A 57,671-nucleotide genomic window follows, 5' to 3' on the forward strand; every position below is an offset into this window, starting at 1 on the left:
AGAGTATATTGAGTATTACAATACTCAAAGAATTAAGGTAAAACTAAAAGGCCTGACACCGATAGAGTATCGATATCAGGCCTTACAAGCAGCTTAACAAAGCGTCCAACTTTATGGGGTCACTTCAATGGCTGCTTTTTTGTTTGTGCAATATGAGTTTATGATAGAAATTATATAGCGTCATATTTTGTTAGTGTTTTAAACTCAATATCCATGTCTATGCCAAAGGTATCTTTAAGTGTGCTCATATAAGTATCTTTAGTATCTAAGTTGTATTCGGTAACACCTAACTCTGTTTTTACTTTCACCTTTCCATTTAAGAGTGTTGTTATGCCATCATGATTTCTAATTGTGGCGATACAACGTGAAGTGAAAGCTGAGTTTGGGTGTGTAGAGGTATAATGGTTGGCGTACTCGATATCGCCTTTGCAAACATAGCTCATATCTAAACTGTATAAATCTAACCAAGACTCTTCTTCTGTTTTTATCTGTAAGATCGCCCCATAAAACTTATCTTCAACAAAACGAAATGTTTGGGAGTCTGTCTTTAACTCTTCGTTTAGCCTATAGGGAAGTGGCTCTCTTGGTGTTTGGGAGCCAAAACCAGCATCCAGCACCCACTTCTCATCTTCTAGGGTGACAAGTGTAACTTGATGGCTACGCCCGCTTGGTTCCTCTGCTAAATGTACTCTTGCCAACAGGGGTCTTGCTTCAAACCCTATCTGAATAAGAGCGCTTAATAACAAGCCGTTTAGCTCAAAACAGTAGCCTCCCCGCTGGCTCATAACCAGTTTGTTAAAAAGCGCTTCTTCAGATAAAAGTATGGGATTGCCATTAACTATATCTAGATTTTCGAAAGGAATTTTTGTGTGTTGAGAGGCATGTAGTAGCTTCAAATACGCCCTATTAAGATCTTTAGGGGCAGTCATTTCAATTTTATTTAAATAGGCTTCTAACATACGCTCATTCATTTAGAGTCAACCTTCAATGGCTATTAATGGGGCTTTTTATTGACGTAATCTTTAACTAGGTGTGAGTATAAAAGTTGAAGTTAAGTTTAAGTCAATAGCATTTTGTTAGAAGCTTAATGGCCCTATATTCACTTCATTCATCTATCACATTCCTAAGGCCTGAAACTCAATCGTTTCTTTTATTAAGGTTAAGGTACTTTCTAATTTACTAATCTCAACAGAAGCTAAAGCTAAGCGAACTGCTTGGGGGATATGTTCTGTGGTGGCATAAGGCTCAGCATTAGAAACAGAAATATTGAGATCTAATAAGGCCTTGATTAATAAGTCTGATCTCACATCCTCCGGCAAAGGCAGCCATAAAAAATAAGAGGCGGGATGAGATTGATATCTCAATTCATGAAATACTTTTTTGACTATTTCTTGTCTTTTGATCGCATCTAAACGTTTCTCCTGCTCTAGGTGATAGATGCTGCCATCTTCAATCCATTGGCAAGTTAGTGCTGACAACAAGCCTGCTGTGTTCCAAGTTGTAGCCCGAATACTTCTCTCAATTGATGAAACCCATTTCGTGGGTGAGAGGATAACCCCGACTCTTAATCCTGTGGCAAGATTTTTTGAGAAGCCGGATATATAGAAGGTGATATCAGGGGCCAGAGTCACCAAGGCTGGTGGTGCTTGAGTCTCAAGAAAACTGTAGGCGGCATCTTCTATTATGGTGAGTTGGTGTTTTCTTGCTATCTCTATTAGCTGTTTTCTTTGTGTTAACCCCATTACTGAGCCTAAGGGGTTATGTAATGTGGGCATTGAATAGATAGCTTTGATTTTACGCTGCTCACAGGCTTGGGCTAATGCATTGAGGTCTGTACATTGATTTAGCATAGGTATCGCAATCAGCTCTAAACCATGTACTTGGGCCAGAAGTTTAAAACCTGGGTAGGTAATCGCATCAACAGCGATTAGGTCCCCTGGTTTTAATAAAGACATAACCGTCAGCGCCAGACCTTGCTGGGCACCATTAACGATTGCCATGTTTTGTGTTTCAGCGCTGATATTATGATTAGCTAAATAGTTTTTTATTACGCTTTTATCATTTAGGCGACCATTATGGGGTTGGTAACTTAACAAGGAGGCTAAGTCACCAGAGTAGCTTAACTTTCTTAAAGCATCCCTTAGCATTTTAGGTTGGTTCTCAAGGATAGGTGAATTGAAATTAAGGTCCAACATACCCTCTGCTAATGATGCTTGCTTAATACCATGACTAGGTGGAACTTGGCTTTCTTTTACAAAGGTACCTCGTCCAACCTCACAACTTACTAGCCCCATTTTAGCTAATTCTTGATAAATTTTTGAGGCAGTTGATAGTGCTATTTTTTCTTGTGAAGCAAACTTTCTATGGGTGACTAGTCTTGCTCCTGGCTGGTATTTTCTTTGCCTAATATCCTCAGCCAGCCGATCTAAAATAGTTTTATATTTTTGAGTGCTCATTAAATTGTACCTAGAACAATTTTTTATTGTCATGAAATTTAACCTTAGACTAGGGAACCTACGAGTAAGTCCTCCCGCCTCAGCGTGTGGATAAAAGCCGCTAGATTTATGGCGAGGAGCGCAACTTAATAGTGATTCTATTGATAAGGTTCTCAACTTAAAGATAAGGCTTTTAGACCATGCCCTTCGGGTCTTTAAGAAAAAGTAACACCCTGTGTTGTTATTTCTCGAAAGGTACCTACATTACGTCAAAGTAATGCCTTGTGTGATACTTTTTCTGTAAAGACTGAGAAGAGGTGACTTACTCGCAGGTTCCCTAGCATTTCCAATAACCTAAAGGACAATACTATGCACATTTCTATTCTTACTTTCGATGGTTTTAATGAGTTGGACTCTTTTATTGCGTATGGCATTTTAAACCGAATTAAAAAGCCTAATTGGCGCGTCTCTATAGCTGGCTCTAGTCCTCAAATTACCTCAATGAATGGTTTGCTGGTTGATAGGCAAATTGACTTAATTGAAGCCTCTAAGACTGATGTGGTACTGGTAGGGAGTGGCATGAAAACCCGTGATGTGGTGCTTGATCAAAGTATTATTTCGCAGCTTTCTTTAAACCCAAGTCGGCAGCTAATTGGCGCTCAATGTTCAGGCGCGCTTGTATTAGCTAAATTAGGGTTATTAAACGAGGTGCCTGCTTGCACGGATTTAACCACTAAACCTTGGGTGCAAGAAGCAGGTGTCAAAGTATTAAATCAGGCCTTTTATGCAAATCAAAATACAGCAACAGCTGGTGGTTGCTTGTCTTCTATATATTTAGCTGCTTGGGTTATCGCACGTTTAGAAGGGGTAGAGGCGATGAAAAGTGCAATAGATTATGTTGCCCCTGTGGGTGAAAAAGAGGCGTATGTTGAGCTTGTTATGCAGCAAGTTATGCCTTTTATAGAAAGAGACTCATCTTATAACTAGTCTCTTTCTATAATTTGTATCTATTAAATAGATTTATAAGAATCTGTACTTTTAACTGTATTGGTAAAGGGTTGCTAAGGTGAAGGCGGCAAGGTCTGTATAAACTTGGAAGTGAAAGTCTATCTCTTTGTATTGAGTCTCTCTACCTTTGCCTGTAAGTACTAAGGCTGTTTTACAGCCTCTGGCATGCCCTGCTTCTAAATCACGTTTTGAGTCACCCACCATGATCGCAGGTGTTTCTTCAAAGTTAACGCCAAGCTCTGCTTCAATAGACTCTATCATGCCCGCTTTTGGTTTGCGGCAATCGCATTGATCGTCTGGGCCATGTGGGCAATAACGAATACCACTGATACTACCACCCTCAGCTTCGACCAATTGCGTCATCTTATTATGCATGGCATCTAAGGTATCAATGTCGTAATAGCCTCTTGCTATGCCGGATTGGTTTGTCACAACAAAGACTTTGAAGCCTGCTTTAGATAAAGCTGCAATGGATTTTATACTGCCAGGAATTGGAATCCACTCTTCTAACGATTTCACATATTGATCAGAGTCTTGGTTTATCACTCCATCTCTATCGAGCAAAATGATAGGTTTAGTTTGAGTCATGCTGGTATCCTGGCGATTGAGTTGAGGCATTATAAAGGCTTTGAAACAAGGTTAATAACATTTGTTTCACATCATTACTGTTTAACTATTCCAAACTAGGCCATATTAAGGCGGACAAGATAAAGGCAAGCAGAAGCTGGCTGAATCTTTTACAATAGCGCCATTATACTTTAATAGATCTTGGTATTGATTCTTATGCTAGGTGAACAAGGCGTCTTCTTTTCTTGAATGGGATATTATGAACAATCGGTTAGGCTCACTTTTTATTTATATTTTACGTTTTTTAGGTTTGTTGCCCTTCTCTCTGGTACAAAAATTAGGCGCCTTATTTGGCCATACGTTTGTTAAACGTAATCGCCGTACAGTTAACGCAATCGACATCAACTTAAAACTTTGTTTACCTGAAAAAAATGCTGATCAAAGACTCGCTATTCGCAACGATAGATTGAAAAACATGGGACAAACTGCCCTTGAAATGAGTCATGTTTGGACCAAACCTAAGGAACAAGTCCTCGCTCTACTAAAACCAAATAACAATGATAATTCTGCCTTTGAAGAAGCGGTTAAAAGTGATTCTGGAGTATTAGTACTAGCACCCCATCTTGGTCACTGGGAAATGATGAATTATTACTTGGCACAGTTTAGACCTCTAACTGCCATGTATCGCCCTGTAAAAAATGCTAAGAAGCTTGATTGCTTTATTCGCGATGCGAGAGAAAGAGCTGGCTCTGAGTTGGTTCCAACTGATCGCAAAGGTGTGATGCAATTAATGAGAGCTTTAAAAAGTAGTGGTTTGGTAGGAATTTTACCGGATCAGGTTCCTAAAGATGGTGGCGGTGTTTATGTGCCATTTTATGGACAACAGGCCTATAGCATGACACTTACCTCGCAACTGGTTAATAAGACGGGTGCTAAGGCTTTTATCGGTGCTGCTTTTAGAGTTAAAGGTGGATATGAAGTGGCTATGCAGCCAGTTGATGAAGACTTTTATTCCGATGACATTGAAACCTCTGTCGCAGCGATGAACCGTTCTATCGAAAAGCTTATTGAATTACATCCTGAGCAATATCAGTGGGAATATAAACGTTTTAAGAAACAACCAGATGGTCATTCTCTCTATCCAAGAGGCTAGTTTAGAAGCTAATTAACAGTGTTTGTTTTGCAAATACTCACTAAAAAAGGCGCATTTTAATGCGCCTTTTTTGTGTTGGTTTATCTGTTCTAAATAAGACGACTCGTTTCAATTGTCATCTTTTAAATCGGCGAATTGAGCTCTGCCGCAAGCACTAATGAGGTCAGCTGGTTTAAGGCCTATGTCTAACCCCCTTTTACCTCCACTAACGTAAATACTTACTAACGCTTTAGCACTTTGATCAACTGCGGTAATCAAGGCTTTCTTTTGTGCAATAGGGCTAATTCCCCCGACCAAATAACCGCTGCTTTTTTGCGCTTCATTTGGGTCTGCCATGATGAGCTTCTTAACACCAAAATGAGCGGCTGCTTTTTTCAAGCTTAAGGTGTGAGTGACAGGAATAATTGTCACAAACAACTTAGTACCATCACTGACTAATAATGTCTTAAAAACACTAGCAGGTTCGAGTCCTAGCTTATCTGCTGCTTCTAACCCAAACTGGGTACATTGACTGTCGTGTTCGTACTCGTGCAAGCTGTACGGAATCTTCTTCTTTTTGAGAAAGTTGCATGCCGGTGTCATCGCAGTCCTACCTTTGCCAAAACATAGGCGTGAATAATACCAATAGCGTAAAGACTTCTAAACGTCCTAATAGCATAGAGAAGCACAACATCCATTTTGCAGGATCACTGATAGAGCCAAAGTTGGCTGCTACTTCACCTAAGCCCGGACCTAGGTTATTTAATGTTGCTGCAACAGCAGACCATGCTGTGAGTTGATCTAAGCCTGTTGCCATTAAACCTATCATAAGTATTACGTAAACCAGTAAGTAAGCTGAGAAGAAGCCCCATACTGCAGAGATAACTCTTTCATGAATTGCTTTACCACCGAGTTTTACTGGGATAATAGCGTTAGGGTGAATTAAACGCTGAATCTCACGAAAGCCCTGTTTTAAGATAAGTAGAATACGAATTACCTTCATACCACCACCGGTGGAGCTGGCACAACCACCGGCAAAAGAGGTAACGATTAATAAGAAAGGTAAGGTATTCGGCCAGGTTGAAAAGTCTTCGGTGCCAAAGCCTGTTGTTGTGGCAATGGAGATGCTTTCGAACATGGCGTATCTAAACGCAGTTGACCATTCATAGCTGGATGTCATCGCAAGTACCAAGGTGGTAATGGTAATGGTACAGAGCAGAATAAAACCAAAAAATTTCACTTCAGAGTCTTTGAAGTAATGCATGATGGAGCGGCTACGCCAAGCGTAAAAGTGCAAACCAAAATTCAATGCCGAAATGATCATAAAGATTACGGCAATAGCTTCTATCATAGGGCTATCAAAATAACCTATGCTGGCATCATGGGTTGAGAAACCACCAATGGCAACGGTTGAAAAGCTGTGACAGATAGCATCAAACAAACTCATTCCTGCCGCCCAAAAACCTAATGCGCAAGCAACGGTTAAAGATGCGTAAATGTACCAAAGGGCTTTTGCTGTTTCAGCGATTCTTGGTGTTAGTTTAGAATCTTTTACAGGGCCTGGTGTTTCTGCACGATAAAGCTGCATACCACCGACACCCAGCATCGGCATGATAGCGACGGCTAATACAATGATACCCATACCACCAAGCCATTGAAGTTGTTGGCGATAGAATAATAAAGCATGGGGCATATCATCTATGCCGGTTAGAATGGTTGCCCCTGTGGTTGTCAGGCCCGAAATAGACTCGAATAAGGCATCGGTAAATGAGAGTGCTTGAGAGTCAACCAACATGAAAGGTACAGCACCAAATAAGCCTAGTACTGACCAGAACAAGACGGTAATGATAAAGCCATCACGTATTCTTAATTCTTTACGGTTCCCTTTAAAGGGAAGCCACATGCAAAAACCACCTATTAGGTTAATGAGTAAGGCGTATAAGAAAGCGTGAGTATCACCATCTTGGTAGATAAGGGACACGATTAAAGGCGGAATCAAGGTTAAGCTGAAGACCATAACCAAAATGCCAATAACGCGAAAAATGACCTTGATGTGCATTTGCTTTCCTAATGTTGGCGCTTCTGATTAATCTAGTGCGCTTTAGGTGATTGTTCTAATTCAATGAGTAATTTGAGTGTCTTGTTAGCGATTGATTCTTTAGAAGAAGGTTAAGCCTACTTGGAATAATTGCTCGACTGCTGGAATTTGTTTTTTGTTAGAAACGAAGATGATGACATGGTCTTCAGCCTGAATCATAAGATCACCCGTTGCAATTAGAACCTCTTCATCTCTTACCACGGCTCCTATTGTCGCCCCTTCTGGTAAGTTAATATTTGCTATGGTTCTTCCAACCACTTTAGAGGATTTATAATCACCGTGAGCGACGGCTTCTAAAGCCTCAGCTGCGCCTTTTCTGAGTGAGTGAACATTTACCACATCACCACGACGAATGAAGGACAACAAGGTACTTATGGTCATATGTTGAGGAGAGATAACTATGTCTATCATATCGTCTTGGACGATATCGACATAGGCTGGGTTATTGATAATTGTCATCACGGTTCTCACACCCAATCGCTTGGCTAACATAGAAGACATGATGTTAGCTTCGTCGTTATTTGTAAGTGCGCAGAATACGTCGGTGGATTCAATATTCTCTTCTAATAAGAGTTCTTGTTTAGAGGCGTCACCATGTAGGACTATAGTGTTGTTAAGATTTTCAGATAAGTAGCGGCACCTTGGTAAACCTCGTTCTACTATCTTTACTCGGTATTCATCTTCTAAACTTTGTGCCAAACGCTCACCGATATTACCGCCTCCAGCAATCATGATACGACGATAAGGGTTATCTAAACGTCGCAACTCACTCATGACATCTAATACATCTCGTTGAGCGGTCAAAAAGAAGACTTCATCATCAGCGCGAATATGAGTTGTTCCAGCAGGTTGGATAGATTGGCCGTCACGGTAAATCGCTGCAATACGAGTTTGAATAGAAGGCATGTGCTCTTTCAAGAAGCTAATAGGTTGGTCAATGAGAGGCCCCCCTACTTCGGCTCTTACTACCACAAGCTGAACCTTACCTTCTGCAAATTCCATAACTTGTAGTGCACCTGGATATTGAATCAAGCGCTTAATATGACGAGTCACTTCTTTTTCAGGGCTGATACGCACATCAATAGGCAAACCATTGTAGCCATAAATTTCTGGTCGACTGGCGTAGGCATTCGACCTAACACGGCCTATTTTTGTCGGTGTTTTAAATAGGGTTTCTGCTATTTGGCAGGCAACCATATTGATCTCATCTTGGTTGGTTACAGCGATCAACATGTCAGCGTCATCACCACCTGCTCTTTCTAATACATCAGGATGAGAGGCACTGCCTTCAACTGTTTGAATATCCAACCTATCTTGTAATTCACGTAGGCGTTTGTCGTCCATATCAACAACGGTTATGTCATTATCTTCATTCGCTAAATTTTCTGCGAGAGTTGCACCAACCTGACCTGCACCTAATATGATGATTTTCATGAAATATCCTGAGCTGCTCTAGGTGATCTTTGTCGACCTAGATGAGATGGGGCCACTGCCCTAATGTAAAAAGAAATATCGCGTTAATTTTAAACAAGTCGAGCTAATTAATTAATGCTAATAAGAAAATAAACTGGATTAATTTGCTCTAGACTGCGAAATAGTCATTATCAAATAGCTTTTGATGAGGAAAAGTTTTGTCGAGAAAATATGTAGGTGATTTTTAGCGTTAGCTCATTGATTCAAGCTTATTTAGGTCAATGTCTTTGTGATTATTACTAGGGAAAAAATCCATGATAGGAAACAGTTTGCCCCTACTCCTTATGCATTTTAGTAAGGAAGAAAGGGCATACTTGTTCGTTCAAACGCTTGCTTAGTGCTATACAATTTAAAGCCGCATTAACTCTTTTCTATTAAGCAATAGTAGAAACCGTCATGGCTATTTTGTTTTGGGAATAATTGGATACCGTGACTCACCTTTTTACCCCAAGGTACATCAAGCATGATTTCTTTAGCGTTTTGAGTCTTGCTTAAGAAGCTCGCCATTTGTTGTTCATTCTCTTCAGGCATAAGTGAACAAGTGGCGTAAAGCATTCTTCCACCGGGTTTTAGTGTTAACCAAATTTGCTCAATTAACTGTTTTTGAATAGTGACGAGTTCATCAATATCAGCAGGCTTACGATTAATTTTAATGTCTGGATTACGACGAATCACACCTGTGGCAGAACAAGGAACATCTAATAAAATTTTATCGAATTCGACTTTGTCCCACCAAGCGTTGAGATCCCCTGAATCAGCACAAATTAATTCTGCATTAAAATTGAGCCTTTCTAAGTTCTCTTCTATTTTTGCCAAGCGCCATGATTCTAATTCAATGGCAGTCAGATGAATGTCCGCACTTTCTAGTAAATGGCCAGTTTTACCCCCCGGAGCAGCACAGGCATCGAGTACTTTATCTCCTTGTTTTGGCGCCAAAATAAAGGCACTAAGTTGAGCCGCCTCATCCTGCACACTCATGTCACCATCAAAAAAACCGGGTAATGACTGTACAGATACGGCTTGATTCAAATAGATAGCTGACTCAGAAAACTCACCTTTCTCACTTTCTATACCCTGTTGAGATAATTTTTCCATTTGTGTTTCACGTGAAACACGAGACAAATTAACTCTTAGGCACATAGGTGGGCGAGCGTTATTTGCTGCGACAATTTGCTCAAAGTCGTTAGCCCAATGTTTATTGAAACGCTTTAAAATCCATTTAGGGTGAGCGTGAGCAACCGAAGGCATCTCTTTCAGGATGGCTTTAATATCATCTGCTTCTCTTAAGTAGCGTCTTAAAATGGCGTTAACTAATTTACCTGCCCAAGGTTTGCCAATTAGCTTAGCACTTTCGACAGCTTCATTTACGGCTGCATGTTCTGGTGTATCCATATAATCTATCTGATACAAGGCAACTAAAATGGCAGCATATACATCGTAATCCTTTTCTTGGAAAGGCTTATCTAACATGTGTAAAGCAAAGCTATTCAACTTTGGATAATGGCGACTTACCCCAAAACAAATCTCTTTTAATTGTGGGATATGCTCAGCTTTAACATCAGCTTGTTTGCGAGCTAATTGGGTGCTCAAAGAGCCCTTGTTGAGAAGGATACTTTCAAGTATTCGAATGGCAACAAGTCTGACACTGCTAACTTTCTCGTTCATAATTTTCACTTACCAGTTAATTATTTAGCCTAGTTGTCCTATTACCTACTACTAGGCTAGACAAAAAATTAGCCCCCTATTTGACTGCCAACAGTAAAGGCTTTTTTAAACTTCCCGTTTAATGCATCTCGAATAGCAAGTCGTTTGCCCCCTGAAAACTGCACCATTTGTAAGGCAATTGATCCTTCTTGAGCGGCAACGATAACACTGTCCTTATTTATCTCTATCACAGTGCCTGGCTCAGATGAGTTCACTTCTAAGCTATGAAGGCTTGCCTGATGTATCTTGATATTACCTTTTTCAGTTTCAAGATAACTTCCAGGCCAAGGTGATAAACCTCTAATTTTACGCGCTAGATCTGCTGCTGGTGTGTGCCAATCAATCAGACCTTCTTGCTTAGTTAACTTGCTTGCATAGTTAGCGAGTGCATCATCTTGTTTCTCAGCTTGATGCTTGCCTTCTTTAATTTGTCCAAGTGTTTCAACCAAGAGTGAACCACCTAAAGGGGCTAGCCTGTCATGTAGATCAGCTGAGGTGTCGTCATCAAGAATGTCACAGCTGACTTTACTCAGCATATTACCTGTATCTAATCCCACATCCATTTGCATTATGGTGATGCCGGTTTCCTTATCCCCTTCAATTAGAGATCTATGGATAGGTGCAGCACCACGCCATCTAGGTAACAGAGACGCATGTACATTGATGCAGCCAAGCTTAGGAGTATCTAATACAGTTTTTGGAAGAATCAAACCATAGGCTGCTACAACCATGATATCTGCATCAAGGTTAGCAAGTACTTGCCTATCTTCTTCAAGTTTAAAGTTAAGCGGCTGATACACAGGAATCTCATGTTCTAAAGCTAATTGCTTAACTGGGCTAGCAACGAGTTTTTGCCCTCTTCCTGCTGGCCTATCTGGCTGACTATAAACAGCGATGACTTGATGATTTTCATTGTTAGATGAATCGATCAAGGCTTTGAGGCTGGCAGCAGCAAACTCAGGTGTACCTGCGAATACAATTTTTAATGGCGTTTTTTCTTGAGGCATATTTTTGCTCTTTCAATAAAAATCAGGCCGTAGCCTGATTTAAAAATGGGGGTATCGACTAGCTGCTGATTTACCGAATAAAGAGACGGTGAGCTAAATCGAATAAAAGCTTTGTCTTAAGCACGCATGCGTTTTTGGTTTTTCACCAGTTTCGTTTTAATGCGGTTGCGCTTAAGTGGTGACAGATAATCCACCATAAGTTTTCCGTCTAGGTGATCTATCTCATGCTGTACACATACAGCAAGTAACCCAGTTACCTTCTTTTCAAACTCTTTGCCATGACGATCAAGGGCAATGACTTTTACTCTTGCTGCACGATAAATATGCTCATAAAAACCAGGTACAGATAGGCAACCCTCTTGCTCTTCATTTGGTGCATCATCTAGCACTTCAAATCTAGGGTTGATAAAAACCATAGGGTCATTTTTTTCTTCTGAAAAATCCATTACAACCACACGTTGATGAAAATCAACTTGGGTTGCAGCAAGACCTAAACCGTTTTGATCGTACATAGTCTCAAGCATGTCATCTATTTTGACTTGCAAGGCATCGTTAAAATCAGTCACAGGCTTGGCTACAGTTCGTAGACGTGGATCAGGATATTCGAGAACAGGTAGAACAGCCATTTTAAATTACCGTATAAATTAGTTAGTTTTCATTTCCAACATATTGAATAGCGCTTGAGTCTTAAGTAAATCTATAGCAAAAGCATGATTCAAATACATAGGAGATAGATCAAAATATATTCTTATTATTGTACCGTATGTGAATTAATAGAGTAGTGTTTTACACCCTATATCGAATAATTATTAATGATAAAGCCCATTAGTTCACCTCTCCCATAAGAGTAAATAGACGCAAGGAATGCGCTAAATGGAAAATACACAGGAACCAGTATTATCAGGGGTCACTTGTTTATCGAAGCAAGACTGGCTCACACTAAGTTTTATTAAAGGTGTTGGGCCAGCCAGATTAGATAGGCTTTTTACTTACCTTATCTCTTTTGAACAAGAGGTAAGTCGGTTAAGTCATAATTACTCGGCGAAAAGATTAGTGAGTTATGAGCTGCTCATTCAACTAAAGTGGCCAAGTGAAACCGCCAATAAAGCTATTACATATCTCGCTCATGGTTGGTTAGACGATGAAACAAAAGCTCAGCTTAATCTAACTTTAGATTGGCTGGATCAAAGCCCTCTTCATCACTTGGTATTTCGTGGAGAAGATGCTTACCCTAGTAGTTTAAATGAAATACCAGTGGCACCACTCTTTCTATATATCAAAGGTGACCTCACTGCATTAGCTCTTCCTCGCTTAGCAATTGTTGGTGCCAGAAAAGCGACTGCCTATGGTTTAGATACCGCGTTTAATCTGGCTCAATCTTTAGCAGAACAAAGGGTTAGCATTGTTAGTGGTGGTGCAATAGGGATTGATACGTCAGCTCATCAAGGCGCACTGAGTATCCAAGGGAGTAGTATTGCTGTTATGGGAGCCGGTTTACTCAACCTTTACCCTAAACATAATACCTCGCTTTTTCATTCTATTATTGATCATGAAGGCTGCTTGTTAAGTGAATACCCTCTTAAAACTAACGTTCAGGCGAGGCTCTTCCCTGCTCGTAATCGCATCATAAGTGGTTTGAGTTTAGGAGTGATAGTGGTGGAAGCAAGCTTTAAAAGCGGTTCACTCATCAGCGCTAATTACGCCTTAGAGCATGATAGAGAAGTATTTGCTGTGCCTGGTCGAATTATCGATCCTGCATCAGCTGCCTGTTTAGATCTTATCAAACAAGGTGCTAAGTTAATTACCTGCGCTGAGGATGTATTAACTGAGTTTCCTATTCTCAAATGTGAGCCCCAGTTGCTTGCTCAAAAACAAGATGATCTTAATTTTAAGCAAGATAAGAATGTGTACCCTAGGCAAAAAGAGGGTGTGAAATCTCATGTTTCACGTGAAACACGGATAGAAAAACAAGTTATTCCCTCCTCTATTTGTGTTGAATCACTGCCAGAAAAAGCTCAACTTCTTTTAAATGATATAGATGATTGTCTGGTTCAAAAGGGTATGAAGAATGAATTCGAACTAGATCAACTAGTAAGCTTAAGCGGTTTTACCATTGATGAAGTTATGCAAATTTGTATGGAATTAGAGCTAGCAGAAATACTCGACCCACTCATTACTGGATACGCTCGGCGGCTCGAATCTAGTCGTTAGTTGTTTTTATTCATCTCGCTAAAGCTTTTTTTCTTCTATTTTGTGCTTTTAAAGCCATTAATGTATTTGAAGTTACAGTTTCTAAAAGGCCAGGTTGAAAACGAAATGGTGAGGCTTTGAGCTGAGGCAGAGAAATAACGAAAGACACTATTATTTGCTAAGGGAATAATAAGGGAATAAAACGAAAGAACAAAAAAACGGCTTATTGTTTTAAGCCGTTTAATTGTTTTAAGCTGTTTAGCGGCTGAGGTTTACTAATAAGTTAAAAAGTTAGTGACCGCCAAAGATGTCATTTTTAAGCTGCTTAATATCGCGACGTTCTTTCTTATTGGGTTTATGATCTGCCATGATACGACCCCCTAGTGATTTATGTTCTAAGGCACGACGTTCACGCTTCTCTATCGATTCTTCCGTTTCTTCGTATAAAAGCCTTGCTTCAGGTGCGCCTCGGCGCTGCTCACTGATAGCTTTGATGATGAGGGTCTTTTCATCCCAACCTAATCTTAAAGTAATCGTCGCCCCAACTTCGACATTGCGACTCGCTTTACCTTTACTGCCATTGTAAGAAACCTTGCCACCGTCAATTGCATCTTTACAAATAGAGCGTGTTTTGTAAAAGCGTGCGGCCCAAAGCCATTTATCTAGTCGAACTGCTTGTGATTTTGGTTGTTTTTCTGGTTTACTCATACAATGATTATTCACTTTAAATTAGGTTGATAACAGTTAGCTTAGCTTTACTGTTAGATGTCTAACATTGACCACATAATCTAATTTACCCTCAGCGTTAATGTTTAAGCTGTTAATGTTTAAACAAGGTTTAGCCAAACGCTTTTGATGTGAGAGATACTTTGAGGCCTTTATGCAGGATGTAATTAGCCACCCGTTTTATCTAGCGTTACAAGAAATTATACATGATGCAGCGGATGCCATTATGGAAATTTATCAACGCTCAGATTTTGGCATAGTTCAAAAGGCAGATGATAGTCCAGTGACGGCTGCAGACTTAGCCGCACACAATATTATTGTGGCTGGATTAAATAAGCTGACACCTAACATTCCTGTGTTATCAGAAGAGAATGTCATCCCCTATCAAGAACGTAAAGACTGGCCTTTATTATGGGTGGTTGATCCGCTAGATGGCACCAAGGAGTTTATTAAGCGTAATGGTGAATTTAGCATTAATATTGCCTTGGTCGAAAATCATAAAAGCATCTTGGGTATGGTTTACTTACCCGTCACTCAAGAAGGTTATTTCGGTGTCACAGGTGACTGGCAAGACATGGAAAAAATGGCTGTTAAATGGACTGAAGATGATACCCAAGTGTTGCAAATCCGTGTGCCTAAAACACCGCTTATTGCGATGACAAGTCGCAGTCATGGCCCTAACCTGCCAGACTCATTGCGAGAAATTCTATTAGAAGAGTTTGACCATATCGAAGAAATTGCAAAAGGCAGTTCGATTAAAGCTTGTCGCATCGCTGAAGGAGAAGCCGACCTACACCTGCGTAGAGGGCCAACTTGTGAATGGGATACTGCAGCATCTCAAGCTGTGGTTGAAGCCGCTGGGGGCGTTCTCATGAGCTTTAACGGTGAACCTTTTAGGTATAACGCCAGAGAGTCTTTACTGAATGGTCATTTTTTAGTGACAGGGTCTGAGCTTATGCCAGTGATCTTGAACTGGTATTTAGAACAAAACTTATCCGAAGATTAGCTTCCCTTTAAAACTAAGTTTAAAGCCGTAAAAATAACGGCCTTAAACCTTGCTTTAAAATAGAGCAAAAAAATATCAAATACGAGTGCTTCAAGCATAAAAAGTAAGTGACTATTTACTTATATAGTCACTTACTCATATTCAAAATTACTCTTGTCACACTCTTTTCTTTTACCCTTTAGCGTGCAAACAGCGCCGCAGCAGGGTTAGGGAAATCTGTAATACTACCTGTACCAAGCTCTGCCGCTAAGCCAACAGACTCATGCAGACTTGGGTGAGCGTGAATCGTTAAAGCAATATCTTCTAGTTCAGCACCATACTCAATGGCTAAGGTTAACTCCCCTAGTAACTCTCCCGCATGCTCTCCAACTATGCCTGCACCCAAAATCTTCTGAGTGTCAGCATCATAGATTAACTTAGTTTTACCATGCTTTATTTCTGCCGCTATGGCTCTGGCACTTGCCTTCCAAGGAAAGCTCGCCACTTTAAAATTTAAGCCTTCAGCTTTGGCTTGTATCTCAGTCATGCCTACCCAAGCCACTTCTGGATAAGTGTAAGCTATGCCAGGAATTGCTTTAGCTTGGAAATAACTCGCCTTACCTGCAATGACCTCAGCTGCAATATGGGCTTGATGACTCGCTTTATGTGCCAGCATTGGGCCATAAGTAACATCGCCAATTGCAAAGATATTAGGCAGGTTGGTACGGCATTGATCATCAATTAAGATAAAACCTCTAGCATCAATTTCGACACCGATTTCTGGAATACCTGCTAATTTACCATTTGGACTACGCCCAACAGCAACTAAAACGGCATCAAAATTGTGGGTTTCAAGTTCGCCTTTGGCATTTTTATAATCAACAACCAAGTGCTCAGGTTGGCTTTCTATCTTGGTTACCTGAGTATTGGTTAGAATATTAAAACGGCCTTTGTTAGCTTGCTCAAACACCTTCACTAGATCCTTGTCGGCACCAGCCATAATTTGGCTAGACATCTCCGCTACACTGACTTGACTACCTAATGCTTGGTAAACCGTAGCCATTTCCATACCGATAATACCGCCACCTAAGATAAGCAAGCGCTCAGGTATTTCTGTAAGGTTCAATGCAGTCGTTGAGTTTAAAATGCGTTTATCTTCATAAGGGATAAAAGGTAAACGAATATTCTTTGAACCCGTTGCTAAAATAGCCTGTTGGAATGTCACAGTTAATTGACCATCAGTGCCATTTAATAACAAAGTATTAGCACTGGTTAATTGCCCTTCACCTTGCAGTACTGTGATCTTACGTTGCTTAGCCATAAGGCCAAGGTTAGAAGTAAACTTGTTGACCGTATTGGTTTTAAACTCTCTTACCTGATCAAGGTTTACCTTGGCTTCCCCTAGCTCTACACCAGAAACACTAGGTTCTTGTGTACTGCGTATTTGACCTGCTACATGCAACAATGCTTTAGAGGGGACACAACCTACGTTCAAACACACCCCACCAAGAGCCGCATACTTCTCGACTAATACAACATTAAGCCCTAAATCAGCAGCCCTAAAAGCGGCGTTATAACCACCAGGGCCTCCCCCTAAAACCAAAACATCATAGTTAGTATCTGGGTTAAAACTTGTCATAACACCGCCTTTAAATTGCTAAAATTATGTTTTTCGATAGGTTTACCTATCAGTAGATAGATGAAATATAACTTGTATACTCAAATGGAGTCAATAAAATATCTATCAGTAGGTAGATAAAAACTCCAAGAGAATAGTTAGCGCTCTCCTCTAATAAAATAATCAGCACACGAGTATGAAACTTTTATGAGCAAAACAGAGAAAAAAGACACTAAAAGTCTAATCATGGATTTGGCAGAAAATGCCATTATTGAGGGAGGCTTTAACGCTTTTAGTTTCCGTGAACTTGCTGCTCAGATTGGCATTAAGAGTGCAAGTGTTCACTATCACTTTCCAACCAAGGGAGACCTTACGGTAAGTGTATTGAGACGCTACAAAGATAACTTCGCAAGTGAGCTTCCTTGTGTGGAAACAAGTCATGCTAGTGCTAATCAATTGCTCAATGGGTTTATTGATGGTTTTAAAACAAAAATCGTAGATAACCATAATATGAGTATTTGCACCATGCTCACCACAGATGTGCGCCAATTACCTGATGAAGTCCGTGAAGAGCTTGCAGACTTTTATCGCATCAAGCTTAACTGGCTAGGTTCTGTCTTCATGTTAGAAACCGGTATGGATGAAAAGCAGGCACAAATCAAAGCTTGCCAAATGTTAGCTAGCCTTCATGGGGCTTCAATTTTAGTGCAGGCCACAGGTGATGTGGAAAAATACGAAGATGCGGTTGGTTATTTAAGGCAATAAAAGGTTTAAAGCAAAAAAAGCCCCTTCACTTGATGAGTAAGGGGCAGAAACCGGAAGCTATAGGGATAGTTAAATCAGGTTGGGTGGTGCCTGACTTAAGCTTCCAATATTTGGCTAAAGACATACTAGGTGAGATAACGCCCGGCTTAAATTCAAGAAAACCAACCTAAAGTTAAGGCAGCACAAAACAATCCCTCATTCCCCCCTACTTACTTGATCAAGCACACTAGAAGACAATATGCTCAGAAAAAAGAGTCATGATTTAATTCAATAGATAAAGCAAAAGCATGGTATTTTAGGTACAGCTAAGGCTAACCTTTTTGCAGAAAAGAGCAGTTACTTCAGAGGCATTATGAGCACTAAGAATTATTCACTTGGACAGATTGGCGATTATGAAATTAAACAACTAAAGGTGTTTAAAACGGTTGTCGATTGTGGTGGATTCTCAGCCGCAGAAACGGCTTTAAACATAGGTCGCTCTACCATTAGTCTTCATATCTCAAACCTTGAATCACGTTTAAACCTAAGCCTGTGTAAGCGTGGCCGTGCCGGCTTTTCATTAACGCAAGAAGGGCAAATCATTTACCAGATGACCAATGAGCTACTTGACTCATTGGAGGGCTTTCGAACCACGGTCAATAATCTTAATGCCAGTCTGACAGGTAAACTGAGAGTTGCTTTATCAGATACAGTGAGCCTTGATAAGCGTAGCCAGTTTCCTGATTTGATTCGTGCTTTTGGCGCCCAAGCCAGTGAAGTCATGCTGCATACCAATGTGGCGCCTATGGCAGACATTGAACGTATGGTGCTAAACGATGAGGCCGATATCGGTTTCATTCCTTACCATAGGCAATTAGATGGATTGAATTACATCCCTCTGTATCAAGATACTTGTTACCTCTACTGCCATGCATCTCACCCTTTGGTAAGCATGTCTGAAGCAGAGCAAAAGCAAGAGGTGAATCAATTCCCTACTACTCATGCAGGGGTGAAACCCCATGAAGGTATCAGTGCGCAGATTAATGAGATGAACCTTTCTGCTGTGTCTTATTTCTACGATACACGTTTAGCCTTAATTCTCTCAGGGCAATATATTGGCTTCTTACCTGATTTTTATGCGCAAGAGTATATTGATAAAGGGGAACTGGTGGCGGTGTTAGCAGAACAAATAAACTATGATTTAGGCGTGGCTGTGATTAGCCGTAAAACGGCCCAACCCAATAAGGCCCGTGAGCTTTTCATTGATATCATTAGTCAGCAGTTTGTCTAATAGAATCAGCACTTATATTTCAGCTTTGTAGAAACAAAAAAAGAGCCAAAAGGCTCTTTTTTTATGTGCTGGACTGACTTAATGGCTTAGGTCAATTCAGTAAAGCAAGCTTTAAGAATCGCCATACCTTCATCAAGAATATCAAATTCTGCTGTTAGTGCTGGCAAGAAACGAATCACGTTACCACGGATACCACACGATAAAAGAATTAGGCCTTTTTCAGAGGCTTTTGACACTAACGCCTTGGTAAGCTCTGGGTTAGGTTGATTAACATCCCCGCCTTTCACTAGTTCCAACGCTATCATGGCGCCTGAGTTACGAATGTTGCCAACCAGGTCTGTATGCATTTCTTTAATGTCATGAAGATGTGTCACCATGTGCTCGCCGATTTGAGTAGCACGCTCACATAACTTCTCTTCTTCGATCACATCAAAGACAGCCAGTGCAGCAGCACAACCAACCGGTGAACCACCATAAGTACCGCCTAGGCCGCCAGGAATAGGTGCATCCATAATGTCCGCTTTACCGACAACCGCTGCAATTGGGAAACCACCAGCAATACCTTTCGCTGCTGTCATCAAGTCAGCTTCTATCCCAGATGTTTCATGGGCAAACATGCTACCTGTACGGGCAAAGCCTGTTTGGATCTCATCCATAATCAAGAGGATGCCATGCTCATCACAAATGGCGCGTAGTGCTTGTAAAAACTCGGCTGGCGCTTGATAAAAGCCTCCTTCCCCTTGTACTGGCTCAATAATAATCGCAGCCACACGAGAGGCTTCAATATCACAGGTAAAGCGCATTTTAAGGTCATTTAGTGACTGCTCAATGCTAACCCCATGATATTCATTTGGATAAGGCACATGGAAGATGTCAGATGGGAAAGGACCAAAGCCAACCTTGTAAGGCGCTACTTTACCGGTTAATCCCATGGTCATATTAGTGCGACCGTGAAAACCACCATTAAAGGAAATGACACCTGGTCGGCCAGTATAAGCTCGAGCGATTTTGACACAGTTCTCTACCGCTTCCGCGCCAGTAGTGACCAAAATGCTTTTCTTAGGTGTTGGGCCAGGCGCTGCAGCATTTAGCTTTTCTGACAGCTCAACCGCAGATTCATAGGGGCTAACCATGACACAAGTATGAGTAAAGCGTTCCACCTGAGCCATCACAGCCGCTTTTACCTTGGGGTGATTATGGCCTGTGTTTACCACAGCGATACCTGCACCAAAATCAATATAGCGTTTACCTTCTACGTCCCAGACTTCGGCATTTTGTGCTCTGTCCACATAAACTGGTGCCATATTGCCTTGCCCGCGAGCCATGGCGTTTTCTTTTCTTACTTGTAAGTTAGCGTTTTTCATTGTCATCTCCGGTCTACTCGCCTTATTCGGCGAGCTGTCATTAGCTGTTTGCCTTAGTGATTTCCGGGACAGTATTAAGTGAAAGCTTGGCTTTAACTTAAACCACCCATGCATAGGTATTTGGTTTCAACATACTCTTCTATGCCGTATTTAGAGCCTTCACGACCACTACCAGATTCTTTAACGCCACCAAATGGCGCGACTTCACTGGAAATGATGCCTTCATTGATGCCCACCATGCCGTATTCAAGCGCTTCGGATACACGCCAGATGCGGCTCAAATTTTGGGAATAGAAATAAGAAGCAAGACCAAATGGGGTATTGTTTGCCATGGCAACGGCTTCTTCTTCGGTTTTAAAACGGAACAGAGGTGCGACTGGCCCAAAGATCTCGTTATGGAAAATATCCATATCTTCGGTTACATCCGTTAGTACGGTCGCTTGATAAAATTGGCTACCTGCTTGGCTGGCTTTATCGCCACCCGTTAGAACCTTCGCCCCTTGTACCACAGCACCATTTACCAACTCTTCTACCTTGTTAACCGCTGCTTGGTTAATAAGCGGCCCGATAGCAACGCCAGCTTCTTGGCCATCACCCACTTTCATCTCAGCGACTTTGGCAGCAAGCTTGGCTGCAAACTCGTCATAAATACCCTCTTGAACCAGTATGCGATTGGCGCAAACACAGGTTTGACCTGCATTACGGTATTTAGAGGCGATAGCGCCCTCAACCGCTGCATCGATATCTGCATCATCAAATACGATAAAAGGTGCGTTACCGCCGAGCTCCATTGAGGTGCGTTTAACGGTTTGAGCACACTGGCTAAGTAGTAACTTCCCGACAGGGGTTGAACCGGTGAAACTTAGCTTGCGAATACTTGGGTGACTAGTCAACACGCCACCAATGTCAGCTGCACTTTTACCTACAACCACATTGATAACCCCTGCTGGAATGCCTGCTTGATGGGCAAGCTCTGCTAAAGCGAGTGCGCATAAAGGCGTTTCGTCAGAGGGTTTGATCACTATGGTACAGCCTGCAGCAAGCGCTGGGCCTACCTTGCGAGTAATCATGGCGATCGGGAAGTTCCAAGGGGTCACAGCTGCAACAACCCCTACAGCTTGCCTGATCGTCATGATGCGTTTGTCTTTGGCAAAAGTCGGGATAGTATCGCCGTAAATGCGACGCGCTTCGTCGGCAAACCAGTCAATAAAGGAGGCGCCATAAGCGACTTCGCCCTTTGCTTCGGCTAAAGGCTTACCCTGTTCTAGTGTCATCAAGAGAGCTAAATCTTCTTGGTTATCCAAGATAAGCTGATTCCAGCGACGTAGGAGTGTTGCACGCTCTTTTGCAGTTTGTGCTTGCCAAGGTTTAAGTGCGGCTTCTGCTGCAGTCACTGCGTCCTGTGTATCGCTAGCGCCAAGGTCAGCAACCTCTGTTAAAAAGGCGCCATTGGCTGGATTGGTAACGGCAAAGCTTTTGCCTGACTGGGCACTTACCCATTGGCCGTTAACATAAGACTCTTGTTTGAAAAGGCTTTGGTTCGCTAAATTAATTGCTGTTTGTGAAGTTTGCATCGTCTACTCCAGACTTAAATTCTTATCTCAATGTCTATGGGTCAGAATTTATGTTTCTAAATTCGATCATAGGGTTTAGGTACATTGATAATGACGTGTCTTCGATACTAGTCAAAGCTAAAGCGAAAGAAGATGCTGTTAAATCGCTTTAATGTTTGATGAACTTCAAACTTTCATAAGCACACACTAGATTTAGTTGCCGCGCTTCCTTGCTTTATGACAGGATGAAACATTAACCAAACTTACGGGGAAAGCGCATGGACCAAGATATTAGCCTGTTAAATACTGCCATTGGTCCTGTAATGAGAGGGCCTTCAAGCTCCCACTCTGCTGCGCCTTATATGATAGGTCGCACCATACGTGAGTTATCTCTAGGACCTGATGAGCAGCTTATGGGGGTAAATATTTACTTTGACCCTGCTGGCTCATTTGCTCAGGTATATCAAAACCAAGGCAGTGACCAAGGCTTTGCGGCAGGTCTTTGTGGCTTAGCTTTAATGTCGCCTGAATATGCTGAGGTATTAAAACAGTTAGAAACCACTGGCTTACCTCGTTTTGAAATATCCCTACAAACACTTGAATTGAATGAGCATCCAAACCGCGTTGATTTAAAAGTAGAAATTGCGGATGCAAAAGGAAATATAAGGTGTGATACCTATGCGGCAGTTTCAACCGGTGGCGGTGTGTTTAGTGTTGATAAACTGAATCAACACAGGCTTAGGTTAAAGGGAAAATGTGTCAGTATTTTGATTGAGCATCATGGCTTAGATGACGCTGAGTTATTAGCTAGTTTGGCTAATAAAGCGAAAGTAATAGATATCTATCATGAAGAAAACCTAGTACAGATTGACCTTGAAGGTGCTCTCCCACACCCTGTGTTTGACAAAATTCAGTCTTCACCCTCAGTGGATAGAGTCCGCCAAACTCAGCCAAGACAATATGCCAGTATCAATGAAGAGGTGCTTTATTCCTCTCTAGATAAGATATTGCATGACGTGAAAGACGAGGACCACCTTGCTGATCTTGCCTTATCCTATGAAGTCAGGCGTTTGCAACAGAGCCATTCTCAGGTAAGAAACTACTTTATCCAAAGGCTAGATATCATGCTGTCTTCGGTGGATGAAGGATTAAACAAGCAAACAAAAAGCATGCGTTTTTTACCCGCCTCTGCCCAGTCTTTTGCTCAAGCAGAACTACCTTCGGCGATGCAATCTGGTTTTATGAAAAACGCCATAGCAGGTGCCCTTGCTGTGATGGAAGTTAGCAGCAGTCGAGGTGTGGTTTGCGCGGCCCCAACGGCGGGCAGTGCAGGTATTGTCCCCGGATGCCTCTACGCTTTAAAGCAAGAAGGTGCCAATCAGGATGAGCTAGTCCAAGTGCTCATGGTGATATCGCTTGTAGGGGCGCTATTCGCTGCAAGAGGTTCATTTGCAGCAGAAACTGGTGGTTGCTCGGTTGAAACAGGTGCTTCTGCCGCTATGGCTGCAGCAGGCATAGTACATTATTACCAAGGAAGTGCTCAGCAGGCATTTGATGCCGCGGCTATGTGCTTAATGAATACCCTAGGTTTAGTGTGTGACCCTGTGGGTGGTGAGGTCGAAATTCCCTGTCATGCTCGTAATATTGCGGGTGTTTCTCATGCTTGGTCTGCCTCCATCGCAATTTTGGGTGGCTTTTCTGCAGTGATTCCATTTGATGAGCTGGTGGATAAAACCCAAGCCATAGGTAAACAGATGAGTAGTGATCTAAGGTGTACAGCAAAAGGCGGCTGTGCCACTACACCCTGTGCTCAGCAAATGGTTAGCAAAACACCAAACTAATACTCCATTATGATGAATTAGGCTTTTAGGCCACCAGTGAGCCGATTTATCAGCCCTGTTTTCGTATTATCTAACAAGGTTTTTTGGGCATCAGGGTCTGTGATGTTGCGGGCTATGGAAACCGTGCCGACTAAATTGACCATCAATTGCTGGGCTAGTGCTCTTGCCGCTTCTATACCCTGTTTTTCTGCTGACTCATTAGTGTATTTGTTATTTGATTTTTCATTATTCGCTTCACCCACCATTAAAACTTGTTCTAATAATGCTTTGCTGAGTGTTTTTATCATGCCATTAAATACCGCTTCATAACTGGCTTTAACATGCTTGTCTCTATGGGCGATATCCGTACTTAAAAAAGCTAATGGACAAGGTGGAACCTCTTGATTTACATGCTCTAAGCTTAAGTATTGTCGAATTAAATTTACTATCTTAGCTAAGGTTAAATCGCCACTTTCACGGGTAAAGAGAGACTGCTCTGCCGCACTTTTTATAGCCTCAGAATAAAGCGCACCTTTAGAACTAAAATGTGCATAAAAGGCCCCATGGGTCATCTTTGCATGCTTCATCACCTGACTAATGGAAACACTGTCATATCCTTGGCGACAGAAGAGATCAGCGGCTGCTCGTCGAATACGTTCACGGCTTTGCAGCTTATGGTCGGCTGAATAAGGCATTTGGCTTTCCTCTTTAAGCTGAGTGCTTAAAATCTAAATATTATCTTGATCATATAAAGGTTTACTTTAGCATCTTCCCCATAGAATGAATAACCATGAGGAAAGACCATGCTTGATCGAATCGTAATAACTGGAATGGGACTAGTCTCACCTCTAGGCTGTGGTGTCGACAGCGTATGGCAGAAGCTGATCGCCAGTGAGTCAGGTATTCGTGCCCTTGATGACAACCTAAAATTAAATGATAGCGTGAGTACACGAATTGGTGGGCAAGTCCCAATCCAAGGTAAAAATGCTAAGGCAGAGGAGTTTAGCAACGCCTTAGTGGAAACAGACTATATGTCGGCAAAAGAGCGTCGCCGTGTGGATGCCTTTACCCTGTTTGCTCTCGCTGCTGCTGCTGAAGCCTTAACTCAGGCTAACTGGCAACCAACGGTTCTAGAAGAGCAAGAAGCAACGGCCACCATAATTGCCACAGGCATAGGCGGCTTGCCAACCATTACTCACGCCAAAGAAGTACTAGATAAATCAGGGGCTAGAAAAGTATCCGCCTTTACTGTGCCTGCATTTTTAGCCAATTTAGCGGCGGGAAACGTGTCTATTAAATACGGCTTCAAAGGGCCCATAGGTACACCTGTTACGGCATGCGCCGCTGGGATACAGGCTATTGGCGATGGCATGCGTATGATTCGCAGTGGCGAAGCAAAAGTCGCTCTAGTTGGCGGTGCGGAAGCCTGCATAGACTCTTTATCTTACGCAGGGTTTGGGGCGCTGAAAGCTCTCTCTACCAATAATGACAACCCACAAGGGGCCTCTCGCCCTTTCGATGAAAACCGCGAAGGTTTTGTGATGGGAGAAGGGGCGGGTTTGCTCGTTATCGAAACCTTAGAGCATGCCCTAGCTCGCGGCGCGACGCCCCTAGCTGAGATTGTTGGTTATGGCACCAGTGCCGATGCTTATCACTTAACGTCAGGTCCAGAAAGCGGTGAAGGGGCAGCCAGAGCCATGAAAGCCGCTATGAAGATGGCTCAGATAAGCCCAAATGACATTGGCTATGTGAATGCCCATGCGACCTCGACTCCAGTAGGAGATAGAGGGGAAATTAACGCTTTAAGACATGTTTTCAATGATGAGGTATTTGCTGACGGAGTACAGACTTTGCCTATCTCAGCCACTAAATCCGCAACGGGTCACTTACTTGGTGCCGCTGGTGGCATAGAGTCTATCTTCAGCGCCATGGCCTTGCGTTCAGGTGTGCTGCCTCCGACCTTAAACCTTGAAAATATCGACCCGACTATGGCTGATCTAGACTTGGTTCCTAACCTAGCCAGAGAAAAGCAAGTAGAGCATGTGCTCTGTAACGGCTTTGGCTTTGGTGGTGTGAATGCCGCTTTGATTCTGAAGCGCTATCAGAGCTAACTGAATTCTAACTCTGTGAAAAACAAAGGCCTCAACTGAGGCCTTTGTTCTTTTTGCAAACGCTGAAATGATAAATGTCTGTTATCTTGCTCTCTTCGCTTTTCATCTTCCTGTGCTAATACCCTGCTTCTTCATTGAGTGTTAGACTAGCTGCCATTATTTTTATGGTCTTACTCAATTTCTATTAAGACCTTTAATTCGCTATTTTAAAGACACTTTTATAAGCACGTTTTTAGATATTAGAACCGGAGTCTTCACCTTGTCAGCTTCAAACACACCTTCAAGTGAGAAACACCCAGGGCAAACCGCCATTGGTGCCAAAGAGATCGCCGATGTTAAAGCCTTTTTAATGGATTTACAGGACCGTATTTGTGCTTCGTTAGAGATGTTCGAGCCGCAAACGCGTTTTAAAGAAGATGCTTGGGAACGTGAAAACGGTGGCGGTGGTCGTACCCGTGTCATCGCCGATGGTGAAGTGATTGAAAAAGGTGGAGTGAACTTCTCCCATGTAATGGGAAGTCAACTTCCTCCGTCTGCAACAGCCGCAAGACCTGAGCTTGCAGGTGGCAGTTTTGAAGCCATGGGCGTCTCTCTGGTAATTCACCCTAAAAACCCTTACGCGCCGACGTCTCATGCTAATGTGCGTTTGTTTGTGGTCCATAAAGAAGGCATGGATCCTGTTTGGTGGTTTGGTGGTGGCTTTGATCTAACACCTTATTATGGATTTGATGAAGACTGTACCCAATGGCATCAAACAGCATTAGAAGCCTGTGAGCCTTTTGGCGACCAATACTATGACAAGTTTAAAGACTGGTGTGATGAGTATTTCTATTTGAAACACAGGGGCGAGCCACGTGGCATTGGTGGTTTGTTCTTCGATGATTTTTCTGAATTAGGCTTCGAGCAAAGCTTTGGTTTAATGCGCTCTGTTGGTGACTCCTTCATGAAGGCTTACCACCCTATTTTGGCAAAACGCTTAGATACCCCTTATGGTGAACGAGAGCGTGACTTCCAACTACACAGACGCGGCCGTTATGTAGAATTTAACTTGGTATTTGACCGTGGCACGCATTTTGGTTTGCAAAGTGGTGCAGGGCGTACCGAGTCTATCCTGATGTCTTTACCGCCTGAGGTGAAATGGAGCTATGGATATGACGCTCAAGCAGGCAGTGAAGAAGCAAAGTTAACGGACTATTACCTAACGGGCCGAAATTGGTTGAATCGCCCTGTAGTGGATAAGGCTGAAGGAGAGGTTTAATGGACAAATATCTAGTGGTTGGTAATCCAATTGCCCACAGTAAGTCGCCTGATATTCACGCAGAGTTTGCCCGTTTAACTCAGCAAGATATTTCCTATGAGCGTTTTCTTGGCGACTTAGAGAGCTTTGAAGCTCAGATAAAAGACTTCTTCGAGCAGGGTGGCAAGGGCTTTAATGTCACTGTGCCTTTTAAAGAAAGGGCCTTTGCCTTGTGTGATGTACTAAGTAGCAGAGCGAAAACAGCCGGTGCGGTAAATACTCTATTACAGAACCAAAATGGTGAGATTTATGGTGACAATACCGATGGTATTGGCATGGTAAGAGATATCACAGTGAATAATAGCCAAACGATGAAAGCTAAGCGCATCTTGGTATTAGGAGCGGGTGGTGCTGTACGAGGTATTTTAGAACCTGTTTTATCTCAGCAACCTAGCGAATTAGTGATTGCTAATCGTACTGTGTCTAAAGCTCAAACCTTGGTGGATATTTTTGGCCCAGATGACTTCCCTGATACTAAGCGTGCCGCTATGGGCTTTGCTGAGGTGGAAGGCGAGTTTGACATCATCATCAATGGTACGTCTGCGAGCTTGTCTGGCGATTTACCGCCAATCCCTGACGCTGTCATTGGAGCAAATACTTGGTGCTATGACATGATGTACGCGAAAGAGCCGACGGTCTTTTTAAACTGGGCACAAAACCTAGGTGCAAAAGGTTGTGATGGTTTAGGTATGCTGGTGGAACAAGCGGCAGAAGCTTTTACCTTGTGGCGTAACAAGCGCCCTGAAACACAAAGCTTAATTAAAAAGATGCATGCTGAGCTGTAATTGGTTGTGCTGAGTCTATAAAGGCAAAAGCTAGCAGCTTAGGTAGAAGAGGTGAAAAGGTAAGTAATGAAAGCCCAGTGGTTTAATCAAGTGGAACAAATTGGTGAAGCAAGATGGCAAGAAGCCATAGGCAGTACCACTTACCCTTTTGCACAATATGGTTTTTTTCATGCTTTAGAGTCTAGCCAAAGTCTTGGTGAAGAATCTGGCTGGCATCCAGAATACCTCTTGTTAATGGAAGATGATGATACGCCCGTTGCTATCGCCCCTACCTTCTTAAAGACCCATTCTCAAGGAGAGTTTGTCTTTGATTGGAGCTGGGCGGAAGCGTACCAAAGGCATGGTTTAGACTATTTTCCTAAGCGTATTTGGGCTGTTCCCTTCTCTCCTGTTACTGGCCCTAGGCTTTTCTCTGGACTGGATTCAACGACTCAATCTGAACAATTAGATCATTTACACTTGCTAGTAGCGCAAGTACTTACTGACCGTACAAGCGAGCAAAAGCTATCAAGTTGGCATCTTCTGTTTAATCAAGAAGAGCGTCTTGATGGGCTAAAAAGCGAATATCTATTACATAGAACCGCGTGCCAGTTTCACTGGTTTAATCGTGATTATCAGGATATGGATGATTACCTATCTTACTTCTCTAGCCGCAAGCGAAAAGTGGCTAAAAAAGAGCGTAAGAAGGTACTGGATCAGGGTTTAAGTTTAGAACGTAAATTGGGTAAAGATCTCAGCAAAGAAGAGATAGACTTCTTCTATATTTGTTACCAATCAACCTATGCTAAACGGGGCCAACAGGGTTATTTAACTCGCGACTTTTTTCAAAGTTTGATCAGTCATATGGGAGATCAAATTCTTCTGGTGTTGGCATCAAGAGGTGATGATTGGATTGCGGCGTCTTGGTGCTTCTTTGATAACCATTCCTTGTACGGCCGTTATTGGGGTTGTGTGGAAGAGTTTGATTGCCTGCATTTTGAGGCTTGTTATTATCAAGGTATCGAGTTTTGTTTAGAACAAGGTTTGCAACACTTTGATCCGGGTACTCAAGGAGAACATAAAATTGCCCGAGGATTTGAGCCGGTTTATAGCCATAGCTTGCACTATATTGCTCACCCTGGTTTTCGTGATGCGATCGCGCAATTTTGTGTTGAAGAAGGTAAGGCTGTGGATCAGTACAAGGCAGAGATTGAGCAACAACTTCCCTTTAAAAAAGCGGACTGCTAACTAAGGAACCTGCGATTAAGTCACCTCTTCTCAGTCTTATCAGAAAAAGTATCACACAAGGCGTTACTTTTTCTGAAATGCCGAGTAGGTATTATTTAAAGACCCGAAGGGCGTGGTCTAAAAGCCCTATCTTTACGTTGAGGCCCTTATCAATAGAATAACTATTAAGTTGCGCTCCTCGCCAATAAATCTAGCGGCTTTTATCCACACGCTGAGGCGGGAGGACTTATTCGTAGGTTCCCTAAGCTAGGCTCATTGAAAGGGAATTGGCCTAAGGTTATATCTCTGCTTGATCACTCGTTGCTTGGCTCTAAATCATATTCCCCTGCTTCAAATCGATCAAAATAGGCTTGATAACGACCATCTTTACGATATTTCATTAGTACTTGATTAAAGTCTTCTATGATTTGAGGGCTGTCTTCTAACGCTTTTGATACCAGTAAAAAGCTGTGATTTTCTAAAAGCCTTTTTGGGTGGAAAGTAATGAGAGCCTGCTGCTCCGGCGTGAACTGCTCTCTGATACTCGCCAGACCGACACTCTTCTCTAAAGGCAAAGCATCAATACGACCCGCTAATAGCTTGAGAAAAGCGACCTGATTATTAGGCGCTAAATCTATGTTTATTTTGCCTTGCTTAAGGGCATCATCAAATGCTTTACCATAACTAGAGCTTAATATACCACCAAGCTTGTATTGGCTTAGGTCGGCTATTTCAGACCATTCAAAATTCGAAGCCTTAAGATGGAAAAAGACGAACTCTTCATTCAGTACTGGCTCACTATAATAAAAATCTTGCTCGCGTTCGGCTTTATGCATCCAAACTGCGGTGGCATTAGCACGGCCTAAGGCCGCTGTTTTATAAGCGCGAGTCCAAGGGTAGAAGGCAAAAGCAGGCGCATAGCCGGCTTCACTCAATACATCATGAATCAGATGGGTTACAAAGCCTCTATGCTGCTGGCTTTCAGTAATAAAAGGGGGCCATTCGCCTAAGGTAATTTTCACACTGGGTTTTTGGTCGGCTTGACCTAAAGTACTGATAAACAGACAAAAGGTAGCAAATAAGAATCTAAACATTGCTTTACCTCTTTTTTATTAAAGCTAAGTTTTAGGTTAGCAGGAGAAAGTAACATAATTGTATTAATCGGTGAAAACTCAGCAGAATCTTGTGTTCTTTTATCAATCAATTTTGCTATACGTAGCTTTATGTGAACTGGTATTATCCTGCCTTGCAAAAATCCTAGAGTGCATCTTCTCTTTGTGCTCACTTATTCTTTTTCTTTCATAGTGTGGAATTTCCTATGGGCATTAGAAGTGCGTTTTATTTACTCTTATTAGCCGCTATTTGGGGTAGCTCCTTTTTGTTTATGCGTATCAGTGCGCCAGTATTTGGCCCTGTTTGGATGATAGAACTGCGCATTGGCTTCGCTGCTCTTTTTCTAGCTGTTGTTACTTTTTCCTTCAAAAAGCGTCTGTACCTAGCTAAACATTGGCGTCACTATTTAATTTTAGGTCTTTTAAGCGCGGCTTTACCCTTCTTGTGCTACGGCTTTGCTGCGGGGGACTTAACCGCGTCTCTCATGTCCATTATTAATGCCACTACGCCTGTATTTGGTACTGTAATCAGTGCGATTTATTTCAAGCAGAAACTAGCGCGTGAAACCTTGATCGGCTTGGCGCTCGGTATTCTGGGTGTTTCTGTGATTGTAGGCTTTGATGCAGAACTCTTTAAAACCGATGCTTGGCTGTCAGTATTAATCGTTCTTGGTGCTCCTTTTTGTTATGGGCTGGCAAGTACCTTTACCCAAGTATCTAAAGGCGTTGAGCCCTTGCCTAATGCCTATGGCACCATGTTAATGGGGACCTTGGTAATCTTGCCAATGCTGTTCTTCTATCAACCTTTGGATGAACCCAGTATTGAAATCTCGCTAGCTGTCATCATGTTAGGTGTTGTCTGTACGGGTGTGGCTTATCTTATTTTCTTTAAACTACTCAATGAAATAGGTACCTCCTCTACTCTAACGGTAACCTTTCTCGTACCGGTTTTTGGCGTTATGTGGGGCGTGATCTTCCTTGATGAGATGATAGGCTGGCATACGTTAATAGGGACTTTATTAGTCATAGCTGGCACAGTGAAGACAACAGGTTTTAGCTTTAAAAAAACTGCCAGTTAACTTTGCTCACCTTGTTCTGAATAAATAGCAGATGCTGGGCACCTGCTATTTCTCTCTTCTCTCTTTGATTAGAAGTCTTGGTGCGGTCCAAAGACTTCATAATGGATACGATCAGAATCTACCCCTAAGTTCTGCAACTGCTGCTTAGCAAACTGCATAAAGCCCACTGGGCCACATAGATAGAAGTCGCCATCTTCTAATGGCAAGGTGGTAATCGTACTTAGGTCCATTAAGCCATGATGTACGCTCTCCTCTGGATCATGGTCTTGGTTATACCAAGTGTGATGAATCAGATTAAGTTTGGTCGCGAGTTGCTTCACACGCTTTTTGAAGGAGTGCTGTTCATGGTTTTCACAAGCATGAAGATAATGTACCTCAGCTTCACTTCTTTGCTCTGCTAGGCTCTCTAATATGGCCTGCATAGGTGTAAGACCCACACCCGCAGAGATAGCAACAACCGGTTTGCCCTTGTTTTTAAAGACAAAATCACCCGCTGGCGCAAAAAGTTCAACCTCATCACCAAGGCGTAAACCATCATGTAGGAAGTTAGACACTAAGCCAGGTACACCCATGGCTTCACGTTTTACTGAGATACGGTAGCTTTCACCATTGGCTTGATCAGAAAGCGAATACTGACGCATTTCTAAGTTTTCAGAGGTAATAGGCTTCACTCTGATACCAAGATACTGCCCAGGTTGATAGGTAATAACGGCTTTTCTATCTACTGGTTCAAATACAAGACTTTTAACTAATTCAGATTCGATACGCTTCTCTACTAGCTTAAATTTTCTTGGCCCTTGCCAACCGCCCTCTTGCGCTTCGTTTGATTCATACAAACCATTTTCAACTGAGATAAAGACCTCTGCTAGTTGACCATAAGCGGCAACCCAAGCATCTTCAATTTCAGCTGTGAATACATCACCAGCAAGCTCTCTCAGTGTTTCAATGAGGTGTAAGCCTACAATGTCATAGTGAGCAGGTCTGATATCCAAGCTTGTATGCTTATGGGCGATACGTTGAACGGCTGAAGTCAGCATTGGCAAGTTGTCTATGTACTTTGCGTAGGCTGCAATGGCATTAAAAAGCGCTAAAGACTGAGTACCTTCAGCCTGATGGGCCATATTAAATACATCCTTCAGCTCAGGGTTATGCTCAAACATGCGCTTGTAAAAGTGCTGGGTAAGTGAAGGCCCTACACTTTCAAGTAAGGGAATTGTGCTCTTTACTGTGCTTATTTGTTGATCTGTTAACATTTTGTATCCTTATTAAACTAACGCTCTTAATGCGTGACGTATTTTGGTTGAGTTGATAAAAAGTGCGCTATAAACGCTGGCGAATGAGAATGCTGCTGTAGTGCAAAATAAAGAGAGCGAAGGCTCCTATCCAAAGGGCTGCGCTAACTTGCCATGCCTCTATCACTAGGCCTAAAGCAGGCAAAAAAGTACGGGCTAGGGCCGCAATAAATATGGTTAAAAAGGCTAAGGACATAAGAGGAGCCGATTGAATCAAGCGTCCTGTATGGCCTAAAGACACTCGAGACATAATGGCGAGTATCATGCCGCCGATTGCGCCGATCGCAATCAAGTGTAGTGCGTCAGCAAAACGAATTAGCTCAGTGAAAAAGCTAGCGCCTAGACAAATAAACCCTAAACCAAGGGAGCCATATGTGAGATGCAAGGACCATAAAAGCGGGACTTGTAAGCTGGCTCTTGGATGCCAGTGATAAAGCTGGATAAGCTGCAAACTACCTAACAAAATCATGATGAAACCAGGTACAAGCGCAAACTCAGAAAATGGGTAGATAAAGGCATATAGGTTATTTATTAACGCCGTTGCTATCAGTAACTTGGTTAATCTTGGGGTTGCTATCACCTTCGCAGCAAGAGGCAGTGCTTTAGTGCCATTGCGAGTAAACATAGGGATAAGACGACCCCCCAAAACGCCGGCTAAAAGCGCAAATAAAAGTACACCAGTACGGCCAAAGTGTAGGGCCAGTTCTGTCTTGCCCGCTAGGTCGGCAATAATAATGCCCATGTTGACTAGCATCATGATGCTAAGCAAAGGTAATAACATGAGATTTCGATTGTTGGCGCGGTACAAGAGCTGAGCCAAAAAGCCGATGCCAATTAGCCACCAGACAAGCTGTAGACCGAAGGCTAAATATTGCAATGACACACTCTCTTGCCATAACAATATGCGTACAGAAGCCCAAATAAGACACCATAGAATGAGTGGTTTATCATGTAAGCTACGAAGCTGAGTCCATGTTTGTGATGCGGTAAGCAAAAAGGACAAAGCCACAAAAGCGGCAAAGCCAAAGACCATCTCATGAAAGTGCCAAACTAGGCTGGATAAGCCTTGAGTGGGCAAGCTTACTTGTCCACTCAAAATGAATAGCCATAGGCTTAAAGCGATTAATGAGAAAGCACTTGCCCCTAAAAAACCGGGGCGAAAGGCCAAATCAAATAAATCAAACCCAGCTTTCCCTTGCCCTTTATGCTTAATCTGATCTGGATGTATCTTGCTCATCATAGGATTTCAGCCTTAATTCCGTTTTGGCCAATTAGACGCATCACATAACCTACCTTTAGAAAAGCCGCAAACACTACCAGAGCAATATGGCTCACAACTTGAGTGGCAATACTAAAGTCCTCAGGTTTTAGATAACCAATGAAAACCGTTGCCAGTACTACGATGAGAGACGCTAGCATCAAGCTGTTGCCTGCGAAAAACACACTTTTAAAGTTCTCTTCCAGCTCGTAACGGGTTAATTTTTGCTGGCTCATAATAGGTAATAGTTTGAAATGATGGCCGAACATATTTGTCTCCTTTGATGTCCTTTTGACATCTAGTCGTCATTTAAATCTCTTTCTTGTATTCGTTATTGCACATCTGATGCCAATAAATTTATTTGTTATTTATCAGCTATTTACGAATTTTATAGATATTTAAAGAGTCAATATGACTCAATTGTAAAGGAGTTAAAAATACCTATTAGTGTCAATATGACCTATACTTGTTAATAGCTTTAATCTGAGGAGTAGGAATGTGATTACATCGGGTGATTTATTGGAACTGGCGATAGACATGGCGCAAAACGTCACAACCAAGGACAGGTTTGATCGTCTGTTAAATACCATACGTAACATTATTCCTTGTGATGCAGTGGTTTTGCTTAAGCGTCAAGGGCAAGAACTTAAGCCGCTAGCACAGACTGGCGTTAACCCTGAGTTATTGGGCCGTCGCTTTGAAATAGCTTCTCAGCCTAGGTTTGAAGCCATTTGTGATAGCCAAACGCCTGTGCGCTTTGCCAGTGATTGTGATTTGCCTGACCCCTACGATGGCATGTTAGAAGGGGTTGTTGGTGATTTACCCGTGCATGCATGTATGGGCTTTCCCCTTCATGCGGATGAGCAACTGATAGGTATTTTGACTTTAGATAGTCTGACCCCAGGTGTTTTTGACGATATCGCCGCTAAAACCTTAGAGGTCATCGCGGCGGTATCCGCTGCCAGCTTGAAAACCGCTATCCTCTTCAAAAAATTAGAATCTCACACCGAGCACTTTCAAAATGTCGTGTCTGAGCTCACCAAAGAAGCCTTGATAAAAGATGGGGGGGAGTTGATTGGACAAAGCCTACCTATGCAAAAAATGCAGCAAGAGTTAGGTCTGGTTGCCCCTTCTGACTTTGCTGTTTTAATTGAGGGAGAAACGGGTGTTGGTAAAGAATTGGTTGCCCGTACCCTACATAGAAAGTCGACTCGTGCGGAAGGGCCTTTGGTTTATGTAAACTGTGCTGCTTTGCCTGAAAATCTGATTGAAAGTGAGTTGTTTGGCCATGTTAAAGGAGCCTTTACTGGCGCAGATAAAGACAGAGCGGGTAAGTTTAGCTTAGCGAATGGCGGTACTCTCTTTTTAGATGAGATAGGTGAGCTGCCACTTTTGGCTCAGAGTAAGTTGCTGCGAGCTTTGCAAAGCCAGGAAATACAAGCCGTTGGTAAGGATCAGGTCGAGCTTGTTGATGTACGAGTGATTGCTGCTACTAATCGAGTATTAAAAGAGGAAGTGGAAGCTAATCGCTTTCGATCAGATCTGTATCATAGATTAAGTGTATTCCCTATTTGTATCCCTCCACTCAGAGAAAGACTGGGTGATATCACCTTGTTAGCTGGTTATTTTACCGAACAATCACGCCGTAAATTAGGTTTAGCTCATCTATTAATTGATGATGATGTGATTGCCAGATTAGAAGCTTATGATTGGCCGGGGAATGTCCGTGAGCTCGAACATGTAATGAACCGAGCAGCTCTGATGGCTCGGTCTGATGGACAAGGTCAAACAGGGATGACACGGATCAAAACCTATCACCTAGGCCAGTTACAAAGCACTTCTCAGGCGATAACAAAAAGCATCAAGGCTCCGGAAGAGAGCTTTGATAATAGCAATGCTTTAGTTCAACAAGCTTGGCAGGTATCAAACCTTAAAGATGCCACCGCAGCATTTCAAAGCCAGAAAATTCATCAAGCTCTGCTAAGTTCAGATTACAACTGGTCCAAGGCTGCAAGAGCACTGGATATGGATAGAGCAAACCTAGTTAGACTTGCCAAACGCTTAGGCATAGAAGTGGTGAAGCAAGTAAATAGATAAATCCCCTATTTACTTGCTAAAAAGTCTTACAAGAGCATAAGTTAAACTAAGACTCTTGGGCTTGTCTTGCTTGGCTAACTTGTCTGATACGCTCTGCAGGCACAGCTAGTTGAATCAATAAGTATTCTTTTAAATCAGCGTCTAAGCCCTGATTATCCATCGCCATTGCCATGCAATCTAACCAAGCCTGTTTATCTTCATCTATAACATCTAGATGCATATGGGCTCTAGGCAATTGGATTGAACCATATTTTTGGCTATAGAGCTTATCGCTCCCCATCCAGCCTGTTAAAAAGCGATACAGCTTATCAATGGATAATTCTGTATCGGCTGGGTGCATATCATAAAGGCGCTTGAATTGAGGCTCTGTCCCCATAAAGTGGAAGAAATCTGATACAAGCGCATGCAGCCCTTCTTTACCGCCTACTGCTTGGAAGGTGCTATCCCCTTCTCCATAGGATTTGTTTGATTCAGACATCATCTGACTCTTTTTTTTCTGTTTTAATTTCGGATGAAGCCGGTGCTGACTTTTTGGCTTTTTTCTCGGCATCCATCTTGATTGAATTTCTAAAACCACCGATTGCTGCCAAAACGCCTATAATTGCGCTCATATAGTAGGGAATTTGAAACAGCATGGTGATACTGACAAAAACAATACCAACAGCTAGGCCTTCAGCTAGGGGTTTTGCATACTTTTTCATATAGGACTCCAAGATATTTTAAGTTGGCACTATCACCAATAAATTTGCCCTAGTTTAATCAAAACAAGATATGAATGCTCGTATTCCTTGAGTTAGAAATGAACCTGATTCTATTTGTGGATAACCTTTTTTACGAATTGAGCAAAATAAAATGTGGATAAATGAGATACTAATACACATTATATCTGTTATAGAGAAGTTGAATGTGTATATTCAAGTTTATATGAACAAACTTGTGTGTAATTGATAGTTTTATCCACAGTGAAAACGAAACTTCTAGCCAAAATAGGCTCTTTTTAAGTATAAATAGCCGCTTTTTAGTCCATAATTCACACTTTTACCCAAGGTATTAAATCTAGTATGTCCAGCTTGTTAAGGCTTATTCCTACTTTTCGTCAAGAGAAGCAGTTAAATAAACGCATATGGCATATGGCTTGGCCGCCTATGTTATCCAACATTACAACACCGCTCTTGGGCTTGGTGGATACGGCCGTTGTTGGACACCTTGCTAATGAAAGCCATCTTGGGGCTGTGGCAATCGGTGCGAGTATTTTTAGCTTAGTATTTTGGGCCTTTGGTTTTTTACGCATGGGCTCGACAGGTTTAACGGCTCAAGCCTTAGGTCGTAAAGACGAGCAAAGAGTATTAGAGCTGTTACTTCAATCGGTTTTACTAGGTATCTTGATCGGTTTACTACTTATTCTATTTAAAGATCCCATTATTGATGTCATGTTGTGGATGATGTCTCCTAGTGCGCAAGTTGAACCTTGGGCAAGGCTTTATTGTGAGGTTCGTATTCTAAGTGCGCCTGCAGTATTGGCTGGCTATGCTGTTGTTGGTTGGTTTTATGGGGTGCAAAACGCCCGCGGGCCACTTTGGATCATGTTATTAATCAATGTGGTAAACATGGTTTTGGACTATTACGCTGTTTACCATTTGGATATGGCCAGTGATGGCGTGGCTTGGGCAACGGTTATCTCTCAATATGCAGGTTTGGCTCTCGCTTTGTACTTAGCCAGTAAGCAGTTGAAAAAGCTGAATATTAATATCTCCTCCGAGGTGGCAAAAAGTTTATTAAAATTCTCTGAATACATTGCTCTGATTCAGGTAAATCGCTATCTATTTGTACGAACTATCTTGTTATTAGCGGTTGGTATTTTCTTTACCGCTCAAGGTTCGGCTCAAGGGGATAATATACTTGCTGCAAACGCCGTATTACTGACATTTTTAATGATAATTTCTAATGCTTTGGATGGTTTTGCTTTTTCTGTTGAAGCCTTATGTGGTGAGGCAATCGGCCAGAAAGACAGAACACAGTTTGAAAAAGTGGTGCTTTTATCGAGTGTATGGGCTTTGGTTGCAGCAGTTGGACTTGTCTTAGTATTTTGGCTCTTTGGTAATCATATCGTTTCCCTATTAACCAGTATCGAGTCAGTTAAAAGCATTGCAGCGATTTATCTACCTTGGCTAGTAGTTTTCCCGCTTCTTGGTATTTGGTCATTTATGCTAGATGGCGTCTTTATTGGTGCCACTGAAGTAAAACAGATGCAAGATGCCATGATAGTGTCAGTTGTGCTTGTCTTCTTCCCCTGCTGGTATATCACCCAGCAATTAGGCATGGGTAATCATGGACTTTGGTTTAGTCAGGCGGCTTTATTTGTTGCCCGAGGAGCGAGCATGTATTGGCTTTATCGACGTAATTTGGCCAAAGGCAAATGGTTTGTGGGTAATTAATTAGCAAACTAAATAAGTATGAGTATCGTTCAATGTCAACTTTGTGTAAGATTCCTCCGCCTTTTTTGGTAACTAAATCAATATATTAAATTTTAAATGGAACTAGAATGAAAAAATTACTTATCTCAGCTTTTACAGTTGCCGCTCTTTTTTTAACGGGTTGTGCGACAATCATTTCAGGTACTAATCAAACACTAACTTTTAACTCAGATGTAGATGATGTTGAAGTGTATGTTGATGGCGCCTTAATTGGTAAAACACCTGTAAGTGCTAGCTTTAAAAAGAATAAAGTTAAATCTGTGATGTTCAAAAAGTCTGGTTATGAAGCGGTAACACGTCAAATTACGACATCTTATGATAATGTTGCTTTGCTAAGCGTATTTTGGGATTTATCTACAACTGACATGATTTCTGGTGCTGCTTTTGAGTATGAGCCAGGTGCAATTTATGTTCAGATGCCTAAAGTTGAAAACGAAGAAATGGCTAAAGAAAAGTAAGAGTTTATATGATGACAAAGGTTCATTCTTTTATGGCTAAAATTAGCTTAATATTTGCCTTTGTCTGCTTATTCTTACCATCAAACTCAGTAGCACGTTCTATTGAGTTTGATGCAGGTATGTCAGAATTTATCTTAAAAAATGCACCTGCCCTTATTTCTCAGATCAAACGACAATCAGGCGTTGGTTATGACAGTCTAAAAGCTCAGCTGAACTTACGAGGTTGTGACGAGCATTTATTATCTGATAATGCATTAATTGAACAAAAAACAAGTTATGACTTTTTTTCTTATTTGATGGGAAAGATAAACACTTGTTCAACGTCTGATTACAGCCAACTACAAAAGCCAACTTTTACTGAGACTTTACAAGGTAAAACACCTTATTTATTAGTAGCAGGTGAAAGTCTTAATGCCCCTATGTCTTATTTTGGTCATTCTTTACTTCTGTTTCTAGATGAGGATGATTTTTACTTTTCACCTGTATTGTCTGTATTAGCGCCACTAGAAAGTAAGCAGCTTTTCTCCCAGACCCTCAAAGGTGGCTTTTCTAGTATCAAGGCAGAAATTAACCTGACACCCTTGCACCAAGTTATCTCATTTTATAATAACTATGAATCACGCTCCTTACGTTTTATTAAGCTACCTGAAGATAAGTTTGATAGTGAAAAGCTAATCGATTATTTCGATCAGGCTTTGAATGACCCTTTAAGGTATAACTTTTTTGTTAAAAACTGCGCGACCTACCTTTATGAGGCACTTGATCAGGCTTGTGATTGTTTAGATGAAGACAGAAGCATAATCTCGCCTGCCTTGATGGAAGCTCAGGTTTATCAACAAGCACCAGAGACTCAAGTTTTTGAACTTAAATCTCTGTTGGCTAAGTTCCACAAAGCTTATGAGCCACTAAACAGCTTTGAACAAAGAACGGTTAGACAAATGATTCTAGATCAGGGCTTTCAATATCAAGGTATTCACCAAGATCTAGGGGATGTGGCTGTATTAGGGACTCGATTGAGCTTTGAAACCTACAAAACACCTTACCCATCTTATTCTGGTTTACTGGATACTTATGGTGATGCATCTGGTTTATTGGCTAGCTTGCCAGAGACTCAGCAACCTAATGATAAAATGCGAGATCAACTTTATCTTTCATCTTTTGGCATTTCTACTAATGAGGATGAACACTCTGCTCGTTTTGCTTTACTGGATTACCGTTCTTTTTATCAAAGACAAGAGAGCATTAATTCGGCCAGTTTAGCGGCGGGTGTCCTTGAGCTTTCTGGCATTGAGGATACGAGTCGAGTAGAGAGTGTGACCTTGTTAGAAATAACTAGCTTAAAGCCATTCAATGGGGTGTCAAAAAATGCATCTTGGCGCTTTGGCATAGGTGCGCAGCGCAATCAAGATGATCAGCTTAAGACCTCTTTAAACTTTGGGTTAGGAGGTAGCATGTCTGTATTAGGCGCTAAATTCTATCTCCTGCCAAGTATTGAGATCTCTAGCGCCACGAAACTGCCTGTTTATTCAGGCTTTGAAGCCAATATGGGCTTTGTCTCCTTAGCTTATGAAAATAAAGATCTGCTTGATCATGAGTTAAGTTTTTATAAAAGGCTCAATTCTTCTTTCGCCCTTGAGTATCAGGCCATTAAGCTAGAAAGAGAAGAAACAAGCCACACCGCCTCTGTGTTTTATTACTTTTAATCGCTTTCTTAAGACAATAAAAAAACGAGCTCAACCTGTGGTTAGAGCTCGTTTTTTTATGCCAGTGCTTTTATCTTTATCGCATTTAGGCAATAAAGTTCATGTATAAACCGATAATACAAATAATCAGTAAGGCAAAGCCTAGTACTCTGAAGAAGACTTTACTGTCTTGTGCTTGGATATGATTATGGAATTTTTGTCCTAATAAATGACCGATAAAGGCACAAGGAAGCAACCAAATTTGATGGATTAACTGTAAGTCGATACCTGCGATTAAAAAGGAAATCATTTTAATCATGACTAGGATAAACCAGAGTACAAATAAGGTGTCTCTGAGCTGTTGTCTAGCCACATGGGTTGCATATACGGCCACAATTAAAGGGGCGCCAATTAATGATGTGCCACTGACATAACCACCCATCATCAGAAAAACATTATCTAGCCATTTATTGTTACTTTTGAAGGGCTTATCCAAAATATAAGAAATGGCAAAAAAGATGACAATGCCAAAAATAATGCCAGTAATCAGGTTGGATGGCAGAGTTAATAAGCCAAATACGCCGATGAGTTTTGGCACTATCATGATGCCCAGAGACTTTTTCAGGTAAGCCCAATCAATATTGCTTTGAACTGCTTCTGGGTCTAACTTTGCCTGCTTCTTGCTTTGTCTATGTCCCTTGATGGCGATCCAGCTAGAGAAAATAAGCAGATGAATAGCGATAACAGGTAAATATACCAAGGGGTCGTTATGGATTAATAATAAGAAGGGTAAAGCGAGGACTGCGCCACCAAAACCTAATCCACTCCTGACAAAGCCACTCCAAATAAAAACCAGACCAATGGCAATGTACTGCCAAAGAAATAAATCCATCATGGATAAGATCCTAATGTTTAAAAGAGATCATATTGAATAAAGAGGACGAATCTTAACATAGGGGATGAACAGAATTATGCAAAGAGGTGAACAATACTCATAAAATTGCAGGAGATGAAATCATTAGAGAAGACAGTTTCCCTAATGATGTTAGAAAAGCAGTGATCAAAATGCGTCAGGGAGTTTTGGCCGTTCAAAATCCACTACTTGCCTTGGGTCTGTTTCAGCCTGGCCCCAAGATTGCTCTAAGGGAATCACCCCAGCCCATACAGGCCAGTCATAGTCTTCTTCATCGTCAACTGGAGGTTCAGCTCTGACTTTTGTTGAGGCTTCATTGATTGGAATCCTGACTAGGCCTGTTGCTTTAAGCTCTTGCTCGTTTACTGGTCTTAAGGCTTCCCAACGACTTGGAGACACCTTATCGAGAAAGATTTTAAGTTGGCGCTCTTTTTCAACTGGATCAGTAATCGTTTCTGGGGTACCAAATAAGGTTACAGAACGATAGTTAACTGAGTGATGCATAGCAGAGCGTGCCATTACTAAGCCATCTAAGTGAGTCACATTGATACAGACTGCTTGATTCACCGCATTTTTGACGTTGCGAGCCGAAGCCAGACCGTGCCAGTAAAAGTAATCTCCATCACGCCAATGGCAAGTGGGTACAACAAAGGGTTGACCATTGATGCTCTGCGCTACATGACACATAAGAGAGGCATCCAATATTTCGAACATAGTTTCTTTATCGTAACTTGCTCGTTTTGCCCCACGCCTAACCTTGCTCTTCTCTGTTTTTAAAGAGCTCGTGTTTAAAGAGTCTGTTTTTAATTCGTTAGACTGGCTCATGCTAACCCCCTAATCTGCGTTCTAGTGTCGCGTATTTTAATAATTTAGCCTGTAGCTGATTACGTACTGCTGGCCATTCACTTTGAATAATGGAATAGCAAACCGTATCCCTTAAAGAGCCATCTGGCATGATTTGATGATTACGTAGTATGCCGTCTTGCTTTGCGCCTAATCTTTCGATCGCTGCTCTTGAAGCCTGATTCATAAAGTGGGTTTGAAGCTCCACAGCAATCGCTTGATTAGATTCAAACAAATGTTGTAACAGCAAAAGCTTACAACGAGTATTAACACTTGTTCGACGGGCTGGTTCTAGGTACCAGGTGTAACCTATCATGGCCCTTTTATGTTCAGACTTAATGTCATAAAAACGAGTCGAGCCGATTAGTTCACCTGTCTCTTTTAATCGAACCACAAAGCAAATTTGGTCCTTCGCAGAAAGAGCCTTTTCTACATAAGTGGCTGCTTTTGCTTTAGTTGGAATACTGGTGAACCAGAGCTGCTCTGCATCTTGATCTGAGACAGCTTCTGCAATCTCATGACTATGTTGATGCTTTAGTCTCTCAAGTTGTAAAAAATCATCTTCAAGCTTGTCTATCTCAAGCCACATATCCATCCCCTTTTGTATCTATTAACTAATCAAGTCTTAAACTGTAACTAAAGAATTTTGTACCTTGCTCAAAGCCTATTTTTTCGTATAAGGCTTGGGCATTGAAGTTGTCTTTGGCTGTACTCAGATCAACTCGGATAGCTCCGCGTTCTAAAGCAAGCTCTTTGACTCTGGAGATCAAAGCTTCTGCAACACCCTTTTTTCTGTGTTCAGGCATAACAAATAAATCATTTAAAACAATGATCTTTCCTAAAGACGTCGATGAAAAAGTGGTGTAATTCAAGACAAAACCTTGTGCTTCTTGGTTCTCGTCATAGGCAATAAATATGTCTGCTTCTTGGTTATCCAAACGCTCTTTTAGGTAAGTGCGATACTTATTTGGATTAGACTCTTTTTTGTAAAAAATCATGTATTGGTTAAATAGGGCTGTCACTTGGTTCAACTCATCTTGCGTGACACTTTTAATCTGGGTAGCCATAAAACCTCCTGTTAAATTGAATGATGAAAGGACTTGAACAGAATATGAACTTCTGGATATATTAAAAATATCCAGAACAAATAAAAAAAGGCATACCAGATTGAATGAATCAAATGCAATTTTAAGGCTAACAATTGATCATCAATCAGGTGCGGCTAGGTATCGCCAGTTACTGGAGCAATTTAAAGGGCTTTTTAGTGGCCAGTATTTGCAAGAAGGAGACAAGCTCCCTTCCAGCCGCGAACTTGCCTCTATGTTAGGGCTTTCTCGCTCTACCACGATTAAGGTGTATGACATATTAATCAGTGAAGGTTACCTAGTTAGCCAGCCTAAAAAAGGCTTGTATGTTGCCCATATGGCAGCTTTGTTACCGGGTGAGCTTGAACCAGCTAAGCCCCCTCTTCTGAAGCGAGAAAAAAGCAAAAAATCGATCTTGAATGAGCCTATGCAATTAGGGTCAGGCATAGATGTAAGTGCTTTTCCCCATAAGGCATGGGCAGCGTCGATGCGCCGTAGCTGGCTAAATCCAGATATAGGTGTGATTCAAGGAGAATATCATAACGGTCTACCTAGATTGAAAGAGTATCTAGCGGACTACCTCGCCAACGTGCGTGGATTAGAGTGCGATCAAGAGCAAATTATTATCACATCAGGTAATCGAGATGCATTAAGTATTATGAGCCATGCTCTATTATCTGATTATCAAGATGAGGCCAGAGTTTGGCTAGAAAACCCCTGCTTCCCTGCTATGTCCCGCTTTTTTCAATGGCTTGGGCGAGACTTAAAGCCTTTACCTGTTGATCAAGAAGGGGCTGCGACACCTAAACTAACACATGCCAAGCCTAACCATCTGCACCTAGCCTTGATTACACCTAATCGGCAGTATCCATTAGGTATGGCGATGAGCTCTTTAAGGCGACAAGAATGGTTAACGCTTTTATCTCAGGTTAACTCTCATGTAGAAAGTAGGGTTCAGGTGAAAGATGCCGGACTCTGGGTCATAGAAGATGACTACGACAATGAGTTTTATTATCAAGGTCGGCTCGGTGTGCCTTTGATGAATCTAGATGAGAGCCAGCGAACATTCTTATTAGGCAGCTTTTCTAAGATTATGTTTAGAGGCTTACGCTTAGGCTATATTGTTGCTCCCAAAGCTCATATTGAGCGTATTAAGAAGAGCCAAAGGCAATTAGGTCCAAGTGCTTCTCTGCCTATGCAGTCAGCCTTGTTAGACTTTATGGAGCATGGCCATTTTAATGCGCACTTACGTCGTATGAGACGACTTTATCGTGATAAACGTGATTATCTAGAGATACAAATTAACCACTATCTAGGGAAGTATTGTGATTGGCAAAAGCCAAATGGTGGCATGCATACACTTGTTTATTTAAAAGAAAAATGGATACAAAAGTGGAGAGAGTTAGAGCACAATAAACTAGCTTGTTTGGATCAGGCCTTGATGGAAAGTTTATTAAAAAAGGGTATGCATATTTCTGCTCTTAGTCCATATTATTTTGAAAAAAACAATATAAAACAAGGCTTTGTATTGGGTTTCACAGAGCCTAGCAAAGCAGATATTGTTACCATATTAGCCGCTGCAGAGAAGCAGCTAAGCTTATTTTTACAACAAAAATAAAAAATGCCGAGTTACCCCGGCACTTTTAATTAGCTTAACCAGCCTTATCCATACTGGCTTCTATTGGAAGCTTTTGTAATACATAAGAACCTGGGGCCGCGGCCAAGGAGATATCTTGGGAAATCTCTCTCGCGGGTACTTTTTCTGCCGTATCTTGCTCTTCACTCCAGCTTTGCCAGTGAGCCCACCAAGAACCTGTGTGATGATCTGCTGATTTCACCCAAGATTGCGCATCTTGGGCATTGATATCACCACCTGCCCAATAGCCATACTTGTTTTTAGCGGGTGGATTAATTACGCCAGCAATGTGGCCAGACTCGCCAAGTACAAAGGTAACCTTGCCTTTAAGGTATTTACTGCCGCTAAAGGTGCTTTCCCAGCCTGCAATGTGATCATCTTTGGCAGAGAGGAAATAAACAGGCACCTTGATCTTAGAAAGATCGATACCAACACCGTCAATTTCTAACCCTTTAGGTTCTTTTAGCAGGTTATTTAGGTAGAGTTTGCGCAAAATATCATTATGACAAGCGGCTGCAATATTAGTGGAGTCACTGTTCCAATAGAGAAGGTCAAAGTCTAGCGGACTCTCTCCTTTGAGATAGTTCTTCACATAATAATTCCAGAACAAGCTGTTTTCTCGTAATAAGCTAAAGGTAGATTCGATCAAGCGACCATCCATATAGCCACGTATCTTATTCTGGGTTTCTATCGCCGTAATGGTTGGCTCATTGATGAAAACACCAATTTCACCTGGGTTGCTGAATTCAAGCATGGTGGTTAAGAGAGTCATGCTCTTAATACGCTGCTTCATTCGCTTACTGACCATGTAAGCTGCTGTTGTTGAAAGCAGCATACCGCCTACACAGTAACCGATAGCATTAACATGTTGCTCGCCGGTTAGATCTTCAATTTTTTCTAGGGCAGGAATTACGCCACGAGTAGCATAGTGACCAAACTCGTATTCAGCGAGTGATTCATCTGGGTTAACCCAAGAAATCATAAAGACACTGTGGCCTTGGGCTACCAGCCAGCGTACCAGTGAGTTTTGCTCACGCATGTCCATCACATAGTATTTATTGATGAAAGGCGGCACAATTAAAATAGGACGTTTAGCAACCGTTTCTGTACTTGGGTGGTACTGAAGTAATTCGATTAGTTTGTTACGAAACACGACTTCCCCTGGTGTTGAAGCAAGGTCAACACCGACTTTAAAGGCGTCTTGTTTGGTTAGGCGTACTTTTAATACATCCGCACTGAGTTTCATGTCCTCTTGTAATTGAGACATGCCTTTCACTAGGTTTTCACCTTTAGATTCAAAGGTTAAGCGGATCAGCTCTGGGTTGGTTGAAAGGAAATTGGTAGGAGAAAGTGCATTAATCATCTGCCTAGTAAAAAAGTTAAGGCGTTCTTTGGTTGCTTTCTCTAGTCCGTTAGAATTATCTATCATTTGCAGCATATTGCGGCTAAAGAGTAGATAGGACTGTTTTAACACATTGAATAAAACCTGCTCTTTCCAAGCTGGGTCATCAAAGCGCTTATCGCCTTTTTCAATGCTAATGGCATCATCTATTTCTGGGTGAACTGCTTGCATCAGGGAGGTTTGCCAAATGTTCATTTGATCGTGCCACCACTGAATTTGTGTATCCATCATCTTTAATGGGTTTTGTGCTGCTTCTTCAACCCACTGACCTAAATCTTGGCTGTTAAGTTGAACTAAGGCTTCTTGCATGGGGTTGTTGACGGGCTTTTGCTGCATATTTTTAACTATGGCAGCATTGCACTCACACAGTTTCTCGAAAATCTCTCCATACATATTTGGGCTGAACATTTGCACCTCCTGATTTGCTGTGCGTGCAGCTCATCTTGAAAAAAGGTGATAGGCAACAAATTTTGCTGCCCCATCACCCACACGGGATTAGATTAAGCAGTTGGTGCTGCTTTCTTCATAGCTGTTGCCGCTAGTTCATCTAGGTTACCCTTGAATGACTGTGCGATTTCAGACATACGTTTGCCGTCTTCAATTAATGATTGGCTCAGCTCAGTGAAGGTTTCAGCTTGTTTGGTATTGAACTCGATTAAGCTAGTAACGTCTTTTACAGCCGTTGCGTTCTTAATTTGGTTAATGCCAATATCAGCGTATTTCTTCATAGCTTCAAGCTGTAAGTTAGTGGTTTCTTCGATGTTTTTTACTAGCATTTCGTTGTAGCTAGTAAAAGGGGACATCATATTTTCTGTTTGTGAAGAAAATGTTTTAAATAGTTCGCTATACATACTGAATCACTCCTAATTGCTGGTATACGATGGTTTTTGCTACTTAATTTCTGCTTGTTCCATAAATCATCTTTCTTGTTGGTATGTAGGCTGATCTGGTCCAGAGGGTTATTATTCTTTCGATTAATACTGACCAGACCTAGATACCTAATCCAAGAAAGGTTTTGGCCTGTTTAACAGGCCAAACTGGTTATCATCAATGCATGTATTGTCCGCCATTGATTGATAAGGTTTCACCTGTGATAAAACCACTATCCTTGCTTGCTAAATAAGCAACGGCTGCCGCAACTTCTTTTGGCTCAGCCAAACGGTTAACTGGAATTTGAGCGGTAATAGATTCGATTACACTGGTTTTTAATTCTTCAACCATAGGGGTTTTTGTATAACCCGGGGCTACAGCATTTACTGTAACGCCTTTACGAGCACCTTCCATTGCAAGTGCTTTAGTAAAACCTATCATGCCTGCTTTTGCAGCTGCATAATTAGTTTGACCAAACTGACCTTTTAATCCATTTATTGAAGAGATATTAATGATTCTGCCATAACCCTTTTCACACATAACATTAAAAACTGGCTGACTAACATTAAATAAACTATTTAAATTGGTATCAATAACATCACGCCATTGTTTATAGTCCATTTTTTTAAACTGAGTATCACGTGTAATACCTGCGTTATTGACTAATACATCAAAACGTCCTAGCTCTTTGTAAAGTTTTTCTAACTCAACTGAACATTCTTCATTATCAGTTACATCCATAAAGGCGAACTTTACACTCTCCTTATCAATGTCATAATCGCTCAACCACTGAGATAAAACGTCAGCAGGTTTTTGACGACATATAGCGACTACCTGATAGCCTTCTTCGATTAACTTCTTACATATAATGCTGCCTATTCCGCCAATAGCGCCAGTTACTAGAGCGATAGGTGTAAAGTTATTCATAATTCCATCCTTTGACTAGTTGTCAGACTAAGTTTTTTGGGTAATAAATCGTCTACATAATTTATACGGATAAAATATTTCAATTTATTGACATCTTTAGTCAGGCAATTTATAAGCCATTTTAAAATCATTGAGTAATATTTTATTTATATAGTGATTATTTTAGTGATAAATTCTGTAACAAAAACATGAGCTTATATTAGAATTAATCTTATTTAATTTATTCTTAAAAATTTAAACTCATTAAATTTCATTACTTTTAATAAGAGAAATAAATACATTTAAACGCACATTTTTTGTGCGTTGGAATAAATGTAACTCAATGTATTTATTGTGAATTAGTATTCACGATTAGTTATTTTTATTTTTCCAATTTATTAAAAAATAATGGTTTGGATTATATTTAATTAATATGACAAGTTGCTTTTTATTATATAAAAGTCATGGTCTATCAGATTTGATACAAATGATGATACTAGTGAAATAGAACAAAAAATTACTACTTTGTTTATTTATTACTTAGGTATTAAGTATTTAAATGAGTTTGTATTTTTTATCTAAATAGGTATTTCTCATTAGAGTCCAATGAGTTAGAGGAAAGCAGACGATAAAACCAACTGGCTTTTGTTGTAAGCAAGGTAATCTTTATCAAAAAGTTGTGAATCTGATTCAAATAAACACAAGCCTCTTTGGCAAACTAAGTTATGATAGGCGCAGCTAGTTCCTTACAGGGTTTAACAAATTTTGATTTTAATATTTAGAGGAATAAAACAAGATGTTTAAGCAAATGCTTACCTTTGTAACTGTATTAACCTGTACCATTTTAACTTTTAATGCTGTAGCCGCTGGTCACATGGGTGTGATGGTTATGGACGCGCAAGCGAGAGCTATGCCTCCTGGCTCAAAAAATAGTGCAGCTTACTTTACCTTGATGAATCATAAGCAAGAGGCAATTAGCCTAGTGAGTGCTAAAAGTGATGTATCTAAGGTAACTGAGTTCCATAATCATTTGATGATTGATGGTGCTATGAGTATGCGTAAAGTACCTAGCGTAGAGATAGCAGCAGGCGAGAGCTTATCTTTCAAGCCAGGTAGTTATCATGTCATGCTAATTGGCTTAACTCAAAACTTGAAACCGGGTGAACAAGTAACCATTCAGCTGAATCTTGCTAATGGTGAAAGCATGATGGTTAAAGCGGATATTGTTATGCCTGCAGATATTAAAGAAGCGGCAACATCTGACAAGCACGCTAACCATTCTATGAACCATTAACCTAGACTCGGTATGTGCTTGTATGAGAAGCCCTGATATTGCATCAGGGCTTTTTTATGTTAACGCACTTTTTAAGTGCGTTAATTTTGAGGCTTTAAGCCCTTATTAGACTATTTTTTGGCTAGATATCCCTTATTGCAGAGTAAACGCGTATGATGGGCTTTATATACATTAGCCATTGAAAAGAGGCTGAAATAAGCGAACTTTTCAATTTATACCGGCTAAACAGCTTAAATACTCCTTCCTAGAAATCGTTAGAAAGTAGATAGTTTCCATGACAGATAAGAATCGACACTTTATTTTTGGCTATGGCAGTTTGATCAATGCTATCAGTCGAGCAAAAACAGGTGAAACAGGGCAAGTGTGGCCTGTGAGAATTGCGGGTTACCAAAGAAATTGGTCGGTTATGTCAACCGAGTATGGTATGAGCTCTGTGGCAGTGATTCCTGTGAAAGACGCCTATTGTAATGGTGTTCTGATTGAAATTGATGAGTCAGAAATCCCTTCTTTTGATGAAAGAGAAAGGGGTTATGAACGCTCTCAAGTGAGTTTAGAGCAACTGACTGCATATCAAGGGCAAAGTTTACCAGAAGGGACTATCTGGATTTATCATAGTCATGAAATCGCTCAACCGACTCAAGATTGCCCCATTGCTTTGAGTTATGTTGATGTGATTTTGTCTGGCTGCTTGTCCTTAGGTGAAAGCTTTGTGCAAGATTTCTTATCTCTCACAAAAGGTTGGCACCACCCTTTGATAAACGATAGACAAGCCCCACGCTATCCTAGAGTTCAACCAGAATTGAATACCAATGACTTTATATCGCTATTAGAGTCTGTTACTAAAAAATCTAAACAAGAGTTATCTGTATCTTATGAGTCTTAATTCAACCAGTTTATTGCTTGAGCGTTCTGCTTCGCAATTTACAGGCAAGGTGTTATTTGCCAATCCGGAAGACAGCTTCCCACTTACTCTCCTCGATCAAGCTGACTGCTTTGCTTGGTGCCAATCTAAGACAGTGTTTAATCAACTGTCTCGTGCTGGTATGGATGAGAGCAAAATGGCTTTTGCAGCCACTTGGGAGCATAACACTGCCGATTTTGACCATATCATTATTTATCAACCGAAAGCGAAAGAGCTTTTAGACTACCTGCTTGCGGTTTGTTTACCTCTATTAAAAATGGGTGGACAGGTTTGGTTAGTTGGAGACAACAAAAGTGGTGTTAAGTCGGCTTATAAGAAGCTAAATACCGGTCTAGAAAATGTGGGCAAGGTAGAAGGTGCGAAACACTGCCTATTATATGTGGGGGATAAACAAGCAGAGTCCCCTGCTTTTAACTATGAGAGCTGGGTGAAAACTTGGACTCAAGAGGTTGCGGGTAAAAGCATCATTCTAAAGAGTCTTCCTGGTGTTTTTGGCCACGGTAAGTTGGATCTAGGTACTAAACTCTTTTTAGAGCAGCTTGATCAACACCGATTTATGAGCCAAGTGAGCGATGCTCGCATGCTAGATTTTGGCTGTGGCGACGGTATCATTTCTATTTGGTTAGCCATGCATACTAATGCCCGCATTACGGCATTGGATGATAGCGCTTTGGCGATTGAAGCAACTAAAATGAGTTGTGAAGCCAATGGTGTGTTAGAGAAAATAACCTTCTTAGGTTCTAATGGGCTGACTGAAGTGAAGGGCAGATTTAACTACATCTTCTCTAATCCTCCTTTTCATAAGGGGACTGATACTGACTATTCGATTGCTGAGAATTTCATTATGAATGCGAAGCAGCATTTAACTTTAAATGGTGAGCTGTTTATTGTCGCCAATGATTTCTTGCGTTATCCATCTATCATAGATGCGGCTTTAGGTACGCATACACGCCTTAATCGTGCACAAGGTTTTGCTATCTACCACGCACGACAGAAGAAGCCTAAATAGAGTATTAGGCGTTCAAGGTATAAAAAAAACGGCTCGTTTTAAACAAGCCGCTTTTTTATTGTCTGCACTTTTTCAAACTAAGCTGGTATTAAACAAACTCTGCTAAACGACCTTCTTCAACTGCATGACAGGCAATCATTTGGTTTTCTGCTGCTTTTAAAACAGGTGCTTCTTGATTGCACTTGTCATTAGCATGCATACAACGACCATGAAAAGCACAACCCGCAGGTGGATTCAGTGGCGATGGCAGCTCCCCTTCAAGCTTGATACGAGTACGGCGTTTATCAGCATTGAGTTGAGGTGTACTAGACAATAGTGCTTGAGTATAAGGATGTTTAGGCGATCTAAAGATATCCTCTTTTTTACCTTGCTCAACGACCTTACCTAGATACATGACAATGACATCATCAGCGATATGCTCAACAACCGATAAGTCATGAGAAACAAACACATAGCTCAAACCAAACTCTTGCTGTAAGTCCATCATCAGGTTGAGTACCTGAGCTTGTACTGATACATCAAGGGCTGACACAGGCTCGTCAGCGACGATAATGTTAGGGTCTAGCATCAGGCCTCTAGCAATCGCAATACGTTGACGCTGACCACCAGAGAACATATGAGGGTATCTATCATAGTGTTCTTGCTTAAGGCCTACTTTCGCCATCATGCTCAAGGCTTTAGCTTTACGTTCTGCTTTACCCATATTGCTATTGATAACGAGAGGTTCTTCTAGAATCGCACCAATTTTTTTACGAGGGTTAAGTGAGCCGTAAGGGTTTTGGAATATGATCTGAATTTTCTGACGCAGCTTTTCTTGCTCAGATTTATTCAAATTAAGTAGATCCGCTCCTTCAAAGTCGATTTCGCCTGCTGTAGGTGTTTCTATCATGGTAAGCATGCGACCTAGGGTCGATTTACCACAACCTGATTCACCTACTACGGCAAGCGTACGTCCTTTCTCCAAAGTAAAGCTAACGCCATCTACCGCTTTCACGACAGCATCGTCTTTAAACAGTCCTTGTTTAACTTGGTAATGCTGTTTTAGTTCGCTGGCTTTAAGGATGACCTCAGCCGATGTATTTAACTGGCTCATAGACTTGGTCTCCCTTCATTGTTTAGAGGTGTGTGACATTTAACTTGGCGATCAAGTTCACCTTGTGTTGCCGGCTCAATTTCACGACATTCTGCGCTTGCATAAGGACAACGTGGGCTCAAAAGACAGCCTTTAGGTCTGTCATATTGGCCAGGCACCACACCTGGAAGGGCTTCTAATCGTGAAGCACCACTGGATGATTCAGGTAATGACTTCAAAAGTGCTTGAGTGTAAGGGTGCTTAGGACTTTTAAAGACTTCGCTAGCAGGGCCTGATTCAACAATTTGACCAGCGTACATAACAATGACTTTATGAGCGACTTCAGCAACGAGGGCAAGGTCGTGGGTAATCAAAACCAGACCCATTTTCTTTTTGCGCTGCAGGTCAATCAAGAGGTCAATAATTTGTGCCTGAATGGTAACATCCAAGGCTGTGGTCGGTTCATCAGCAATCAAAAGTTTAGGATTACAGGCAATCGCCATAGCAATCATAATACGTTGGCTCATACCGCCAGACAGTTGATGCGGATAAGCGCTTAAACGTGTCTCAGGGGCAGGAATACCTACTTGAGTAAGTAGCTCTATAGTACGCGCTTTGAGCTCTTTTTTGCTGCCACCCTGATGGGTTTTTAACGCTTCCATTATTTGATAACCCACATTAAAACAAGGGTTTAAGCTTGTCATAGGGTCTTGGAATATCATGGCAATATCAGAACCAGTGAGCTGACGTCTCTGCTTCTCAGGCATACTAAGTAGATCTTGCTGCTGAAAGCTCAGCTCTTTCGCTTCCACCTTACCAGGGAAGTCAATCAAGCCCATGATAGATAAGGAGCTAACACTTTTACCTGAGCCAGACTCACCTACTATACCTAATACTTCGCCTTCTTCTACTTTGTAACTAATATTGTCTACCGCTTTGAATTTACCAAAGGTGACGGAAAGGTTTTCGAGTTGTAACAGTGACATCACAACCTCCTACTGTTTCAACTTAGGGTCAAGAGCGTCGCGTAAACCATCGCCCATGAGGTTAAAGGCTAATACTGTGATAAGTATCATAAGACCTGGGAAGGTAACGACCCACCATGCACGTTGTACGAACTGCAAAGCATCCGCCAACATACTGCCCCATTCAGGAATAGGAGGCTGTGCACCTAAACCTAGAAAGCCTAGGGCTGCCATATCTAGAATGGCACTGGAGAAACCAAGGGTTGCCTGTACGATTAAGGGCGCTAAACAGTTAGGTAAAACGCATACAAACATAAGGCGAAGCGGGCTTGCACCTAATACGCGTGAAGAGGTGACATAGTCTTTACTCATCTCTGCTAAGGTTGCGGCACGCGTTAACCTGACATAATGAGGTAAAGATACCACCGAGATAGCTAGTGCAGCATTGACTATGCTTGGTCCTAAAATCGCAACGATAGCGATTGCTAAAAGTAAGCTAGGCATCGCTAACATAATGTCAACAATACGCATAATGGCAGTATCAACAATGCCACGGTTATAACCGGCGATTAAGCCAAGAAAGATGCCGACAACCAAAGACGCTGATACTGCAACTAGTCCGACAGAAAGTGACAATCTGGCACCATGCATAAGGCGCGATAAAATATCACGACCAACGTCATCAGTACCTAAGATATATTGCCAGTTTCCACCTTCTAGCCATGCGGGAGGCAGTAGCAACGCCGAGCGGTTTTGTATGGATGGCGTGTGGGGCGCGATCCAATCGGCAAAAAGGGCGATAAAACAGATAAAAACAATAAAGATAAAACCAGCGAGTGCGCCTTTGTTTGCACTGAAATAATGCCAAAACTCTTGAAATGGCGTCATAGGTACGGGGGCATTATCGTAAGCTGCATCTTGTTCTTTTGTGCTTGCACTGTCAGATGTTTGTGTTTGATTCATCATTTATTCCTAGTGACTTTTCCTAATTGCATTGATACGTAATTAATTACTGTGTCGAATGCGCGGGTTAATGATGCCGTAGGTCAGGTCGACTAACAGATTGACTATGATAATGATGGTGGCAACGATCAGTATGCCTCCTTGAACAACGGGATAATCACGACGTCCAATAGATTCAATTAACCATTTACCGATACCGGGCCAAGCAAAAACGGTTTCCGTTAAAATCGCGCCACTTAACAGTATGCCGACTTGGAGACCGATAACGGTTATCACAGGAATAAGCGCATTACGTAGCGCGTGAATGACGATGACGCGCCAAGGTGCTATGCCTTTAGAGCGAGCAGTACGTATATAGTCTTCGCTCAGAACTTCTAGCATAGAAGAGCGCGTCATACGGGCGATTACCGCCATAGGGATGGTGCCGAGTACAATACTAGGTAATATTAGATGAGAAACGGCTGAGCTGAATGCGCCTTCTTCATCAGACAATAGAGAGTCAATCAACATAAAGCCAGTGACATCTTCTATCCAGAAAACGACGTCTATGCGCCCCGATACTGGGGTCCAGCCCAGATTAACTGAGAACACCAGCATAAGAAGCAATGCCCACCAAAAAATTGGCATGGAATACCCAGTAAGTGAGAAGGTCATCACCGAGTGATCAAATAAGGTGCCTCGCCTTACAGCCGCAATAATTCCTGCTGGCAAACCGACTAGGATAGCAAAAATAGCGGCACAAAAAGCCAGCTCGACCGTGGCTGGAAATAGGGTTAAAAATTCACTTAAGACTGGCTCGCGTGTAACAAGTGAATTGCCCAAATCACCTTGAAAAATCCCTTTTACATATTGGAAGTATTGAATGTAGAGCGGCTGATCTAAGCCAAGTTCTGCACTCAATTTGGCGTGTCTCTCCGCTGAAACGCCACGCTCACCAGCCATAACCTCGATAGGGTCACCTGGAATAAGTCGAATAAGGGTAAAAGTCAGTAATGTGATACCAATAAATGTTGGTATTACTAAGCTGAGTCGTTTGAAAATAAACTGAAACATAGTGAATCTCTAGATGGTGAGTTTCTTTGTAAGAAACTGATCTCTAAGAAAAAGGAGGGATAAGAAAAAAACTGGAGAACCAAGCCCCACGCTTGATTCCCCAGAATTCTTGCTACTACTTCTCTAAACTAACGTTATAGAAGTGGTGACCGCCAAGTGGGTCAATCTTGTAGCCTTTAACTTCTTTACGAATTGGCTCGTACACAACAGAGTGTGCCACTGTGATCCAAGGCGCTTCTTGCTTGAAGATTTGCTGTGCTTCTTCATAGTAAGTTGTACGTTGTGCTTGGTTAGAGGTTTCCTTAGCTTTGATCAATAGATTGTCAAAGTCAGTGTTACACCACTGTGCACGGTTAGAACCGCCTACGCCATCACAACCAAGTAGTACGTATAGGAAGTTGTCTGGGTCACCATTATCACCAGTCCAACCTAGTAGTACGGTATCATGCTCACCCTTCTTAGAACGGTTTAGATACTCACCCCACTCATAGGAAACAATTTCAGCTTTAACGCCAACTTTAGCCCAGTCTTCCTGCATAACTTCCGCCATACGACGCGCATTTGGGTTGTAAGGACGTTGAACAGGCATTGCCCAAATATTGGTATCGAAGCCATTTTCATAACCCGCTTCTTTCAACAACTGCTTAGCTTTCACTGGGTCATAGTTGTAATCAATAACTTTATTGTTATATGACCACATTGTTGGTGGCAGTGGGTTTTTAGCAATTTTACCAGAACCTTGGAAAACGGTATCGATAATGGCTTGCTTGTTGGTTGCGTAGTTCAAGGCTTGACGCACTTTCGGGTTAGTGAAAGGTTCTTTTTGCGTATTGAAACCTAGGTAACCTACGTTCAGACCTTCTTGGCTCATCAAGTTGATGCTTGGGTCATTTTTCATTTGATCCAAATCAGCAGGATTTGGATAAGGCATAGCATGACATTCGCCCGCTTTCAGTTTAGCGTAACGAACAGAAGCATCTGGTGTGATAGCAAACACTAGACGATCAATTTTTGCTTTACCTTTCCAGTAATCTTTAAAGGCTGTGTAACGAATCAAAGAGTCTTTTTGATACTGAACTTTTTGGAAAGGGCCTGTTGCTACTGGGTCAATATCTAGTTTTTCAGGCGTACCTTTTTTCATCAAGTAATCTGCTTGTTCAGCAGAGAAGATAGATGCAAAGTCCATTGCTAGGTTAGCTAGGAAAGGTGCTTCTGGCTGGTTAAGCTCAAATTTCACTGTGTAATCATCAACACGTACTATGTCTTTGATCAAACTATCCATACCCATACCTGTGAAGTACTCATAAGAGCCGCCAGATACTTTATGGTAAGGGTGGTTTGTGTCCCACTGACGAGCGAATGAGAAGATTACATCATCTGCATTAAAGTCACGGGTTGGTTTGAAAGATTTTGAAGAATGGAACTTCACACCTTTACGTAGGTGGAAGGTATAGGTTTTACCGTCGTTAGAAACTTCATAGCTTTCAGCAAGACCAGGTTCTGTTTGAGTCGTACCTAGTTTAAATTCTAGTAAGCGGTTGAACATGCTTTTTGATGACGCATCAAAAGTTGTTCCCGCTGTGTAAAACGCTGGGTTGAAACCTTCTGGGCTACCTTCAGAGCAATATACGAAGGTAGATGCTGCACTTGCTGATGTTGAAATTGCGGAGGAGGCTAAAATAGCCAGCGACAATGCTGTTAACCCTTTTTTCATTTTCTATCTCCAAAACTTATTATTATGTGAAAAACGAAGAAGTCGAATCAGGTATTACTTTTGATATGTATTTTTATAGAAGGAAGTTCGCCCTGTACTTAAACTAAAGCACCCTGCTCAGCACTTCGACATACAAAGCAGGGTGGTAAAGCTCTCATCCTTGAGCCCTCTTTAGCCTAAATCTAACCTCTCCTATGCAGAGGCAAGATCTAAGGCCTGTTCGAAGACTACTTAAGCCCATCGCCAAGACCAATCGAAATAACGATATGCGCTATGCAGATAATGAATAGAAAGAATGAATAAGGTGTGCCAAGGTTCGATGATTAAAGGCTTTACAGATATTTTGGAAAAAACTGAAAGAGTCTCATTTTATTCAATTTAGCGTCAGATTTTGCAACTAATAAGAAAAATAAGCTGAAAATCAGACCTAATCACTATTTATTTATTCTCAGACTAAT

The 57,671-nt window shown here is 41.6% G+C and carries 53 protein-coding genes; 21 read left to right on the top strand and 32 right to left on the bottom strand.

The window, feature by feature from the left end; all coding sequences use genetic code 11:
* Window positions 1-97 (top strand): IS3 family transposase (locus tag OA91_RS16180; protein ID WP_157203854.1); only part of this gene is annotated, 97 nt, incomplete at its 5' end.
* A 73-nt stretch (window positions 98-170) separates the two neighbouring features.
* Here the strand turns inward: OA91_RS16180 and OA91_RS16185 are convergent.
* Together OA91_RS16185 and OA91_RS16190 are read right to left on the bottom strand one after the other, a co-directional pair.
* Window positions 171-971, bottom strand: coding sequence for an arylamine N-acetyltransferase family protein (locus OA91_RS16185; RefSeq protein ID WP_063339100.1), 801 nt, complete (start codon window positions 969-971; stop codon window positions 171-173).
* A 144-nt stretch (window positions 972-1,115) separates the two neighbouring features.
* Window positions 1,116-2,456 (bottom strand): aminotransferase-like domain-containing protein, encoded by a 1,341-nt coding sequence (locus OA91_RS16190; RefSeq protein ID WP_063339101.1) that lies wholly within the window; start codon window positions 2,454-2,456, stop codon window positions 1,116-1,118.
* 348 nt (window positions 2,457-2,804) lie between these two features.
* Here OA91_RS16190 and OA91_RS16195 point away from each other — a divergent pair, with 348 nt between their 5' ends.
* Window positions 2,805-3,422: a DJ-1/PfpI family protein gene (locus tag OA91_RS16195; protein ID WP_063339102.1), complete on the top strand. Its 618-nt coding sequence runs from the start codon at window positions 2,805-2,807 to the stop codon at window positions 3,420-3,422.
* A gap of 51 nt (window positions 3,423-3,473) precedes the next feature.
* Here the strand turns inward: OA91_RS16195 and gmhB are convergent, their stop codons facing one another.
* Window positions 3,474-4,031, bottom strand: a complete 558-nt coding sequence (gene gmhB, locus OA91_RS16200) for a D-glycero-beta-D-manno-heptose 1,7-bisphosphate 7-phosphatase (RefSeq protein WP_063339103.1) — start codon at window positions 4,029-4,031, stop codon at window positions 3,474-3,476.
* A 238-nt stretch (window positions 4,032-4,269) separates the two neighbouring features.
* On the opposite strand from gmhB, the gene OA91_RS16205 reads away from it, so the two are divergent.
* Window positions 4,270-5,163 (top strand): lysophospholipid acyltransferase family protein, encoded by an 894-nt coding sequence (locus OA91_RS16205; protein ID WP_063339104.1) that lies wholly within the window; start codon window positions 4,270-4,272, stop codon window positions 5,161-5,163.
* Between the two features lie 108 nt (window positions 5,164-5,271).
* On the opposite strand, the gene ybaK is transcribed toward OA91_RS16205, so the two are convergent.
* The 6 genes from ybaK to def all read right to left on the bottom strand — a co-directional run bounded on the left by ybaK (window position 5,272) and on the right by def (window position 12,050).
* The gene (ybaK, locus tag OA91_RS16210; protein WP_046015437.1) at window positions 5,272-5,745 is read right to left on the bottom strand and encodes a Cys-tRNA(Pro) deacylase; all 474 of its coding nucleotides are present in this window, start codon (window positions 5,743-5,745) and stop codon (window positions 5,272-5,274) included.
* A 7-nt stretch (window positions 5,746-5,752) separates the two neighbouring features.
* On the bottom strand, window positions 5,753-7,201 hold the full coding sequence (locus OA91_RS16215) for a TrkH family potassium uptake protein (RefSeq protein ID WP_063339105.1): 1,449 nt from the start codon (window positions 7,199-7,201) through the stop codon (window positions 5,753-5,755).
* Between the two features lie 99 nt (window positions 7,202-7,300).
* Entirely contained in the window at window positions 7,301-8,674 is a 1,374-nt protein-coding gene (gene trkA, locus OA91_RS16220; protein ID WP_046015439.1) for a Trk system potassium transporter TrkA, read from the bottom strand.
* A gap of 399 nt (window positions 8,675-9,073) precedes the next feature.
* On the bottom strand, window positions 9,074-10,378 hold the full coding sequence (gene rsmB, locus OA91_RS16225) for a 16S rRNA (cytosine(967)-C(5))-methyltransferase RsmB (protein WP_063339106.1): 1,305 nt from the start codon (window positions 10,376-10,378) through the stop codon (window positions 9,074-9,076).
* Between the two features lie 68 nt (window positions 10,379-10,446).
* Window positions 10,447-11,424 carry a methionyl-tRNA formyltransferase gene (gene fmt, locus OA91_RS16230; RefSeq protein ID WP_063339107.1) on the bottom strand — a complete coding sequence of 326 codons (978 nt, stop codon included), beginning with the start codon at window positions 11,422-11,424 and terminating at the stop codon, window positions 10,447-10,449.
* Between the two features lie 116 nt (window positions 11,425-11,540).
* Window positions 11,541-12,050, bottom strand: coding sequence for a peptide deformylase (gene def, locus OA91_RS16235; protein WP_046015442.1), 510 nt, complete (start codon window positions 12,048-12,050; stop codon window positions 11,541-11,543).
* Window positions 12,051-12,297: 247 nt separating this feature from the next.
* Between def and dprA the strand changes: the two genes are divergently transcribed.
* Window positions 12,298-13,635 carry a DNA-processing protein DprA gene (gene dprA, locus OA91_RS16240; RefSeq protein ID WP_063339108.1) on the top strand — a complete coding sequence of 446 codons (1,338 nt, stop codon included), beginning with the start codon at window positions 12,298-12,300 and terminating at the stop codon, window positions 13,633-13,635.
* A gap of 270 nt (window positions 13,636-13,905) precedes the next feature.
* Here the strand turns inward: dprA and hslR are convergent, their stop codons facing one another.
* Window positions 13,906-14,322, bottom strand: a complete 417-nt coding sequence (hslR, locus tag OA91_RS16245; RefSeq protein ID WP_046015444.1) for a ribosome-associated heat shock protein Hsp15 — start codon at window positions 14,320-14,322, stop codon at window positions 13,906-13,908.
* A gap of 172 nt (window positions 14,323-14,494) precedes the next feature.
* Between hslR and cysQ the strand changes: the two genes are divergently transcribed.
* Entirely contained in the window at window positions 14,495-15,346 is an 852-nt protein-coding gene (cysQ, locus tag OA91_RS16250) for a 3'(2'),5'-bisphosphate nucleotidase CysQ (RefSeq protein ID WP_046015445.1), read from the top strand.
* A 178-nt stretch (window positions 15,347-15,524) separates the two neighbouring features.
* Here the strand turns inward: cysQ and lpdA are convergent, their stop codons facing one another.
* Complete coding sequence (gene lpdA, locus OA91_RS16255) at window positions 15,525-16,964, bottom strand: dihydrolipoyl dehydrogenase (protein ID WP_063339109.1); 1,440 nt, start codon at window positions 16,962-16,964, stop codon at window positions 15,525-15,527.
* A 186-nt stretch (window positions 16,965-17,150) separates the two neighbouring features.
* On the opposite strand from lpdA, the gene OA91_RS16260 reads away from it, so the two are divergent.
* Together OA91_RS16260 and OA91_RS16265 are read left to right on the top strand one after the other, a co-directional pair.
* Window positions 17,151-17,708, top strand: a complete 558-nt coding sequence (locus OA91_RS16260) for a TetR/AcrR family transcriptional regulator (protein WP_046015447.1) — start codon at window positions 17,151-17,153, stop codon at window positions 17,706-17,708.
* A 352-nt stretch (window positions 17,709-18,060) separates the two neighbouring features.
* Window positions 18,061-18,978, top strand: coding sequence for a LysR family transcriptional regulator (locus OA91_RS16265; protein WP_063339110.1), 918 nt, complete (start codon window positions 18,061-18,063; stop codon window positions 18,976-18,978).
* Between the two features lie 86 nt (window positions 18,979-19,064).
* On the opposite strand, the gene gabT is transcribed toward OA91_RS16265, so the two are convergent.
* Window positions 19,065-20,342 (bottom strand): 4-aminobutyrate--2-oxoglutarate transaminase, encoded by a 1,278-nt coding sequence (gene gabT / locus OA91_RS16270; protein WP_063339111.1) that lies wholly within the window; start codon window positions 20,340-20,342, stop codon window positions 19,065-19,067.
* 92 nt (window positions 20,343-20,434) lie between these two features.
* Complete coding sequence (locus tag OA91_RS16275; RefSeq protein WP_157203855.1) at window positions 20,435-21,916, bottom strand: NAD-dependent succinate-semialdehyde dehydrogenase; 1,482 nt, start codon at window positions 21,914-21,916, stop codon at window positions 20,435-20,437.
* 257 nt (window positions 21,917-22,173) lie between these two features.
* Between OA91_RS16275 and OA91_RS16280 the strand changes: the two genes are divergently transcribed.
* Window positions 22,174-23,736: an L-serine ammonia-lyase, iron-sulfur-dependent, subunit alpha gene (locus OA91_RS16280; protein WP_063339112.1), complete on the top strand. Its 1,563-nt coding sequence runs from the start codon at window positions 22,174-22,176 to the stop codon at window positions 23,734-23,736.
* Between the two features lie 17 nt (window positions 23,737-23,753).
* Here the strand turns inward: OA91_RS16280 and OA91_RS16285 are convergent, their stop codons facing one another.
* On the bottom strand, window positions 23,754-24,410 hold the full coding sequence (locus OA91_RS16285) for a TetR/AcrR family transcriptional regulator (RefSeq protein ID WP_063339113.1): 657 nt from the start codon (window positions 24,408-24,410) through the stop codon (window positions 23,754-23,756).
* Window positions 24,411-24,518: 108 nt separating this feature from the next.
* Here OA91_RS16285 and fabF point away from each other — a divergent pair, with 108 nt between their 5' ends.
* The 4 genes from fabF (at window position 24,519) to OA91_RS16305 (ending at window position 29,135) form a co-directional block, all read left to right on the top strand.
* A complete protein-coding gene (fabF, locus tag OA91_RS16290; protein WP_063339114.1) occupies window positions 24,519-25,826 on the top strand; it encodes a beta-ketoacyl-ACP synthase II in 1,308 nt (435 codons plus the stop codon).
* A 310-nt stretch (window positions 25,827-26,136) separates the two neighbouring features.
* On the top strand, window positions 26,137-27,084 hold the full coding sequence (gene hemF, locus OA91_RS16295) for an oxygen-dependent coproporphyrinogen oxidase (protein WP_063339219.1): 948 nt from the start codon (window positions 26,137-26,139) through the stop codon (window positions 27,082-27,084).
* On the top strand, window positions 27,084-27,908 hold the full coding sequence (gene aroE, locus OA91_RS16300) for a shikimate dehydrogenase (RefSeq protein ID WP_063339115.1): 825 nt from the start codon (window positions 27,084-27,086) through the stop codon (window positions 27,906-27,908). The genes hemF and aroE overlap by 1 nt, the downstream gene beginning before the upstream one ends.
* A gap of 66 nt (window positions 27,909-27,974) precedes the next feature.
* On the top strand, window positions 27,975-29,135 hold the full coding sequence (locus OA91_RS16305; RefSeq protein ID WP_063339116.1) for a GNAT family N-acetyltransferase: 1,161 nt from the start codon (window positions 27,975-27,977) through the stop codon (window positions 29,133-29,135).
* A 293-nt stretch (window positions 29,136-29,428) separates the two neighbouring features.
* Here OA91_RS16305 and OA91_RS16310 read toward each other — a convergent pair whose 3' ends face one another.
* Complete coding sequence (locus OA91_RS16310; protein ID WP_063339117.1) at window positions 29,429-30,208, bottom strand: substrate-binding periplasmic protein; 780 nt, start codon at window positions 30,206-30,208, stop codon at window positions 29,429-29,431.
* Between the two features lie 224 nt (window positions 30,209-30,432).
* On the opposite strand from OA91_RS16310, the gene OA91_RS16315 reads away from it, so the two are divergent.
* Window positions 30,433-31,305, top strand: coding sequence for a DMT family transporter (locus tag OA91_RS16315; protein WP_063339118.1), 873 nt, complete (start codon window positions 30,433-30,435; stop codon window positions 31,303-31,305).
* 68 nt (window positions 31,306-31,373) lie between these two features.
* Here the strand turns inward: OA91_RS16315 and hmpA are convergent, their stop codons facing one another.
* The 3 genes from hmpA to OA91_RS16330 all read right to left on the bottom strand — a co-directional run bounded on the left by hmpA (window position 31,374) and on the right by OA91_RS16330 (window position 34,124).
* Window positions 31,374-32,558 carry an NO-inducible flavohemoprotein gene (gene hmpA / locus OA91_RS16320; RefSeq protein ID WP_046015456.1) on the bottom strand — a complete coding sequence of 395 codons (1,185 nt, stop codon included), beginning with the start codon at window positions 32,556-32,558 and terminating at the stop codon, window positions 31,374-31,376.
* 67 nt (window positions 32,559-32,625) lie between these two features.
* Window positions 32,626-33,837, bottom strand: coding sequence for an NnrS family protein (locus OA91_RS16325; RefSeq protein WP_082827979.1), 1,212 nt, complete (start codon window positions 33,835-33,837; stop codon window positions 32,626-32,628).
* Window positions 33,834-34,124, bottom strand: a complete 291-nt coding sequence (locus OA91_RS16330) for a hypothetical protein (protein ID WP_063339119.1) — start codon at window positions 34,122-34,124, stop codon at window positions 33,834-33,836. The genes OA91_RS16325 and OA91_RS16330 overlap by 4 nt, the downstream gene beginning before the upstream one ends.
* 229 nt (window positions 34,125-34,353) lie before the next feature.
* On the opposite strand from OA91_RS16330, the gene norR reads away from it, so the two are divergent.
* Complete coding sequence (gene norR / locus OA91_RS16335; RefSeq protein WP_269447918.1) at window positions 34,354-35,952, top strand: nitric oxide reductase transcriptional regulator NorR; 1,599 nt, start codon at window positions 34,354-34,356, stop codon at window positions 35,950-35,952.
* Between the two features lie 46 nt (window positions 35,953-35,998).
* On the opposite strand, the gene OA91_RS16340 is transcribed toward norR, so the two are convergent.
* Window positions 35,999-36,430 (bottom strand): group II truncated hemoglobin, encoded by a 432-nt coding sequence (locus OA91_RS16340; protein WP_046015462.1) that lies wholly within the window; start codon window positions 36,428-36,430, stop codon window positions 35,999-36,001.
* Window positions 36,423-36,653 (bottom strand): hypothetical protein, encoded by a 231-nt coding sequence (locus tag OA91_RS16345; protein ID WP_046015463.1) that lies wholly within the window; start codon window positions 36,651-36,653, stop codon window positions 36,423-36,425. Before OA91_RS16345 ends, OA91_RS16340 begins: the two co-directional genes overlap by 8 nt.
* Window positions 36,654-37,013: 360 nt before the next feature.
* Here OA91_RS16345 and OA91_RS16350 point away from each other — a divergent pair, with 360 nt between their 5' ends.
* The 3 genes from OA91_RS16350 (at window position 37,014) to OA91_RS16360 (ending at window position 40,587) form a co-directional block, all read left to right on the top strand.
* Window positions 37,014-38,387: an MATE family efflux transporter gene (locus tag OA91_RS16350; RefSeq protein ID WP_063339120.1), complete on the top strand. Its 1,374-nt coding sequence runs from the start codon at window positions 37,014-37,016 to the stop codon at window positions 38,385-38,387.
* 107 nt (window positions 38,388-38,494) lie between these two features.
* The gene (locus tag OA91_RS16355) at window positions 38,495-38,884 is read left to right on the top strand and encodes a PEGA domain-containing protein (protein ID WP_063339121.1); all 390 of its coding nucleotides are present in this window, start codon (window positions 38,495-38,497) and stop codon (window positions 38,882-38,884) included.
* An 8-nt stretch (window positions 38,885-38,892) separates the two neighbouring features.
* Window positions 38,893-40,587 (top strand): lipoprotein N-acyltransferase Lnb domain-containing protein, encoded by a 1,695-nt coding sequence (locus tag OA91_RS16360; protein ID WP_063339122.1) that lies wholly within the window; start codon window positions 38,893-38,895, stop codon window positions 40,585-40,587.
* Between the two features lie 85 nt (window positions 40,588-40,672).
* Here OA91_RS16360 and OA91_RS16365 read toward each other — a convergent pair whose 3' ends face one another.
* The 4 genes from OA91_RS16365 to OA91_RS16380 form a co-directional block, all read right to left on the bottom strand.
* Complete coding sequence (locus OA91_RS16365; protein WP_063339123.1) at window positions 40,673-41,461, bottom strand: sulfite exporter TauE/SafE family protein; 789 nt, start codon at window positions 41,459-41,461, stop codon at window positions 40,673-40,675.
* A gap of 165 nt (window positions 41,462-41,626) precedes the next feature.
* The gene (locus OA91_RS16370; protein ID WP_063339124.1) at window positions 41,627-42,304 is read right to left on the bottom strand and encodes a pyridoxamine 5'-phosphate oxidase family protein; all 678 of its coding nucleotides are present in this window, start codon (window positions 42,302-42,304) and stop codon (window positions 41,627-41,629) included.
* A 1-nt stretch (window position 42,305) separates the two neighbouring features.
* Entirely contained in the window at window positions 42,306-42,911 is a 606-nt protein-coding gene (locus OA91_RS16375) for a GNAT family N-acetyltransferase (RefSeq protein WP_063339125.1), read from the bottom strand.
* 25 nt (window positions 42,912-42,936) lie between these two features.
* The gene (locus OA91_RS16380) at window positions 42,937-43,389 is read right to left on the bottom strand and encodes a GNAT family N-acetyltransferase (protein ID WP_063339126.1); all 453 of its coding nucleotides are present in this window, start codon (window positions 43,387-43,389) and stop codon (window positions 42,937-42,939) included.
* Window positions 43,390-43,489: 100 nt separating this feature from the next.
* Between OA91_RS16380 and pdxR the strand changes: the two genes are divergently transcribed.
* The gene (pdxR, locus tag OA91_RS16385; RefSeq protein ID WP_063339127.1) at window positions 43,490-45,025 is read left to right on the top strand and encodes a MocR-like pyridoxine biosynthesis transcription factor PdxR; all 1,536 of its coding nucleotides are present in this window, start codon (window positions 43,490-43,492) and stop codon (window positions 45,023-45,025) included.
* Window positions 45,026-45,059: 34 nt separating this feature from the next.
* On the opposite strand, the gene phaC is transcribed toward pdxR, so the two are convergent.
* From phaC to OA91_RS16400, 3 genes are all read right to left on the bottom strand, one after another.
* A complete protein-coding gene (gene phaC / locus OA91_RS16390; protein ID WP_063339128.1) occupies window positions 45,060-46,853 on the bottom strand; it encodes a class I poly(R)-hydroxyalkanoic acid synthase in 1,794 nt (597 codons plus the stop codon).
* A gap of 92 nt (window positions 46,854-46,945) precedes the next feature.
* Window positions 46,946-47,296, bottom strand: coding sequence for a phasin family protein (locus OA91_RS16395; RefSeq protein WP_063339129.1), 351 nt, complete (start codon window positions 47,294-47,296; stop codon window positions 46,946-46,948).
* A gap of 196 nt (window positions 47,297-47,492) precedes the next feature.
* Window positions 47,493-48,242 carry an SDR family oxidoreductase gene (locus tag OA91_RS16400; RefSeq protein ID WP_063339130.1) on the bottom strand — a complete coding sequence of 250 codons (750 nt, stop codon included), beginning with the start codon at window positions 48,240-48,242 and terminating at the stop codon, window positions 47,493-47,495.
* A gap of 775 nt (window positions 48,243-49,017) precedes the next feature.
* On the opposite strand from OA91_RS16400, the gene OA91_RS16405 reads away from it, so the two are divergent.
* The 3 genes from OA91_RS16405 (at window position 49,018) to OA91_RS16415 (ending at window position 51,446) form a co-directional block, all read left to right on the top strand.
* On the top strand, window positions 49,018-49,515 hold the full coding sequence (locus tag OA91_RS16405) for a copper chaperone PCu(A)C (protein ID WP_063339131.1): 498 nt from the start codon (window positions 49,018-49,020) through the stop codon (window positions 49,513-49,515).
* Window positions 49,516-49,789: 274 nt separating this feature from the next.
* Window positions 49,790-50,398, top strand: coding sequence for a gamma-glutamylcyclotransferase family protein (locus tag OA91_RS16410; protein WP_063339132.1), 609 nt, complete (start codon window positions 49,790-49,792; stop codon window positions 50,396-50,398).
* On the top strand, window positions 50,388-51,446 hold the full coding sequence (locus tag OA91_RS16415; RefSeq protein WP_063339133.1) for a class I SAM-dependent methyltransferase: 1,059 nt from the start codon (window positions 50,388-50,390) through the stop codon (window positions 51,444-51,446). Before OA91_RS16410 ends, OA91_RS16415 begins: the two co-directional genes overlap by 11 nt.
* 88 nt (window positions 51,447-51,534) lie before the next feature.
* Here the strand turns inward: OA91_RS16415 and OA91_RS16420 are convergent, their stop codons facing one another.
* The 5 genes from OA91_RS16420 to OA91_RS16440 all read right to left on the bottom strand — a co-directional run bounded on the left by OA91_RS16420 (window position 51,535) and on the right by OA91_RS16440 (window position 57,213).
* Window positions 51,535-52,539: a peptide ABC transporter ATP-binding protein gene (locus tag OA91_RS16420; protein ID WP_046015477.1), complete on the bottom strand. Its 1,005-nt coding sequence runs from the start codon at window positions 52,537-52,539 to the stop codon at window positions 51,535-51,537.
* Window positions 52,536-53,504: a dipeptide ABC transporter ATP-binding protein gene (gene dppD, locus OA91_RS16425; protein WP_046015478.1), complete on the bottom strand. Its 969-nt coding sequence runs from the start codon at window positions 53,502-53,504 to the stop codon at window positions 52,536-52,538. Before dppD ends, OA91_RS16420 begins: the two co-directional genes overlap by 4 nt.
* A 9-nt stretch (window positions 53,505-53,513) precedes the next feature.
* The gene (gene dppC / locus OA91_RS16430; protein ID WP_082827981.1) at window positions 53,514-54,449 is read right to left on the bottom strand and encodes a dipeptide ABC transporter permease DppC; all 936 of its coding nucleotides are present in this window, start codon (window positions 54,447-54,449) and stop codon (window positions 53,514-53,516) included.
* A gap of 39 nt (window positions 54,450-54,488) precedes the next feature.
* Complete coding sequence (locus OA91_RS16435) at window positions 54,489-55,499, bottom strand: ABC transporter permease subunit (protein WP_046015479.1); 1,011 nt, start codon at window positions 55,497-55,499, stop codon at window positions 54,489-54,491.
* Between the two features lie 115 nt (window positions 55,500-55,614).
* Window positions 55,615-57,213 (bottom strand): ABC transporter substrate-binding protein, encoded by a 1,599-nt coding sequence (locus OA91_RS16440; RefSeq protein ID WP_046015480.1) that lies wholly within the window; start codon window positions 57,211-57,213, stop codon window positions 55,615-55,617.
* Between the last annotated feature and the right edge of the window lie 458 nt (window positions 57,214-57,671).

The sequence above is a fragment of the Marinomonas sp. SBI8L genome (assembly GCF_001624705.1).
Lineage (GTDB): Bacteria > Pseudomonadota > Gammaproteobacteria > Pseudomonadales > Marinomonadaceae > Marinomonas.

What these genes read in the sequence shown, in the direction of transcription:
- OA91_RS16185 (WP_063339100.1), bottom strand. Translation starts at nt 971, where the DNA reads ATGAATGAGCGTATGTTAGAAGCCTATTTAAATAAAATTGAAATGACT.
- OA91_RS16190 (WP_063339101.1), bottom strand. Translation starts at nt 2,456, where the DNA reads ATGAGCACTCAAAAATATAAAACTATTTTAGATCGGCTGGCTGAGGAT.
- OA91_RS16195 (WP_063339102.1), top strand. Translation starts at nt 2,805, where the DNA reads ATGCACATTTCTATTCTTACTTTCGATGGTTTTAATGAGTTGGACTCT.
- gmhB (WP_063339103.1), bottom strand. Translation starts at nt 4,031, where the DNA reads ATGACTCAAACTAAACCTATCATTTTGCTCGATAGAGATGGAGTGATA.
- OA91_RS16205 (WP_063339104.1), top strand. Translation starts at nt 4,270, where the DNA reads ATGAACAATCGGTTAGGCTCACTTTTTATTTATATTTTACGTTTTTTA.
- ybaK (WP_046015437.1), bottom strand. Translation starts at nt 5,745, where the DNA reads ATGACACCGGCATGCAACTTTCTCAAAAAGAAGAAGATTCCGTACAGC.
- OA91_RS16215 (WP_063339105.1), bottom strand. Translation starts at nt 7,201, where the DNA reads ATGCACATCAAGGTCATTTTTCGCGTTATTGGCATTTTGGTTATGGTC.
- trkA (WP_046015439.1), bottom strand. Translation starts at nt 8,674, where the DNA reads ATGAAAATCATCATATTAGGTGCAGGTCAGGTTGGTGCAACTCTCGCA.
- rsmB (WP_063339106.1), bottom strand. Translation starts at nt 10,378, where the DNA reads ATGAACGAGAAAGTTAGCAGTGTCAGACTTGTTGCCATTCGAATACTT.
- fmt (WP_063339107.1), bottom strand. Translation starts at nt 11,424, where the DNA reads ATGCCTCAAGAAAAAACGCCATTAAAAATTGTATTCGCAGGTACACCT.
- def (WP_046015442.1), bottom strand. Translation starts at nt 12,050, where the DNA reads ATGGCTGTTCTACCTGTTCTCGAATATCCTGATCCACGTCTACGAACT.
- dprA (WP_063339108.1), top strand. Translation starts at nt 12,298, where the DNA reads ATGGAAAATACACAGGAACCAGTATTATCAGGGGTCACTTGTTTATCG.
- hslR (WP_046015444.1), bottom strand. Translation starts at nt 14,322, where the DNA reads ATGAGTAAACCAGAAAAACAACCAAAATCACAAGCAGTTCGACTAGAT.
- cysQ (WP_046015445.1), top strand. Translation starts at nt 14,495, where the DNA reads ATGCAGGATGTAATTAGCCACCCGTTTTATCTAGCGTTACAAGAAATT.
- lpdA (WP_063339109.1), bottom strand. Translation starts at nt 16,964, where the DNA reads ATGACAAGTTTTAACCCAGATACTAACTATGATGTTTTGGTTTTAGGG.
- OA91_RS16260 (WP_046015447.1), top strand. Translation starts at nt 17,151, where the DNA reads ATGAGCAAAACAGAGAAAAAAGACACTAAAAGTCTAATCATGGATTTG.
- OA91_RS16265 (WP_063339110.1), top strand. Translation starts at nt 18,061, where the DNA reads ATGAGCACTAAGAATTATTCACTTGGACAGATTGGCGATTATGAAATT.
- gabT (WP_063339111.1), bottom strand. Translation starts at nt 20,342, where the DNA reads ATGAAAAACGCTAACTTACAAGTAAGAAAAGAAAACGCCATGGCTCGC.
- OA91_RS16275 (WP_157203855.1), bottom strand. Translation starts at nt 21,916, where the DNA reads ATGCAAACTTCACAAACAGCAATTAATTTAGCGAACCAAAGCCTTTTC.
- OA91_RS16280 (WP_063339112.1), top strand. Translation starts at nt 22,174, where the DNA reads ATGGACCAAGATATTAGCCTGTTAAATACTGCCATTGGTCCTGTAATG.
- OA91_RS16285 (WP_063339113.1), bottom strand. Translation starts at nt 24,410, where the DNA reads ATGCCTTATTCAGCCGACCATAAGCTGCAAAGCCGTGAACGTATTCGA.
- fabF (WP_063339114.1), top strand. Translation starts at nt 24,519, where the DNA reads ATGCTTGATCGAATCGTAATAACTGGAATGGGACTAGTCTCACCTCTA.
- aroE (WP_063339115.1), top strand. Translation starts at nt 27,084, where the DNA reads ATGGACAAATATCTAGTGGTTGGTAATCCAATTGCCCACAGTAAGTCG.
- OA91_RS16305 (WP_063339116.1), top strand. Translation starts at nt 27,975, where the DNA reads ATGAAAGCCCAGTGGTTTAATCAAGTGGAACAAATTGGTGAAGCAAGA.
- OA91_RS16310 (WP_063339117.1), bottom strand. Translation starts at nt 30,208, where the DNA reads ATGTTTAGATTCTTATTTGCTACCTTTTGTCTGTTTATCAGTACTTTA.
- OA91_RS16315 (WP_063339118.1), top strand. Translation starts at nt 30,433, where the DNA reads ATGGGCATTAGAAGTGCGTTTTATTTACTCTTATTAGCCGCTATTTGG.
- hmpA (WP_046015456.1), bottom strand. Translation starts at nt 32,558, where the DNA reads ATGTTAACAGATCAACAAATAAGCACAGTAAAGAGCACAATTCCCTTA.
- OA91_RS16325 (WP_082827979.1), bottom strand. Translation starts at nt 33,837, where the DNA reads ATGATGAGCAAGATACATCCAGATCAGATTAAGCATAAAGGGCAAGGG.
- OA91_RS16330 (WP_063339119.1), bottom strand. Translation starts at nt 34,124, where the DNA reads ATGTTCGGCCATCATTTCAAACTATTACCTATTATGAGCCAGCAAAAA.
- OA91_RS16340 (WP_046015462.1), bottom strand. Translation starts at nt 36,430, where the DNA reads ATGTCTGAATCAAACAAATCCTATGGAGAAGGGGATAGCACCTTCCAA.
- OA91_RS16345 (WP_046015463.1), bottom strand. Translation starts at nt 36,653, where the DNA reads ATGAAAAAGTATGCAAAACCCCTAGCTGAAGGCCTAGCTGTTGGTATT.
- OA91_RS16350 (WP_063339120.1), top strand. Translation starts at nt 37,014, where the DNA reads ATGTCCAGCTTGTTAAGGCTTATTCCTACTTTTCGTCAAGAGAAGCAG.
- OA91_RS16355 (WP_063339121.1), top strand. Translation starts at nt 38,495, where the DNA reads ATGAAAAAATTACTTATCTCAGCTTTTACAGTTGCCGCTCTTTTTTTA.
- OA91_RS16360 (WP_063339122.1), top strand. Translation starts at nt 38,893, where the DNA reads ATGATGACAAAGGTTCATTCTTTTATGGCTAAAATTAGCTTAATATTT.
- OA91_RS16365 (WP_063339123.1), bottom strand. Translation starts at nt 41,461, where the DNA reads ATGATGGATTTATTTCTTTGGCAGTACATTGCCATTGGTCTGGTTTTT.
- OA91_RS16370 (WP_063339124.1), bottom strand. Translation starts at nt 42,304, where the DNA reads ATGAGCCAGTCTAACGAATTAAAAACAGACTCTTTAAACACGAGCTCT.
- OA91_RS16375 (WP_063339125.1), bottom strand. Translation starts at nt 42,911, where the DNA reads ATGTGGCTTGAGATAGACAAGCTTGAAGATGATTTTTTACAACTTGAG.
- OA91_RS16380 (WP_063339126.1), bottom strand. Translation starts at nt 43,389, where the DNA reads ATGGCTACCCAGATTAAAAGTGTCACGCAAGATGAGTTGAACCAAGTG.
- phaC (WP_063339128.1), bottom strand. Translation starts at nt 46,853, where the DNA reads ATGTTCAGCCCAAATATGTATGGAGAGATTTTCGAGAAACTGTGTGAG.
- OA91_RS16395 (WP_063339129.1), bottom strand. Translation starts at nt 47,296, where the DNA reads ATGTATAGCGAACTATTTAAAACATTTTCTTCACAAACAGAAAATATG.
- OA91_RS16400 (WP_063339130.1), bottom strand. Translation starts at nt 48,242, where the DNA reads ATGAATAACTTTACACCTATCGCTCTAGTAACTGGCGCTATTGGCGGA.
- OA91_RS16405 (WP_063339131.1), top strand. Translation starts at nt 49,018, where the DNA reads ATGTTTAAGCAAATGCTTACCTTTGTAACTGTATTAACCTGTACCATT.
- OA91_RS16410 (WP_063339132.1), top strand. Translation starts at nt 49,790, where the DNA reads ATGACAGATAAGAATCGACACTTTATTTTTGGCTATGGCAGTTTGATC.
- OA91_RS16415 (WP_063339133.1), top strand. Translation starts at nt 50,388, where the DNA reads ATGAGTCTTAATTCAACCAGTTTATTGCTTGAGCGTTCTGCTTCGCAA.
- OA91_RS16420 (WP_046015477.1), bottom strand. Translation starts at nt 52,539, where the DNA reads ATGAGCCAGTTAAATACATCGGCTGAGGTCATCCTTAAAGCCAGCGAA.
- dppD (WP_046015478.1), bottom strand. Translation starts at nt 53,504, where the DNA reads ATGTCACTGTTACAACTCGAAAACCTTTCCGTCACCTTTGGTAAATTC.
- dppC (WP_082827981.1), bottom strand. Translation starts at nt 54,449, where the DNA reads ATGATGAATCAAACACAAACATCTGACAGTGCAAGCACAAAAGAACAA.
- OA91_RS16435 (WP_046015479.1), bottom strand. Translation starts at nt 55,499, where the DNA reads ATGTTTCAGTTTATTTTCAAACGACTCAGCTTAGTAATACCAACATTT.
- OA91_RS16440 (WP_046015480.1), bottom strand. Translation starts at nt 57,213, where the DNA reads ATGAAAAAAGGGTTAACAGCATTGTCGCTGGCTATTTTAGCCTCCTCC.